This window comes from Collinsella sp. CLA-JM-H32B (assembly GCF_040098065.1).
Lineage (GTDB): Bacteria > Actinomycetota > Coriobacteriia > Coriobacteriales > Coriobacteriaceae > Collinsella.
Genome location: NZ_JBBNNA010000007.1, coordinates 56,845 through 102,818 on the forward strand (window position 1 = coordinate 56,845; position 45,974 = coordinate 102,818).

Sequence of the window (45,974 nt, forward strand, 5' to 3'; positions counted from 1 at the left end):
TTGTGACGGCCGGCGACGTCCTTATGAGCGGCGAAACCGCGAGCGCTCTTGGCCTGTGGTTCCACCTCGATTCGCTGGGCGCCATCTTTGTGCTGCTCATCGGCTTTATCGGTTTTCTTACGGGGCTGTTCTCGCTGCCCTATGTAAAGGCCGATATCGAGGAGGGCTCCATGCCCGCCGAGCGCGCCAAGCAGTATTTTGCGCTGTTTAGCCTGTTTGTGTTCACCATGCTGCTCGCGTGCCTGTCCAACAACATGATCCTCACGTGGGCCGCCGTGGAGGCAACCACGCTTTCCACCGTGTTCCTCGTGGGTATCTACAAGAACAAGACGGCCCTCGAGGCTTCTTGGAAGTATGCGATGGTCTGCACCGCCGGCGTGGCCTTTGGCCTGTTCGGTACGCTGCTGATCTACGCCAACGCCGCCGACGTGATTCCCAACGCCCACGAGGCCGCATTCCTGTCGTGCGTGCTGCCGTATGCCGACCAGTTCGACCCGACGCTCATGCGCCTCGCCTTTGCGTTTATCGTGATCGGCTTTGGCACCAAGGCCGGCCTGTTCCCCATGCACACTTGGCTGCCCGATGCCCACTCCCAGGCCCCGAGCCCCGTCTCGGCCCTGCTCTCGGGCGTGCTGCTTAAGTGCGCCATGCTTGTGATCATGCGCTTCTACGGCTTTACTATCCAGGCCGTGGGCGCCGAGTATCCGCAGCTTTTGCTGTTAATCGTCGGCACGCTGTCCATTTTGGTGGCTGCACTTTCGATGTTTCGCCAGGACGACCTCAAGCGCCGCTTTGCGTACTCGTCTGTGGAGAACGTGGGCGTTATCGCCCTGTGCCTGGGTATCGGTGGCCCACTGGGTATCGCCGCGGCCCTGCTGCACTGCGTGTTCCACGGCTTTACCAAGACGCTTGCCTTCTGCGTGTCCGGCAACATCCAGCACGCTTTTGGCACGCGTAGCCTGGCCAAGATCCAGGGCGTCGTCGAGGTTGCCCCCGCAACCGCCGCGCTCGCCGTCCTGGCGCTGCTCGGCCTTGGTGCCTTCCCGCCCTTTGGCATGTTTATCTCCGAGTTCCTGACTTTTGTCGCCGGTGTTACCGCCGGTCCCATGTGGCTGGTCGTCGTGGTCGCCCTCGGTCTTACCGTGGCCATCTCCGCGCTCACCCGCATCGCACTCAAGTCGGTATTCGGCCATGCACCCCAGGGTATGGGCAAGCATGAGGCCCCGGCGCTCATGCTTATCCCCGAAATCATCCTGGCCGTCATGATCTTGTGGTTTGGCATCGCCACCCCGCTGCCTCTCGTGCACGGTGTGGAGACCGCGACCGGCATCGTGCTCGAGCAGAGCACCGAGGAACTTCACGCGACGCCGATGTACCGCGCTGTGTTCGGTACCGAGACCGCTCAGAGCGAGGTGGAGTAACGAATGATTGAAACTGAGAACAAGGTGTATGCCCGTCGCTGCGAGAGCCATGTCGAGGCTCTGCGCCGCGCCGTTCCGGGCTGCATCGAGAAGGTCGAGTGGCAATGCGAGGACCAGCTGACGATTACCGTCAAGCAGGACAAGCTGCCCGAGGCCGTCCACTACCTGTATTACGAGCGCTACGGCTGGATTCCCGTGATTGTCGGCAACGACGAGCGCTCCCTGTGCGGCCGTTACGCCGTGTACTACGTCATCTCCATGGAGGGGGAGGACCCCGGCTGGGTTACCGTGCGCACCGAGGTCGACCCCGCCAAGATGACGTTCCCGTCCGTGACGCCGTTCGTCCCCGCCTGCGTGTGGGGCGAGCGCGAGCTTCGCGACATGTTCGGCCTGATCCCCGAGGGTCTGCCCGACCGTCGTCGCCTGGTGCTGCCCGACGATTGGCCCAGCGGCCTGTACCCGCTGCGCAAGGACTCCATGGACTACCGCTTCCGTCCCGCTCCCGCGAGTGACATGGAAAACTACGAGTTCTTGGCCGATACCAAGGGCAAGGAGACCACGCTCGTCCCCATGGGACCGTTGCACATCACCTCCGACGAGCCCGGCCACTTCCGCCTGTTCGTGGAGGGCGAGACGATCGTCGATGCCGATTACCGCCTGTTCTACGTGCATCGCGGTATGGAGAAGGTCGCCGAGACGCGCCTGAACTATGATGCCGTGACGTTCCTTGCCGACCGTATCTGCGGCATTTGCGGCTGCGCCCACTCGGTGGCCTACGCCGAGGCTGTCGAGCGCGCCCAGGGCATTCACGTCCCGCCGCGCGCGCAGTACATCCGCGCCATCATGCTCGAGGTCGAGCGCCTGCACTCGCACCTGCTCAACATTGGCCTCGCATCGCACTACACCGGCTTCGATTCCGGCTTCCAGCAGTTCTTCCGCGTTCGCGAGAAGTCCATGGACCTGGCCGAGAAACTCTCCGGCCACCGTAAGACCTATGGCCTCAATGTGATCGGTGGCGTGCGTCGCGACATCCTGGCCGAGCAGAAGCTCTCCACGCTCACGACCATCCATCAGCTGCGCTCCGAGGTCCAGGAGCTCGTCGACGTTTTGCTCTCCACGCCCAACTTTATTGAGCGCACGAGCGGCATCGGCATTCTCGACCGTAAGATCGCTCGCGACTTTTCGCCGGTCGGCCCGCTCATGCGTGGCTCTGGCTATGCCCGCGACGTGCGCTTTGACCATCCCTTCGACGGCTACGCCGATCCGGACGTTCAAAAGATGCACGCCGCTACGGCCGACACCTGCGATGCCTTCGGCCGTACCGCCGTTCGCATCCAGGAGGTCTACGATTCGATCGACATGATCGAGACCATGCTCGAGAACTGCCCGTCGGGCCCCATCCTCACCACGGATTGGGAGTACACCCCGCACAAGTACGCCATCGGTGCCACCGAGGCGCCGCGCGGCGAGGACGTGCACTGGGCCATGCTCGGCAATAACCAGAAGTGCTATCGCTGGCGCGCCAAGGCCGCCACGTACAGCAACTGGCCGGTCCTGCGCTACATGTTCCGCGGCAACACCGTGGGCGACGCGGCGCTGATCGTCGGCTCGCTCGACCCGTGCTACTCCTGCACCGACCGCGTGACGGTGACCGATGTCGCCGCCAAGCGCGACCACGTGCTCGACAAGGAGCAGTTCGAGAACGTCTGGCGCGACAAGTCGCCTCTTGCGGGCGAGGGCACCATGGCCGCTCCGCTCGATGAGGAGGCGCTCTAATATGCTGAAGCTTTGGAAGGTCAACGCCAAGGCCGGCGACGCGACGGTCAAGTACCCGTTTGCGCCGTTCCCCACCAACAAGGACATGCGCGGCAAGCCCGAGCACAATGCCGAGCTCTGCATCGCCTGCGGTGCCTGCGGCGTGGCGTGCCCGGCCGATGCCATTCGCATGGACACCGACCTTGCGGCCGACACCATCACCTGGTCGATCGACTACGGCCGCTGCATCTTCTGCGGCCGTTGCGAGGAAGCCTGCCCCATGGAGGCCATCAAGCTCACCGAGGAGTTTGAGCTGGCCGTCATGAGCAAGGACGACCTCACCAGCAAGAGCGTCTATACGCTCGAGCACTGCTCGCGTTGCGGCAAGCCGTTTGCCCCGCACAAGGAGATCGACTACGCTAAGCGCCTGCTGCAAAAGGCCGGCGGCATGGAGGCCGAGCAGGCCGCCCGTACCGCCGGTATGTGCCAGGAGTGCAAGCGCGAGCTCGACGCCCTGCGTGCCGCCTCGGCCGTAAAGACCGGCAACGCGCACGGCATGGCTGCCAACGAAACGCTTGCGTCCGGTGAGCCCCAGGGCCCCGGCATGGAGTATCTGGGCGGCCACGGCGTGAACCCGGAGTATATCGACCGCGAGCTCAACCCCGATGCGCCCGAGATCCCCGCCGGTCCTGCGCCGGTCGAGGGCATCATCATGGATTTTGATACGAAGGAGGAGTAACCATGGCCGAACCCACGCTTTTGCCCGAGCGGCTTCAGTACCGCCCGACCAAGATCGAGCTTGACGAGAGCATCGAGAAGGCCAAGGCGACCCTTCTTAAGAAGATCAAGCGCTCGGTGTATGTCTACCGTGTTGACTGCGGCGGCTGCAACGGCTGCGAGATCGAGATCTTCGGTTCCATCACGCCCGTCTTCGACGTCGAGCGCTTTGGCATCAAGGTCGTGCCCTCGCCCCGTCACGCCGATGTGCTGCTGTACACCGGCGCTGTGACGCGTGCCATGCGCATGCCGGCCCTGCGCGCCTTTGAGGCCGCACCCGATCCCAAGATCGTGGTGTCCTATGGCGCGTGCGGCTGCACCGGCGGCATCTTCTACGACAACTACTGCGTCTGGGGCGGCACGGACAAGATTCTGCCGGTCGATGTCTACATCCCCGGCTGCCCGCCCAGCCCTGCGCAGACCATCTACGGCTTTGCCATGGCGCTCGGTCTGCTGGACCAAAAGCTCCATGCCGAGACCACGGTGGAGGCCGCCGGCGAGCAGGCCGATATCCTGCACCCCGGCGTGCCTTACAAGCTGCGCGTTGCCATCGAGCGCGAGGCTCGCGCCATGAGCGGCTACCGTTACGGCCGCGATTTGGCCAATGAGTTTATGGATACGCTCGAGGGCGCGCCCAAGGGCGATATCCGCGGTGCCATGGCGCTGCTCATCGATAAGCAGGACGATCCGCGCCGCGTTGAGGTGTACTCGGCGCTGCAGGATCTGGTGCTGGCCGGAGGTCGCTAAATGGAGCTCACGGACCGCTCTGGTTACTTTGCGGGTCCCGGCATGCTCGGCGGCTCCTTTGGCGATGCCTCGCGCGCAAGCGACGAGGCCGCCGAGGGCGTCGCCGACCCCTGCCTGGGCCACGCGCCCGACCAGGTGGTCTTCTACGAGCTCACGCGTAAGTTTGTGGAGACCGAGGAAGACGTTCCCCAGGAGGCCTGCGACGTGCTGTACTACACGCTCGCCGTGGGCCACCACACCGGCGTGCTCGACTGCTTTGAGCCGCGCCTGTCGGTGCCGGTGAACGTCTTCTATTCGCTCGTCGACGTGCTGCCGGAGGGGGAGGCCAAGACCAAGTTCGAGGCCATCCGCTCCTTTGGCGAGTGCCAGCTCGACAAGGCGGCGGTGCCGTCGCTGCTCGAGGCCTGCGATGCGTTGCTCGACGAGCGCGGTTTTCGCGGTTCTGCCAAGGCCGGCATTTCGGTGTTCGATGACGACTTTGGCCTGCATGCCCAGCAGGTCGCGTTCTTAATGAAGTTCCGCGATTTGGTGGAGCGCGTGCGCGATGTGTCGGGCGTGTATCTGACGGGAAGGTTGCAGTAATGGGTCGCGTTGTGGATGGCCGTGTGAACGGCGCCCCGTTTGCGGGTATCGTGCTCACGGCGGGAAGCGTGCTGCGTGCCGACGATGCCGCCGGCCCCGTGCTCTCCAAAAAGATGGAAGACGCACCCATCGCCGGTTGGTACACCATCGACGGAGGCCAAACGCCCGAGGACGACATCATCGAGGTCAAGCGTGAGCGTCCGCCTCGCCTGGTCTTGGTTGATGCCGCAGACATGGCGCTGCCCGTCGGCGCCATCCGCTTGCTCGACAAACGTGATGTGGCCCGCAAGTCGATGTTTACCACGCATTCGCTTCCCTTGTCGATTCTGATCGAAGAGATTGAGCAATCGTGCGATGATATCGTCTTCGTCGGAATTCAGCCGGGCGACACGGAGTTCTACAACCCCATGTCCCCGGAAGTCTTTGACGCCGTCGACGCCGTGTACGACGCCGTGGCCGCCAACGACTTTTCCCACTTTGTCCGCTTGGGGCAGGAGCTATAGCAGCGCTTGTCCCTGCTGATTAGGAAAGAAGTGATTGACATGGCAGATTCCAAGGTGGAGTACCCCGCTCCCGATTGCCTGGCGCCCGCCGCGATCGAGGCCAAGACCGAGGCCGCCGGCGTGACCAAGGCCAACCTGCCGGTCGCAAAGGCCTTTCTGTTGGCAATGTTCGCCGGTGCGTTTATTGCCTTCGGCGGCCTGTTCTTTACCGTGTTCTTGAGCGACAGCACTCTGGGCTGGGGTGCCCAGCGCGTCGTGGGCGGCCTGTGCTTTTGCCTGGGCCTGGTGCTGGTGCTGGTGTGCGGCGCCGAGCTGTTTACCGGCAACTCGCTTATGGTCTGCGCGCTCAAGAGCAAAAAGATCACCCTGGTCCAGATGCTCAAGGCCTGGGTCGTCGTGTGGGTCGGCAATTTTGCCGGTGCCCTGTTCATTGTCTTTTTGGTGTACATGGCCGGCATTTACAAGCTCAACGGCGAGGCGGTCGCCAATTCCATGGTGAGCGTCGCCGCCGGCAAGGTGACGATCGACTGGGTGACGATCTTCTTCCGTGGCATCCTGTGCAACATCTTTGTGTGCCTGGCCGTGTGGATCGGTACCGCCGGCAAGACCGTGGTCGATAAGGTCGTGGGCATTCTGCTGCCCATCGCCGCCTTTGTGGCCTGCGGTTTTGAGCACTGCGTTGCCAACATGTACTTTTTGCCCATGGGCGCCGTGATGCACGCGTGCGGCTATGGCGCCGACGTCGCCGGCGCCGATGCGCTCAACGCCGCGGGCATTGCGTTTAACCTGTCCGCTGCCACGCTGGGCAACATCGTGGGCGGCGCGGTTCTGGTCGCGCTCGGCTACTGGTTTATCTATGCCAAGAAGTCCGAGGCGTAAGGTGCCGTCTGTTTGACGTTGGGCCTCCCGCGGGGCGTTGCCGTGCGGGAGGCTTTTTGGGTCTGGGGCTCGTTGCCGTGCTGTTGGCCTGTTGTGTTTGGCTTGTGAAAGGGGTAATCGAGATGGCATCTGCTGTGAAGCGTGACGGTCGCGCCGTGGTGACCACATGCGGGGGATGCTATGCCGATTGCGCCTTTACGGCACGCGTTGAGGACGGTCGCGTGGTGGCCGAGTTGCCGGTGCCGGGGCACCCGTGCGCGGCGCGTGCCCTGTGCGCACGCGGGCGGCATCGCCTGTCTATGCCGTTTGACGAGCGCGACCGGATTTTGCATCCCATGCGCCGCCGAGCTGATGGCTCGGGGTTTGATGCGATTTCCTGGGATGAGGCGTTTGCCCAGATTGCCGAGCGCCTTTTGGGGATTGTTGACGAGCGCGGGCCTCGTGCGCTGGGCATGACACTCGGCGTGCCCTCGTTCGACCGCTACTGGGCCTATCGCTTTATGCATGCGCTGGGCTCGCCCAACGTGTACGGTGCCGACGGTGCCTGCGAGGTAAGCCGTCTGACCGGCTGGGAGCACAGCCTGGGTTATAGTCCCGCCTCCGATTTGGCGCATACCGACTGCATCATGTATTTTGGGCGTTCCATTGTCGATTCGTCGACGATGGGGGCCGTTGATGCGCTCAACGATGCGCGCCGTCGCGGGGCGAAGATCATCGTGGTCGATCCCCGACGCAGCGGCTCGGCTGCGCTTGCCGATCGCTGGCTGCGCGTGCGCCCGGGCTGCGACCTGGCCTTGTTGCTGGGCATTGCGCATGTGCTCATTGCCGAGGACTTGTACGACCGCGAGTTTGTTGCCCGCTATACCACGGGGTTTGACGAGCTGGCGCAGGCGGCTGCTGATTGGACGCCTGAGTGGGCCGAGTCGATGTGCGACGTGCCGGCCGCAGAGATTGTCGCCACGGCGCGCGATCTCGCTGCCGCCGCGCCTGCCGCTGTGGTGGATGCGGGCTTTCATGGTGGCATCGGCATCGCGTATGCCAATAGCACCCAGACCGCGCGCGCTATCTGCTTGGTCGATGTGCTGCTGGGCTGTATTGGACATGCGGGCGGCGCGCTCAATCCGCCCACACCGCTTGCGTTGGGCGATTTGGACCCTGCGCGTTTCGCGACGCCGTCGACGCCACGCGGGCCCAAGTTGGGGTCTGAGCGCTATCCACTGGTCGATCCGGTGCGCGGCCTGTGCACGACCATCGGCCAGTCGATTCTTACCGGGGACCTGTGCGGGCTGATCGTTTACGCCAGCAATCCCGGCGCGGGCTATGGCAATGCGCAGGCTTGGTTGGGCATCTTGCAGCAGCTCGACCTGCTCGTGACCATCGATATCCGCTGGTCCGAGACGGCGCGCGCTTCCGACTTCGTGCTGCCCGATGTGACGTATCTGGAGGCTGATCGCGGCGTGGGCGCAGTCGTGGGCGCCAATGATTCGCGGGTGCTCTACCGCAACGCCGTGCTGCCTGTGCAGCATGATGACACGCGACCGGGGCGGGAGATCTTTGCCGGGTTGGCTGCGGCCTGTGGCGTGGGCGAGTACTTCCAGTTTACGTCCGACGATCTGGCGGCTGCCCAGGTGGCGCCTTTTGGGATCAATCTGGACGAGCTCAAGGAGCGCGGCTGGGCCGACACGGGTGTTGCGTTGCCGTCGCGTACGGGTGAGCCGGCGATTCCCTTGGATGGCGGCAAAATTGCGCTGGCAAGCGACGTATGGGAACGTGCCGGCCTGGGTCGCGTACCCAACTGGATCGCTCCCATGGTGGAGCCTGGCCCGGGGATGTTTCGCCTCATTAGCGGCAATCGACCCTTTGAGTCGCATACCTCGCGCAGGCTCGCGGCCCAAGGTGCCGCCGAGGCTGGGTCGGACCTAGATGCCGTGCAGATGAATGCCGATGCTGCTGCGCACATGGGCATCGCCGGCGGCGAGATCGTCGAACTCGTGAGCGATATGGGCCGTGACCGCGTGCGTGTGGAGACGACGCCCTATCTGCATCCGGCGTGCATCTTCACCTCGGCTGCTCCCGGTGGGCGTTCGTTTGGCGCCGATGCCGGTGGCGCTCATGCTCTGGGCGTGGGCCCGCTCGACCATACACCGTTGCGTTGGGACCCGTTGACCGGCGCTGCGCTCACCCAGGAAAACGCCGTTCGCGTGGAAAAGATCGTCGCGCGCGGGGATAATGACGAGTAATTGACTCAGCTGATGTATTCGACTGGTCCACGTTTCTTTTGAAAGGCTGCACATGAGCGATAGCCAGAACATGTCCGATGAGGTGCGCGCCCGCTTGCGCTCCATTCCTTCCGTCAACGAGCTGCTCGCAGAGTGGCCGGTTGTGAAGGCGGCAGGGGAGACCTGCGACGCGGTGGTGCATGCCGCCGTCACGGCCGAGCTCGACGAGGAGCGCGCCGCCATTCGCGCCGGTGCCGCCCCGCGCTCTAAGCGCGAGCTGGCCTCGGCCATCGAATTCCGCGCGCATCGTTCTGCGCTGCCGAGCCTGCGTCCCGCCGTCAACGCTACGGGTGTCGTTATCCATACCAACTTGGGTCGCGCCCCGCTCGCGGAATCGGCCGCCAAGGCCGTGGCCGAGGTCGCGCGCGGCTACAGCACGCTCGAGTACAGCGTCGACACCTGCTCGCGCGGGTCGCGCAAGGAGCATGCCGCGCAGCTGATCCGCTCATTCACCGGTGCCGAGGACGCGCTCGTGGTCAACAACAACGCCGCCGCGGTGCTGCTGGTGCTGGCGACCCATGCCGCGGGCAAAGAGGTTATCGTCAGCCGCGGCGAGCTTGTCGAGATTGGCGGCAGCTTCCGCATCCCCGACGTCATGGCGGCCTCGGGCGCCAAACTCGTCGAGGTCGGCGCCACCAACCGCACGCATCTGGGCGACTACGAGCGCGCCATCACGCCCGAAACGGCCATGATTTTCAAGGTCCATCCCTCCAACTATCGCATCGAGGGTTTTCACGAGGAGGTGAGCTCAAGGGAGCTCGCCGCGCTGGCGCATAAGCATGGCCTGCTGTTCTACGAGGACCAGGGCTCGGGCGCGCTGCTGCCTGACGACATCCTGGTTCGCGGAGGCGAGGAAACCACGCCGGCTTCGGTTTCGGCAGGGCTCGATCTGGTGTCGTGCTCGGGCGATAAACTGCTCGGTGCCGCACAAGCGGGCATTATCATGGGCCGTCGCGATCTGGTCCAGGCCTGCGGGTCGCATCCGCTCATGCGTGCCTTGCGCCCGGGCAAGCTCGCGCTGGCGGCGCTCGAGGCTACACTGCGCATTTACATGGATGGGGCGGATGTGGCCCATCGCGAGGTACCGGTGCTCAACATGCTCACGCTTCCGCAGGCCCATCTGGAGCGTCGCGCACGCAAGTTGCGCGATTGTATGGTCGCCGGGCTCGATAAGGCCGGTTGCCCGTGCGCCGTTGAGTTGGAGATTGTCGAGGAGTCCTCGACGCCCGGTGGCGGTTCGCTGCCTACCGTTGAGCTGCCCACGATGTGCGTTGCCGTGCGTCTTGTTGACGAGCGTCTGACGGTCGACGCGCTCAAGCGCTCGCTTGTCCAGGACTTCGACACGCCGGTCGTCACGCGAACCTCGCACGATCGCATTCTGTTTGATGTGCGCACGCTCGTGGGCGACCGCGATATTGAGACGGCGGCGTCGACGCTTGTCGCATGCGTTGCCAAGGCGGTGCGCCGATGAGTGGGGCCGAAGCGTTGGTGGAATGTCCCGTTATCGTAGGTACGGCGGGGCACGTCGACCACGGTAAGTCGGCGCTCATCGAGGCGCTGACGGGTAAAAACCCCGACCGCCTGGAAGTTGAGCGTCGTCGCGGCATGACCGTTGAGCTGGGCTTTGGCGAGCTAGCGCTGCCGAGTGGCAAGATCGTTGGCCTGGTTGACGTGCCGGGCCATGCGCATTACTTGCGCGCCATGGTGCAGGGTGCCACAGGTATCGACGTCGCCGTGCTGGTGGTTTCGGCCGTCGAGGGCGTGATGCCACAGACCCGCGAGCACGTGCATGTGCTGGAGCTGCTGGGCGTTACGCATATGGTGGTCGCGCTGACGATGTGCGACTTGGCCGATAGCGAAATGATTGAGCTGGCCGAGCTCGACGTCGATGATTTTTTGTCGGTCACCGTGTTTGCGGACGCGCCGATCGTGCCCGTGTCATCCAAGACCGGCGAGGGGATTGGCGCGCTGTTGGCTGCGCTCGACGAGCAGGTTAGTACCTGCTGGGATTCCTGCCGCGACCGTGCCGAGCGTACCGATGCCGCGCCGCGCTTGCCGATTGACCGCTGCTTTACGATCAAGGGCGCCGGCACCGTCGTGACGGGAACGCTGCACGATGCGCCGGTCGCGGTGGGCGATGAGCTCGTCGCGCTGCCGTCGCGCACGGCCTGCCGCGTACGCGGGATCCAAGTGCATGGCGACACGCAGCAGGCGCTGCCCGGTCAGCGTGTGGCGCTCAACCTGGTGGGCGATGGCGTCGCTGCGCTCGATCGCGGCGAGATGCTCGGCGTGGAGGGTCGCTTTGGCCAGACGCTGCGCTTTATGATGGCGTTTACGTATTTGGGTCGCGAGGGAGCCAAGCCGCGTGTGCTCGAGTCGGGAGCGCGTGTTCACGTTATGGCAGGTACGGCCGAAGTCGTCGGCCGCATCATGCTCATGGAGGGCGAGGCCCCCATGGCGGTGGGCGAGACGCGAGTGGTGCAGGTACGCCTGGAGGAACCGCTGCCGCTGCGCGCCGGCGACCATGCCGTGGTGCTATCGTATTCGCCGGTCATGCTTATTGGTGGCGGCCGCGTGCTGTTGTCGCGCTGCCGTCGCTCGCGCGAGCTTGTTGAGGGGGAGCGCACGCTGTACGCGGCGCTTGAGGCTGGAGATATTGCGGGCGCGGTGGATGCGTGGCTGGCGCTGCAAGCGCTGCCGGTTGCGGCTGCCGATGTTACCGCGGCGCTCGATCTTGTTGCCGGTGAGGCTGAGGCAGCGTTGCGCGAGTTGGTGGCGAAGGGCGCTGCTTGCGCGCTTGCTGGCTCGGATGGCTCGCTGTATGCAGATGCTTCCGCGCTCGATGCCGCGATGGGTACGCTGGCGGCGACCCTGTCCGCCATGCACACGGCTGCCCCCAAGGAGACGGGCTTTACGCCCGGCGCCGTCGCCCATGCTGCTTGGCCTACCGCTGACGATACAGTTGCCGCAGCCCTGATTTCCGAGGGCTGCTCGCGCGGCGTGTGTGCCTCAGAGGGCGCCGAGGTATTCGACCCACACTCCGCTGCCGCCGCGGCGCGTGTGGTGCGCGAGGCCTGCGAACGCATCGTTGCCTTGCTGGACGAAGCCGGCCTCGATGCGCCGACGTTGCCAGAGGTGGGCGAGCAACTGCAGCTCGATCGCGACACCATGACGCGTGCCCTGCGCGAGCTTTCGCTCAACCGCTCCATCGTAAAGGTTGAGCGCGACGTTGCCTTGTCTGCTACCGTGGAGTCGCATGCGCGTGAGCTCGTCGCCGCCGCCATTGCCGACGCCGGTGGCGCTGCTACCACGAGCGCCCTGCGCGAGGCCCTAGGTGTGTCGCGCAAACGTGCCATCAGCATCTTGGAGCACCTGGATGCCGTTCACTTTACGGTGCTCGACAAGGAAGCCGGTGGCCTGCGCTCCCTGCGCTAGATTGGCTGCTCGGTTTGGTAAAATACCGGCGCACTTGGGAACGGATGGGCTCCGGTGGGCTCCGCGGTCCTCAAAACCGTTGCGAGGCGTGCAAAACGTCTTGGATGTGTTCGATTCACATACGTTCCCGCCATACGCTACCAGCGCTTTTGTGCTCGCGGTCTTGCTGCGTGCCGCAAAGGCGCTGTTTTGTTTTTGCATGAGCTTTTCGTAGCGCCGCTATTTCGGCGGCTGTATTTAGCTTCGTGCATCGGGTTTTGAGCATGCCGATGGGGGTGGTTTGCCGTATGACTACCGTAAGACGGGCCGATCTTTCTTGTGTCGTCCAGGCGGGCGGGTTGTCGTCGCGCATGGGCTGCGATAAGGCGCGCATGGCGTTTTGCGGCGAGCCGCTCATCGAGCGCGTGCTGGGTCGGCTGGCGCCAGTTGCCGGCGAGTTGGTCGTGACGACTTCGCGTCCCAGCGAGCTTGCCTATCTTGAGGAGCACGCGTTTGGCGGCCTGGTGCCGCGTGTGGTGACGGACCTTGAAGGGCCGGCGGGTGCCATGCGCGGCATCGCGAGCTCGTTGGCCGCGACCCGATTGCCGCTCGTGGCGATCGTCGCCTGCGATATGCCGTTTGTCTCACCGGAGCTCATCGGCACGCTTGCCGATCGTGTTGAGGCCGAGGCGCTCGACGTGTGCGTACCGCGCGAGGAGCGGGGGATTGAGCCGCTTTGCGCCGTCTGGCGCCGTGACGCGTGTGCGCCGGTTGCCCAAGAGTTGCTCGCCTGCGACCGCCAGCGGATTCGCTGCCTGATCAATCGCGTTCAAGCTGGTTATATGGATGAGCCGCAGATCGTTAAGTCCGCGGGTTCGACGCTCTGCTTCGAGAACGTCAATACGCCCGAGGAGTTTGCGGCGGCCGAGTTACTCGCCTAGACGATTGGAGTTGCCATGTCTCACGATATTTGTCCCGACACGGGAGAGCCTTGCACTTGCGATGGTTCCGAGCCCTGTACCTGCGGCTGCGGTGGCTGTGGACATACTGCGGAAGAGGAAGCGGCCGCTGCGGCGTATCGTGAGGCACACCGCGAAGGCCCGTCCGGTGATGCCCTCGACCACGAGCGCAAGATTATCGTGTCGTTTGACAGCACCTTCGATGTGATGGAATGCGAGCAGCTGTGCCTTGCCGCCGGTGTGCCCGGGCGCATCATGCCGCTGCCCGGCTCCATAACCGCCGGCTGCGGCCTGTGCTGGGCCATGCCGTTCTCGGGCGATGCACTCGCCGCCTTCCGCGCTGCCACCGAAGGCCGCATAACCCCCGCCGACTACCATCAGCTCGTCCTCTAACCACCAACATCACCACAAAGGTGCCTGTCCCCAATGTGGTGGTTTGGAACACGTGGACGAAACAGGTTTGAAACACAGGTTTTGCACGTCAGGCACTCAAAAACGCTTCTACCTGCATCGTAATCAAAATGAAACATCTGCTCATCGGCTTATGCGAAACTTTGCCGCAACAGTGCGATATTATCCATACACGATAAAGCTCGCGGCGCATAGGGTGCCGCGACCAACATTTTTCGTTTCCCATCATTGGAGGAAGCATGAGCTACACGCAGAAAGTTCTCGAAGAGCTCAAGGCCCGCTATCCCGAGCAGCCTGAGTTCATCCAGGCCGCGACCGAGATCCTCGGCACCATTCAGCCGGCGCTCGACGCCCACCCCGAGTACGAGGAGGCCGCCCTGCTGGAGCGCCTCGTCGAGCCCGAGCGCATCGTCATGTTCCGTGTTCCCTGGGTCGACGACCAGGGCAAGGTTCAGGTCAATCGCGGTTACCGTGTCGAGTTCAACTCTGCCATTGGACCCTACAAGGGCGGCTTGCGCTTTAACCCGACGGTCACCCTGGGTATGCTCAAGTTCCTGGGTCTGGAGCAGATCCTCAAGAACAGCCTGACCACCCTTCCCATGGGCGGCGGCAAGGGCGGCTCCGACTTTGACCCCAAGGGCAAGTCCAACAACGAGATCATGCACTTCTGCCAGTCCTTCATGACCGAGCTCTATCGCCACATTGGCCCCAACACCGACGTTCCCGCCGGCGACCTGGGTGTTGGCGGCCGCGAGGTTGCCTACCTGTTCGGTCAGTACAAGCGCCTGACCAACGAGTGGACCGGCGTCCTTACCGGCAAGGGCCTTTCCTTTGGCGGCTCGCTCGCCCGTACCGAGGCCACCGGTTACGGTCTGGTTTACTTTGTGGACGAGTACCTCAAGAGCCGCGGCGACTCCTTCGAGGGCAAGAACGTCGTCGTTCATGGCTCCGGCAACGTCGCTATCTACGCCGTCCAGAAGGTCTCCCAGCTCGGCGGCAAGGTGCTGGCCTGCTCCGATACTCACGGCTGGGTCGAGGATCCCGACGGCATCGACTACACTGTGCTCGAGCACGTCTACAACAAGAAGCGCTCCGGCCACGACAAGGGCGTTACGCTCGCTATGTACGTTGACGAGAAGCCCAACGCCGTGTGGCACGAGGGCGACGGCCGTGGCGTTTGGCAGCTGCCCTGCGACATCGCGCTGCCCTGCGCTCGCGAGAACACGCTGCTGCTCGAGGACGCCCAGGCGCTCGTTGCCAACGGCTGCAAGGTGGTCGGCGAGGGCGCGAACATGCCCACGACCATCGAGGCCACGACCTACTTCCAGGAGAACGGCGTCGCCTTTATGCCCGGTAAGGCTGCCAACGCCGGCGGCGTGCTCGTGTCCGGCCTGGAGATGAGCCAGAATGCCGAGCACCTGTCCTGGACCTTCGAGGAGGTCGACGGCAAGCTCGAGCAACTCATGCGCGGCATGTTCCACAACGTGGACGACACCGCCAAGGAGTACGGCCAGGAGGGCAACTTTGTCATGGGCGCCAACATCGCCGGCTTCCTGAAGGTCGCCGACGCCATGCTCGCCCAGGGCGTCTGCTAATTCTTCGCTCGATATAGCATCGCGGAAGGCTCCCAGTCATCTTGGCTGGGAGCCTTTTTTGATCCGAAGGGGACGGAGGAAAACGGATCATTTCCCTCGGCCCTCTGCCAGCCGCCCCTTAAGTTGCGGTGAAATACGGACTGTTGGGCGTCCTAAGCCCGACAAACAGTCCGTATTTCACCGCAACTTATGGATGGGAGGGAGGTTCTTGTCCTGCAACGGTGGACGCCCCCTCGTTTGGTACACTTAAAGGTACTGGACAAGTGGAGAGATGGGGGAGAACGTGCTCAAGTTCGGTACCTACGTCCGTGTTGGAAACGCGGCCGAAGCCTATGAGCTCTTACAGAAGAACCGCAACAACAAGATTGTGGGCGGCGGCATCTGGATGCGCCTGGGTTCGCGTCGCGTGGCGACGGCGATTGACCTTTCGGCCTGCGGACTCGATCAGATCGAGGAGACCGAGACCGAGTTTCGCATCGGTGCCATGTGCACCCTGCGCCAGCTCGAGCGTCATGCCGGGCTCAACGCGCTTGTCAACAATGTCTTTGAGTTCGCCGTCCACGATATTGTAGGCGTGCAGCTGCGCAATACCGCCACGGTGGGCGGCAGCATCTACGGCCGCTTTGGCTTCTCGGACGTTCTCTCCGCCTTCCTCGCGCTTGATTCCTATGTTGAGCTGACGGGCGCCGGCCGTGTGCCACTCGCGGAGTTCGTTGACATGGGCTACGTGCGCGACGTGATCGAGCACGTGGTGGTCGTTAAGCACGATTACCGCGCAAGCTATGAGGCCGTACGCAAGGCCGCGACCGACTTCCCCTCCTTAAACGTCACCGCCGCCTGGTGGAACAACAGCTGGCATGTCACTGTGGGTGCCCGCCCGCTGCGTGCGACCCTGCTGCAGGGCGAGGCATGCGGCCTTACTGCCGAGCAGCCTTCCGAGGACGAGCTTCGCGCCCTGGCCGCATCTGTGCGCGCGCTGAGCTACGGCACCAACCTGTGGGGCTCGGCCGACTACCGCCGCCGCATCTCGGCCCCGCTTGCCGTCCAGGCTGTGCGTCGCGCCGCCGGCATCGAGCTTTCGGCCGCGCTTGCGCACGAGCTCGAGGGCGTGCAGATTCCTAAGTTTGCCACGGACGAGTATTCCTGCCGCCGCGTGCCCGGCGTCGATTCTAGCGAGGTGCGCTAATGGCTGCCAAACTCATCGATCTTTCCTTTACGCTCAACGGCCGCAAGGTCAAGGTTCAGATTGCCCCCGACACCATGCTCTTTGCGCTGCTGCGCGAACAGGGTTGTGCGTCGGTGCGCTGTGCCTGCGAGACCACCAATTGCGGCCTGTGCACGGTGTGGCTCGACGGTGACCCGGTGCTGAGCTGCTCGGTTCCCGCCGCGCGTGTTGAGGGACATACCATCACCACGCTCGAGGGCCTCAAGGCCGAGTCCGAGGCACTGGCCCGCGCAATGGCTGCCGAAGGTGCCGAGCAGTGCGGTTTTTGCGCCCCCGGCCTCATCATGAACGTGCTGGCGCTCGCCCGCGCCGCCAAGGAGGACCCGAGCCTCGTCGCCACGCGCGAGGAGCTCTCGCGCCAGCTGGCCGGCAACCTCTGCCGTTGCAGCGGCTACGAGAGCCAGCTGCGCGCCATCGTTCGATTCCTCAACGAGTCTGGCGTACAGGTGGGCTTTGAGATGCCCGAGCTGCCGGTCAACGACACCAGCTGCGACGGTGTCTCTTACAAGCAGATCACTCACAAGCAGCCCAAGAAGGACTCGAAGGCCCTGCTCGAGGGCCGTCCCGTCTACACGGGCGATATGGTGCCCGCCGGCGCGCTCATCGTCAAACTCAAGCGCAGCCCGTATGCTCGCGCCAAGATTCGCTCTATCGACACGTCGCGCGCCCTGAAGGTGCTCGGTGTTGTGGGCGTCTACACCTACGAGGATGTGCCCAAGCGCCGCTTTACCATCGCCGGCCAGAGTTATCCGCAGCCGAGTCCCTACGACCGCCTGATTCTCGAGAACCTTGTGCGCTATCAAAACGAGGAGGTGGCGATTGTCGCTGCCGAGACCGAGGAGGCCGCCGACAAGGCGCTCAAGCTCATCAAGGTCGACTACGAGGTGCTCGAGCCGCTGCTCGACTTTACCAAGGCACTCGATAACGACATCGTAGTCCACCCTGAGGGCGACGTGACCTTTATGTTCCCGCAGGGCGGCGACGTTGCTCGCAACCTGGTTTGCAGCGGTACCAGCGATTATGGCGACCTGGACGAGGCCTTCGCCCAGAGCGATATCGTCTTTGAGCGCACCTACACCAGCCAGGCCACGCAGACCGCGCCCATGGAGACCTTCCGCGCCTTCGCGACAACCGACGCCTTCGGGCGTATCTCGGTGACTACCTCCACGCAGGTGCCCTTCCACGTGCGCCGCATGGTCGCGCAGTCGCTCGACATTCCGCAGTCGCAGGTGCAGGTTATTAAGCCGCGCATCGGCGGCGGCTTTGGCTCCAAGCAGACGGGCTGCTGCGAGATCTTCGTTGCGTTCGTCACCCAGCAGACCGGCCGTCCGAGCTACTGCTGCTACACCCGTGAGGAGACTATCACCGCGGGCAATTCGCGCCACCAGATGCAGATGACCGTTAAGCTGGGCGCCATGAATGACGGCACCATCACGGCCATCGACCTGCATACGCTGTCCAACGCCGGCTCGTACGGCGAGCACGCCACCACGACGATTGGCCTCTCGGGCCACAAGAGTCTGCCCATCTACAACCACGTGAAGGCGAGCCGCTTTAGCTGGGACGCCGTCTACACCAATACCAACCGCGGCGGCGCGTATCGCGGCTACGGTGCTACCCAGGGCCAGTTTGCCGTGGAGAGTGCCGTCAACGAGCTCGCCGACATGCTGCACATGGACCCCGCCGACCTGCGCCTTAAGAACATCGTGCGCGAGGGCGAGGTCATGCCGCAGTACTACAACGAGAAACTCAACGCCTGCGCGCTCGACCGCTGCCTGCTGCGTGCGATGGACATGATCGGTTGGCGCGACAAGCCGCTGGCCGTGGACCTGGGCGACCGCGTGCGCGCTCTGGGTTGCGCGCTCACCATGCAGGGCTCGGGCATCTCCAACGTGGACATCGCTGGCATCGACATGCGCTTGGAAGAGGACGGCTTTATTACCATCGGCACCGGCGCCACCGATAACGGCATGGGCGTCGACACGATCCTGGCGCAGATTGCCGCCGAGGAGCTGGGCGTTGAGAGCTCGCAGATAGTGGTGCGCGGCGTGGACACCGATGTGTCGCCGTTCGACGCCGGCTCGTACGCGAGCTCGGGTACGTACGTGACGGGCCTTGCCGCCAAGAATGCCGCGACCGAGCTGCGCGAGAAGATTTGCGCCAAGGCCGCCCAGATGTGGGACGTGGACGCCGCCGATGTGGTCTTCGACGGCCAGTACGTGCGCCTGTCCGACGAGCGCGCCGCTCGCGAGCGCGGTCGCTACCTTACGCTGCGCGACTTTGCCAACCTGTGTGTCAAGAACATCGAGGGTGGCGACGCGCTGACCTCGCACGCCTCTGCCTGCCTGCCCGTTTCGCCTCCGCCGTTTATGGCCGGTATTGCCGAGGTCGAGGTCGACAAGGCCACTGGCAAGGTGACCGTGGTGGATTACGCCGCTGCTGTTGACTGCGGCACCGTGATCAACGAGGCGCTCGCGCGCGTCCAGGCCGAGGGCGGCATTGCCCAAGGCATCGGTCACGCGCTCTACGAGATCGTCGAGCACGACGACCGCGGCCGCCTGCGCACCGGCAACTTTATGAGCTACAAGCTGCCCACGCGCCTGGATATCGGCAGCATTCGCGTGGCCTTTGAGCCGAGCTACGAGCCGACGGGCCCGTTTGGCGCCAAATCGATCGGCGAGGTCGTCATCAACACGCCGCTCGCCGCCGTGGCCTCGGCCGTCGCACATGCCACCGGCCACCAGGTCCGCTCGCTGCCGATCACGCCCGAGAAGGCCCTGCTGGGGGAGTAGCGGGTCAGCGAACAAGTCGTAATGGGCGGGGCGGGGCAACTCGTCCCGCCTTTTGCACTCGTGGTGAGGTCGTGAGCCTGTAAAACGTGTGCGTGCGCTTGCCGTTCGTATCTGCTATCATTCCTAGTCTGTGCGCTCATGCGGGCGTGGCGGAATTGGTAGACGCGCCAGATTTAGGTTCTGGTGGGATTCCCGTGAAGGTTCGAGTCCTTTCGCCCGCACCAACGCACCTGCGTCGGCTCCCGCCGTCGCGACTCTTTGTTGCATAAAGGTACCAGCACCTCAGATAAGCTGGGCAGTATGAGGAGGAACGTGTTGAACATCACCGCTTCTGACGTCAAGGACGCCAAGCTCACCGCTACGGTCACCATCCCGGCCGCCGACGTCGACGCCGCGATCAAGAAGGCCTACAAGGACACCGCCAAGAAGTACCGCTTCCCGGGCTTCCGCGCCGGCAAGGCTCCCCGTCCGGTCATCGACTCTGCTCTTGGCGCCGAGGCTACCCTCGCTCAGGCCACCAACGACCTGATCGCCGCCAACGAGCCCGTCGTCCTCAACGAGCTGGACATCGTCCCCACCAAGAGCGGTGACTACAAGGAGCTCGACCTCGCCAAGGATCACGAGGACTACACCTACACCGTCGAGTTCTCCCTGCGTCCTGCTGCCGAGCTCTCCTCCTTCGACGCCGTCGAGATCGAGATGCCCCCCGCGGAGGTCACCGAGTCCGAGATCAACAACCAGGTCGAGATGCTCCTCAACTACCGTGCCACCTTCGAGGACGTCGAGGGTCGCGCCGTCGAGGCCGAGGACTACGTCACCGTCGACCTCAAGGCCGTCGAGAACGCCGACAACTTCGCTGCCGAGGGCCGCATGCTCATCGCCGGTAGCGACAGCAACCCCAAGGAGTTCAACGAGGCCCTGATCGGTGCCAACGTTGACGACGTCAAGACCGTCACCTGGACCGACGAGGTCGAGGAGGGCGAGGAGGCCGAGACCCACACCGTCGAGGTCACCGTCAAGGGCATCAAGGTCCGCAACACCCCCGAGCTCACCGACGAGCTCGTCAAGTCCGACTTTGGCTTCGACAGCATCGACGCTATGCGCGACGCCATCAAGCTCGAGATCGAGCAGGACAAGGCTTCCCGCCTCCCGGCCGAGAAGGAGAACCGTTGCGTCTCCGCTCTCGCCGAGCGTCTGCAGCTCGACGAGATGGACGCCGACTATGAGCAGTCCGTCTTTGAGGAGCTTGGTCAGAACTTCCTGTCCAACCTCGCTGCCCGCGGCATGACGCTGGACACCTGGCTGCCCGCTTCCGGCCTGACCATGGAGCAGTTCATCGGCGACCTACACAAGCAGGCCAACGACGTTGCCCGTGAGTCCCTGGCGCTCGACGCCCTCGCCCGTGAGCTCAAGATCGAGGTCACCGAGGACGACATCAACGCCGAGTTCGAGAAGGCCGGCGTCAAGGACGTCGAGGCTTCCAAGGCCGAGTTCATTGCCGATGGCCGCATGCCTGCCGTCCGCGAGTCCATCCGTCGCTCCAAGGCCGTCGATCACCTGGTCGAGAACGCCAAGGTGACCGAGGTCGATGAGACTGCCAAGGACGCCGAGTAATTCTCGCCACCTTTTCCGCGAGCGCATGGATGCGCCCGTGATAGGGTAAAGTTATAAGCCGGTTATCCGGTTGCTTCGTACGGTGCCAGCCAATGCATAGCATGCGGGCACCGTACGTTTGTCTAGAACCACTATTGGTCCGTAAGAGAAATGGAGATGCGTATGATCGCTAAGTTCGATTCCGCCCTCGTGCCATACGTTATCGAGCAGACGCCGCGCGGCGAGCGCAGCTACGATATCTATTCGCGCCTGCTCAACGACCGCATCATCTTCTTGGGCGAGGAGATCAACTCCGTCAGCGCCAACCTGGTCGTTGCCCAGCTGCTGCATCTTGAGAGCCAGGATGCCGAGAAGGATATCTCGCTCTACATCAATTCGCCCGGCGGCGAGGTCTACTCCGGTCTGGCGATTCTGGACACTATGAACTTCATTAAGCCGCAGGTCTCCACCATCTGCGTCGGTATGGCCGCGTCTATGGCCGCCGTGCTGCTTTCGGCTGGCGCCAAGGGCAAGCGCTTCTGCCTGCCGCACTCCAAGGTCATGATTCACCAGCCCAGTGGCGGTGCCCAGGGCCAGCAGACCGAGATCGAGATCGTGGCCGAGGAGATCAAGAAGACCCGTCGCGAGCTCAACCAGATCCTGTCCGACGCCTCGGGCCAGCCCATCGAGAAGGTCCAGGCCGATACCGAGCGCGACAACTACCTGACCGCTGCCGAGGCCCTCGACTACGGCCTGATCGACCGTATCGTCACCTCGCGCGATCTTGCCGCGAAGGACGCCTAGGATGGCAGGTAACATGCAGGACAACTTTGACGAGAACGGCAACCCCATCCGCTGCTCCTTCTGCGGAAAAGAGCAGGGCCAGGTCCGTCGTCTCGTAAAGGGCCCGACCAACATCTTTATCTGCGACGAGTGCGTCGCCGCCTGCTCCGAGATCCTTGAGGAGTCGTTGGCTTCGGACTTTATGGACGCCGCCCGCAACGGCAATCTCCCGGGTTTCCTCAACGACCACGGCCAGGCTGCGTCCCAGCCCGCCGTTGACCCCGAGGCCGAGGGCTTTGAGCTCGAGGACGACCGTCAGGTCATCACGCACGTGCCGACGCCGCACGAGATCTATGACGAGCTTTCGGCCTATGTTATGGGCCAGGAGGACGCCAAACGCGCCATGTCGGTGGCCGTGTACAACCACTACCGTCGCGTGATCGAGGGCGGCGCCGCGGTGTCCGCCCTTGACGAGGCATCGGGCATGGGCGCCCAGTTTGACGATGACATGGACGAGGTGGAGCTCGCCAAGTCTAATATTCTGCTGCTCGGCCCCACTGGTACCGGTAAGACCCTGCTGGCCCAGACGCTCGCGCGCATCCTCGAGGTGCCGTTTGCCATCGCCGACGCCACCGCGCTCACCGAGGCCGGTTACGTGGGCGAGGACGTGGAGAATATCCTGCTCAAGCTCATCAACGCCGCCGATGGCGATATCGAGCGCGCACAGGTTGGCATCATCTACGTGGATGAGATCGACAAGATCGCACGCAAGGCCGAGAACCTCTCCATCACCCGTGATGTTTCGGGCGAGGGCGTTCAGCAGGCACTGCTTAAGATTCTTGAGGGCACGGTTGCCAGCGTTCCGCCCACCGGCGGCCGCAAGCATCCCCAGCAGGAGCTGCTACAGATCGACACGACCAACATCCTGTTTATCTGCGGCGGTGCCTTTGTGGGTCTGGATAAGATCATTGCCGATCGCGTGGGCAACAAGGGCGTGGGCTTTAACTCCGAGATCGCCGGCCCCACCTCGGTCGACGAGAACGACCTGCTGCGTCAGGTGCTCCCGCAGGACCTCAACGCTTTTGGCATGATCCCCGAGTTCGTGGGCCGTACGCCCGTCGTCACCCAGACGCAGGCGCTCGACGAGGACGACCTGGTGTCGATCCTGACCGAGCCCAAGAACGCCGTGGTGCGTCAATACCGCAAGATGTTCCAGCTCGAGGACGTCGATCTTGAGTTTGAGAACGCCGCCCTGCACGAGATCGCCCGCATGGCGCTTGCCCGCAAGACCGGCGCCCGCGGTCTGCGCGCCATCTGCGAGGACGTGCTGCAGCAGACGATGTTCGACCTCCCCAGCGAGGAGGGCGTTGCCAAGGTTGTCGTAACCGAAGCCTCCGTAAAGGGCGAAGAGCAGCCACAGCGCATCTACGGCTAGACCTGCCTAAAACGTGTTTGCAAATAGCCTTCGACCACCCGCGGTCGGAGGCTATTTTATATATGCGCAATAACCCCAACTACCTGTGTTATTCTGTGTGTTTGTTTAAGCCTCAGCGAAGTCATTCAGACTGAAGTAATCGATACCTAAGGGGAGGAATGTAGGCCCTGGCGGGCCTACATTCCTCCCCGGCGGGACAGGGAGAGATATATGGAAGAAATGCCCAAGAACTACGATCCGTCGACCAACGAGCCGGCGATCCTGCAGAAGTGGCTTGACGGTGGCTACTATAAGCGCCGTGAGGGCGTGGGCGATTGCACCGTCACCATTCCGCCTCCCAACGTGACCGGTAAGCTCCACATGGGCCACGCCACCGATGACTCCATCCAGGATGCCATCATCCGTATGGCCCGCATGCGCGGCAAGTCCACGCGCTGGGTGCTGGGCACCGACCACGCCGGTATCGCTACGCAGACCAAGGTCGACAAGAAGCTCAAGAGCGAGGGCATTAGCCGCCTGGAGATCGGTCGCGACAAGTTTGTCGACGCTTGCTGGGATTGGACCCACGAGTACGGCGGCATCATCGTCGAGCAGATCAAGCGTATGGGCTGCTCCGTCGACTTCGACAACGAGCGCTTCACCATGGACGAGGACTATGCCCAGGCCGTGCGCAAGGTCTTCTGCGACTGGTACCACGACGGTCTGATTTACCGCGGCAAGCGCATCGTCAACTGGTGCCCCAACTGCACCACCGCCATCTCGGACGACGAGGCCGAGTACAAGGACGAGAAGGGCCACCTGTGGCACCTGCGCTACCCGCTGACTGAGCCGGTTAACGGCCAGGACTACATCGTCGTTGCCACCACGCGCCCCGAGACCATGCTCGGCGACACGGGCGTTGCAGTCTCTCCTAAGGATCCCGAGAAGGCCGCCTTCGTGGGTAAGACCGTTAAGCTCCCCATCGTCGACCGCGAGATCCCCATCTTTGAGGATTGGCATGTCGACGCCAACTTTGGCTCCGGCTTCGTTAAGGTCACCCCAGCCCACGACCCCAACGACTACGCCATGGGTCAGGCCCACGACCTGCCGCAGATCAACATCTTCGACGAGCACGCGGTGGTCGTCGAGGGCTACGGCGAGTTCACCGGCATGAACCGCGACGAGTGCCGCGAGGCCGTCATCAAGTGGTTCGAGGAGCACGACCTGCTCGATCACGTCGAGGACCTCGACCACTCCGTCATGCACTGCTACCGTTGCGACGCCGCCCTGGAGCCGTGGTTGTCTGAGCAGTGGTTCGTCGCCGTCGACAAGCTCAAGGGGCCGGCGCTCGACGCCGTCAACTCCGGCAAGGTCACCTTCCACCCCGCGCGCTGGACGCAGACCTACACCACCTGGATGGAGAACCTTAAGGACTGGTGCATCAGCCGCCAGCTGTGGTGGGGCCACCGCATTCCCGTGTTCTACTGCGAGGACTGCGGCTGGGAGGACGCCCTTACCGAGGACACCGACGTGTGCCCCAAGTGCGGCGGCCATCACGTGCATCAGGACGAGAACGTGCTGGACACTTGGTTCAGCTCGCAGCTGTGGACCTTTGCCACGCAGGGCTGGCCGCAAAAGCCGGAGCTGCTCGAGGGCCATCACCCCACGACGGCGCTGGTCACCGCGCGCGACATCATCGCGCTGTGGGTCGCCCGCATGGTCATGAGCTCGCTGTACTTCCTGGATGAGGTGCCGTTTAAGGACGTCGTCATCTACCCGACGATTCTGGCCAAGGACGGCAGCCGCATGTCCAAGTCCAAGGGCAACGGCGTTGACCCCATGGACCTCATTGGCATGTACGGCGCCGACGCCATGCGCTACAACCTGCTCACGCTGTGCACCAACAACCAGGACGTCAAGTTCGACGCGAACATCGACAAGAAGACCAAGAAGCTCATTGACAGCCCGCGTACCGACCAGGCCAAGAGCTTTGTGACTAAGATCTGGAACGCCAGTCGTTTCCTGCTCATGAACATGGAGGGCTACACGCCCGGCGAGCCTGTCGTGGAGACGCCGGCCGACGCTTGGATGTTCAGCCGCCTGGCTAAGGCCGTGAAGATGGTCACCGAGGGTATCGAGAACTACACCTTTGGCGACATGGCCCGCGGCGTGCAGCAGTTCTTCTGGAACGAGGTCTGCGACTGGTACGTCGAGGTCACCAAGGCCCGCCTGAAGGGCGAGGGCCGTCTACAGGCTCAGCGCAACCTGATCTTTGTGCTCGATACTTCCATTCGCCTGATGCACCCGCTCATGCCGTTTGTTACCGAGGAGATCTGGGACAACATGCCGGCGAGCGTGCTCGACTTGGATGCCGAGGGCAACGTTGACCGCGCCGAGGCGCTCATGATCGCCAAGTGGCCTGAGCCCACTGACTACGCCAAGTATGTTGACGAGGACGCCGAGCGCGCGTTTGAGCTGTGCCGCGCCGTCGTGTCTGCCGCCCGCGCCACGCGTTCGCGTTATCGCTTGAGCCCCAAGGCCGAGCTCGACGTGGTCGTGCGTGCCGGTGCCGAGGACATCGAGAAGCTCGAGAGCCTGCGCTCCACGATTGAGCCGCTGGCCAATACGGCTTCGCTGGTCATGGGTACCGACGTCGAGAAGCCAGCTGCGAGCATTGCCGTGGTCGATAGCGGCGTCGAGGTCTTTGTGGTGCTCGAGGGCAAAGTTGACCTTTCGGCCGAGAAGGCACGCCTGGAGAAGGAGATTGCCGCGGCCCAGAAGGAGCTCGCCGGCTGCGAGAAGACGCTCGCCAACGAGGGCTTTGTGGCTAAGGCCGCGCCCGCGGTGGTCCAGAAGAAGAGGGACCGTGCAGCTGAGCTCAAGGAGATCCTGGCGGCGCTGACTGCTCAGGTTGCTGACTTCTCGTAGGCGGTACTGGGGGCGCGGTTTGGGGCATTGCTCGCTACTGCGGACAGTCCTGCTCGCACGAAGGCCACATTAAGTGGCCTTCGGCTCGTGCGGAACTTGTATCGAGCAAAGCCCCAAACCGCTCCCAGGTCGTTTACGTGGTTGTAAGCATCTGGCGTGTTAGGGCCACTGGGTTGTGGCCTTGATCTCGCTGCAATGCGGTGTTTGGCTGATATTTTGAATGGGAGGGGCTCGTTGTTTTTTACGGGCCTCTTTTTCTGTTATGGGGGACTTTGGGTTATGGCTAAGCGTTCTGGGTCGTATGTCGTTCCTTTTTCGTTTGATTTGCTTTCGTTTGGTGAGGCTGTTGGGCTGGCTGCTGATACGGGGCGGATTTCTGGGGATGCTGGTCCTTTGCTCGAGACGGTTGTCGATATGCTTGATGAGCTGGGACGTCCGGACGAGTATTTCGATTGCATCCAGGTTGCCGGTACCAATGGCAAGACTTCGACCACGCGTTTTTCGGCTGCCATCCTTCGTGGTGAGCGGCTCAAGACCGCACTGTATACGTCTCCGCAGTTGGTGCGCTATCCCGAGCGCATGGAGGTTGACGGGCGCGTTGTGAGTGACGAGGCGTTTGCTCGTGGCGTTTCGGCCGCTGTTGAGGCGGGGCATCGAGTGAATGCCCGTCGTGCGGCGGCGGGGGAGCGCGCCTATACCATCACGCCGTTTGACCTGCTGACGGCTGCCGCATTGGTGGTGTTTGCCGAGGCCGCGGTGGACGTTGCTGTGCTCGAGGTTGGCATGGGCGGCCGTTGGGACGCCACGAGTGCGACCGATCCCGTCGCCGTTGCCATCACGGGTATTGGCCTCGACCACACGCGCATCCTGGGCGACACGCTCGAGGCCATTGCGGGGGAGAAGGCTGCGGTCATTAAACCCGGGCGACTGGTTGTGCTGGGCGAGGGCACGCATGAGCCGAGCGTTCAGCGCGTGATGGATGCCCGTTGCCGTGAGTGCGGTGTGGTGCCGCTGGTGGTGAGCCACGCCACGACCAAGGTGCCGGCGCATGTGGGCGACACGGTGGAGTTCAGCTGCACCACGCCGCGCGCGATTTATACGTCGAGCATGGTCAAGCCGGCCTACCAGCCGCAGAATGCTGCGTGCGCGATTATGCTCTGCGAGGGGTATCTGGGCCGCGAACTCGACCACGATGCGCTCGACACCTCGCTTATGGGCTGCCCCACGCCGGGCCGTTTTGACGTGCTGGGAATCGACCCGCTCAAGCTGATTGATGCCTGCCATAACCCTCAGAGCTGCGAGAACTTTGTGAGCGCGCTGGACGAGATCGACCCGTGCGTGGAGAATCGCCCCACGCTGCTGTGCGCTGCGCTGGCCGACAAGGACGTGGCGGGTATCATTGATGTGCTGATTCCAGCCTTCCCGAGCGTGGTCGTGACGCAGACCGATTCCGATCGCGCCCTGCCGGCAGAGGAACTCGCTGCCCTGGTGGATGCAGACAAGCTTGCGGGCGTGTACTCCAGCGTGTCCGAGGCCCTCGAAGCTTTCGAAGCCGCGGGCGAGCCCTTCGTAGCAGCCGGCACCATCACCCTAGCCGGCGAAGTAGCGGGGCTGCTGCGCTAGAGCCCTTCCGCAGGGTAGCTAGTTGACCTGCTCGCCACGAAATGGGCCTATCTACTACGTTTTAGCGAATACCACTGACCACACCGAGAATCGCAAAATTAAAACCGCAGGTAGAAGGCTTGCCAATTTTCAAAAAAGACCCGCATGGTCGACCCATGCGGGTTAAACGTAGTAGATAGCCCGTTTTCGTGGCGCATCTCTAGACTGTCAAATTGGTCGACTTGGCCCCATGGCAGTTGCGGTGAAATAGTTCCTGGATTATGCCTCTGTGGGCCAATCTGGGAACTATTCCACCGCAACTTATTGAAGGGCTATTGGGAAGGGGCTAGTCTAGGCGGACTGGGTCGTGGGGGTAGGCGTTGAGGATCTCGACGCCGGACTCGGTGACCAGGGCAAGGTCTTCGATGCGGACGCCGGTGCGGCCGGGGAGGTAGATGCCCGGTTCGATGGAGAACGTCATGCCCGGCTCGATAACCTGCTTGTTGACGAGCGAAACATCGCCTGGCTCGTGGTCCTGCAGGCCGATCGAGTGGCCCAGGCGATGCGTAAAGTACTGTCCGTAGCCCGCATCCTCGATTACGTCGCGCGCGACGCGGTCCAGGTCGCACATGCGCACGCCCGGGGCGATGAGCGCCTCGGCGGCCTCGTTGGCGCGGCGCACGATGTCGTAGATGCGTGCGGTCTCCTCGTCCGGCTCGCCCCAAAAGAATGTGCGTGTCATGTCCGAGCAGTAGTTGCGATGACGCCCACCAATGTCGAACAGCACCACGTCGCCGCGCTTGAGTACGGTGTCGTCGGGCTCGTGATGCGGGTCGCCCGCGTTGGCGCCAAAGCTCACGATGGGAGGAAAGCTAAAGCCCTCGCAGTCGTGCTTGCGGTACAGGCCGAGCATCTGGTCGGCAATTTCGCGCTCCGTCACGCCCTCGTGAACGAGCTTGATGGCGTCGGCCATCACGGCGTCGTTGGCGGCTGAGGACATGCGCATGAGCTCCTGCTCCGCGGCATCCTTGTGGGTGCGTGCGGCGGTGACGGCAAAGTCGCCCAGGAAGAACTCGCTCGCGGCGTGACGATCCATAAGGGGCATCAAAAAGCCGGAGCGCATAACGGTATCGATGCCGAGGGGCTTGGCGGGATTGACCTCGCGTGCGATGGCGTCGGTCACGACGTCGGTGTCGTTGTGATACGCGACGCGGGCATTGTCATACTCGGGCAGCTGATGTAGCGCGTTGACCAAGATCACGGGCTCGCTGTCGCGCGCGAGCAGCACGCCACAAAAACGCTCGAACATATCGGCATAAAAGCCGGTCAGATAGTAGATCGACCACGGGTCATTCACAAGCAGCTGCGCGCCGGGGTGCTGAGCCTCGAGCGCATCGAGCACGCGCGCCACACGCTGGTCATCGACATGTGCCATGAAACATCCTTTCGCTAGGGTGGCACCATAGTATCCCAAGCCCGGCAGCTAGGGACGTTCCTTTTATGCCGGCACTTTGGGACACTCCTTGGCATGGCCAGCCTAGCGAACGTTTGGGCAAAAGTAGCCATAAGAGGCCCGTCCCAAATGGGCTGGCTTCAAAACTATGGCGGATTACGGGGATGGACCTGTATTACTTGACCATGGGAAAAATCGCGAAATTAAAACCGCAGGTAGATGGCTTATCAAAAATCGAAAAATGCCGGTATGGATGGGAGCCTCCGAATCAGCCCCGTAATCCGGCATAGTTTTGAAATGGCACTAAAGTAGGTACAAACTAAATATCGATTCCAAGGATAGTTGTGGTGGAATAGTTCCTGGATGCCGGGGTTTTGGCGGAAATCAGGAACTATTTCACCGCAATTGGGGAGGGGCGGGGTGGATGGCGGGGTAGCTAAAGAGCTCCATCCCAAATGAGCTACCTAGGCAGGGTCGATGTCCATGCTGGCTATGAGGTCGGTACCGGTGTCTAGGAGGTTGGGGAGGATTACGTCGCCCATGCGGATGGGGGCTTTGACGACCAGGCCGCGGATGAGGTCCATGGCCTGGGCATGGAGTGCCAGCGGGATGGCTTCGGCCGTGCGCACGGGCAGCAGAGCATCGTCGCCGCCGGATACGGCCACGGTGGTGGTAAGCACGCGCATGGGGCAGGTGAGCTCCTGGTGCGAGAATGCATCGCCGCGCGGGCAGCTGTTGCCAGTCACGGAGCGCACCTCTACCACGGCGCCGTCTGCGCTTCGTTCGACCTCCACGGTCAGGAGGCACTCGGAGGGACAGGTGGTGCAGTTGAACTGCAGCGTCTCGATCACATTTGCGCTCATGGCTTTACGCCTCCTCAACGGGATCGACGGACAGGACAATCTCACTAACACCCAGGTCGAGTACGCGCTGAATCGCCTTTGCCGGCAGCGGGAAGCTTTCCATTACGCTCGGTTTAAACGGGCGGACCTTGCCTGCGAACAATTCCTCGTCGCCTGCCAGAATGCGCACACGGGCGGAATCGACCGGTCGGCGCACGCGGAAGTTGAGTTTGGTGAGTGCCACAGCCGTAATGCGTCCCGGCAGTGCGTAGCCCGCAATGCCGGCGGGGGAGACCGTGAGCTCGCAGCTGGCGCCCATGCTATCGCCGACACCCAACGCGTATGCCGCCGCGGCTGCACCTGCGCGTTCGGACTCGGTCGTCACGTTGTCTGCCAGGTCGTGCACGTGCAGCACGTTGCCGCAGGCAAAGATGCCCGGAACGCCTGTCTGCAGGTTCTGGTCCACCACGGCACCGCGCGTGCGGGGATCCAGCTCCACCCCCGCGGCAACCGAAAGCTCGTTCTCGGGAATCAGGCCCACTGAAAGCAGTAGCGTGTCGCACGGAACAACGCGCTCGGTCCCCGGAATGGGTGCCAGGTGCTCGTCGACTTGACTCACCTCGACGGCTTCCACGCGATCGTGACCGATTACGCGCGTGACGGTGGTGGACAGGTGCAGCGGAATGCCAAAGTCGTCCAGGCAGTTCTTCACATTGCGACGCAGGCCGTTGGCGTACGGCATGAGCTCGTACACGCCCTCGACCGAAATCCCCTCGAGCGTGCAGCGGCGCGCCATGATCAGTCCGATGTCACCCGAGCCCAAAATGACGGCGCGCGAGCCGGGTTTGAGGTTCTCGATGTTGATGTATCGCTGCGCCAGGCCGGCCGTAAACACGCCGGCGGGTCGGTTGCCGGGAATCTTGATCTCGCTGCGGGTGCGCTCGCGGCAACCCATGGCAAGGACGACCGCACGCCCGGTGAGCTGCAGCATACCGGAGGGATTCATGAGCGTGACGGTGCGGAGTATGGCGTCTTCCGTGGACTCGCCCGAATCAATCCCAAGCACCATGCTGTCCAAGAACAGCGCAATGTCGGTCGCGCGCACCTGGTCGATAAAGCGCTGCGCATACTCGGGGCCGGTGAGCTCCTGCTTAAAGTGCGAAAGGCCAAAGCCGGGGTGAATGCACTGGCGCAGGATGCCGCCCAAGTGTTGCTCGCGCTCCACGATGGCCACGCGCGCGCCGGCCTTGTGTGCGGCAAGTGCGGCCGCCATGCCGGCAGGTCCGCCGCCGATAACGACGACGTCGAACGCCTGCGTCTGCACCGCTTCCGTAGCTCCTGCCTCCGCGCGTTCGTTGCGCATATCAAACGTCGCCATCCTAGCGCACCCCCTTCAAAGGTCCCTCAACGAGCCACGAGCCAGTGTCCTCCAGCAGCACCTCGCTGGGGTCACATTCCAGCTCACGGGCCAGAATCGCCACCACGCGGCTCTGGCAAAAGCCGCTCTGGCAGCGGCCCATGCCCGCGCGACAGCGGCGTTTGACGCCCTCGACCGAAACCGCACCCGGGCGGCGTCGAATCGCGGCAACAATCTCGGCCTCGGGCACCGTCTCACAGCGGCAGACGATCTGCCCCCATGCAGGGTCGGACTCGATTAGCTCCTCCTTGCGCGCAAGCGGCGCACGGTCGAAGTCATCCGGCGCGCGGCGAATCGGATTCCAATCGGCCCGCTCACGCAAAGCAACGCCCGACTCGCGCAGCACCTGCTCCATGCGCTCGGCAATGGCCGGCGCGCTCGCCACGCCTGGCGACTGAATGCCCGCCGCCTGGAACAGGCCTGGCACCACGGCGGACTGCCCAATAAAGAAGTCGTTCGTTCCCTTTATGACCGGACGCCCGCCGGCAAACGCGCGCACCACGCGGCGCGTGTCCAGATCGGGAACCAGCTTGCGCGCTCCCGTCAGTAGCGCGTTCACATCGCTCGCATAAGTCTGTGTGTCGCCCGGCTCGCGCACGGCAGCGGTCGCGGTGATCACGGTGTTGCCGTGTACCGTGCCCGTGACGATAACGCCCTTGGACACCGGCGTGGGCACGGGATAGAGCGGCATGAGCGTACGCGGCTCCTTGTCCAGTACCACGATGTTTCCCTGGCGCCATACCATCTGAAACTCCTCGGCGCCGGCCATATGCGAGATGTCCGCGGCACCGTTGCCCGCGGCGTTGATCAGGTAACGGCAGTGCACGTCTCCTGCGGGCGTTGCCAGCGTAAAGCGCGCGGCCCTGTCGGTAGCCTCGCCGCCAGCAACCTCAATCGCTTCCACCGGCGCGGAGCGCATAAACGTCACGCCGTTGGCCACGGCGTTCTCCAGCGCTGCGATGGCCACTTCAAACGGGTCGACGTAACCGGTCGAAGGGCACCACAGCGCGCATGTTGCGTCGGCGCTGGCACGCGGTTCCAACTCGTGGATACGGTCGGGGCCAATGATCGCCAGCTCGGGCACGCCGTTGGCCAGGCCATTCTGGCGTAGCTTCTCCAGGTGCGCACGGTCCTCGTCGCTAAAGCCCAGCACCATCGAGCCGGTTCGGCAAAACAAAAAACCCAGCTCCTGGGCCCAGGTGCCATACAGCTCGCAGCCGCGGGCGTTGACCTGCGCCTTTACGGTGCCCGGTGCCGGATCGTAGCCGGCGTGCACCAGGCCGCCGTTGGCCTTCGAAGCCCCCAGCGCGATGTCGTTGGCCGCCTCGACCACGCAAATGGACAGGTCAAACCGCGCGAGTTGCCGTGCGATGGCGCATCCCGTGATGCCCGCGCCCACAATCGCGATATCAAACGTTTCTGCCACGGTGCCTCCCAGACGAGTTGACAGGCTGTCAATAGGACTATCCTACGGTCTGCACACCCCCAGTGCAGTGGCAATGCGGCGAACAGCCCCGCAACACCCGCCAACGGCAGGCGAGGGGAGACTCAGGACCATCGATGACCTCGTCTGCCGCCCCTGGTGTCAGAGGTTTGTCTCGTTCTATAACAGTAAGCAGAAGAACTGGGTTCCAGATGTTACAGATCGAGATGTTTGCCAGACGGCCCCTCCTTTTGTCTTGATCTGTAACAGTAAGAGGAGAAAATCGGTCCTAAGTGTTACAGAGTGAGATTTAAAGTCATGGAGAGATTCTTCTGTCTCGATCTGTAACATCTGGGGACCGTTTTGGGGTCCAGATGTTACAGATTTAGATGAACCTATCAGTCGGTTTCGAATGTCTAAATCTGTAACGGTTAGACCTGTATTTACCGAGTTGTTGTTACAGATTGAGATATTGAGATTGGACGTTTTCCTTTGTCCTGATCTGTAGCAGATAGAAGGGTTTCTGACCCCTAGTTGTTACAGATTGAGATATTTAACGGAGGGCCCACCGTTCATCTTGATCTGTAACAGTTAGCTGATGATTTGGGTTGTAGATGTTACAGATCAAGACAAACCTTCCGACGGATTTTGAATGTCTCGATCTGTAACAGTAAGAGGGGTTTTGGGGCTCAAGATGTTACAGATCGAGATTTAAGTCGGAGAGAGAACGGTTTGTCTAATTCTGTAACATCTAGACCCGGATTCCGCTTCCACCTGTTACAGATTGAGATGTTTGTGTCCGCGCCAGCCCCGTACCCAGCCGTGGTCACATATAAACAAACCCCGTGGTAAACTTGACCGGACTGTAAATATTCCGAAAGGTACACCTCAATGTCCAAATACATCAACGAGCTCATGTCGCCGCAGCTTATGGGCGTCATCTATGCCTTCGTGGGCTTTATCATCGCCCTGTACGTGCTGTCGGTCGTCTATGTGTTCATCGACGCTCGCCGCCGCGGCGCCAGCGCCTACGTGGCATGGGGCATCATCGCCCTCATCCCGTTTGTGGGCCTCATCGCCTACCTGGTCCTGCGCCCGCACTCCTACGCGGCCGACCGCGAGGAGCAGGAGCTGGACATGGCCCTGCGCGAGCGCCAGCTTGCCCAGTACGGCACCTGCCCGCAGTGCGGAGCGCCCATCGATAAGGATTTTGTCGTGTGCCCCGTGTGCGACACCCAGGTTCGCAACGTGTGCCCCAGCTGCCATCGCCCGCTCGACGCGCACTGGAAGGTCTGCCCCTACTGCCGAACTCGCATCCAGTAACGCATCCATCGCCGGGCCGGCCGCAAGCCACGGGCGCCGCGCGCCACGCGTAAGCCACACGCGCGCCCAGCAACCCCGCCCCCACACGATGAAGCATGCGTAGAAAATCGCCCGCCGTGCCATTAAGGTGCGGCGGGCGCTTGTATACCAAGGCAACCTGCCTATAATGATGCAAGTCAAAAACGCCGAGCGCATCGCGCGCACTTGCATCAGGCATCCGAGAGGAGAAAACATACCCATGAAGGCACTCTACAATGACGGTTCGGTGGCCGAGCTCCCGCAGGACGAGGTCACGCACGTCATCCGCCACTCTGCCGCGCACATCATGGCGCAGGCCATCAAGCGTCTCTATCCCGAGGCCGACTTTGCCTACGGCCCCGCGACCGACAACGGTTTTTACTACGACGTCGACCTGCCCGAGGGCGTCAAGATCAGCGAGGACGATTTCCCCGCGATCGAGGCCGAGATGAAGAAGATCGTCAAGGAGAACCTCAAGTTCTCCGTGTACGAGAAGCCCCGCGCCGAGGCCATCGCCCTTATGGAGGAGCGCGGCGAGAAGTACAAGGTCGAGCACATCGGCGACCTGGACGACGACGCCCGCATTACCTTCTACCAGCAGGGCGACTACATCGACATGTGCGTCGGCCCCCACATCTGCTACACCAAGGCCCTCAAGGCCTTTAAGCTCACCGGCGTCTCGGGCGCCTACTGGAAGGGCGACAAGGACAACAAGATGCTCACCCGCATCAACGGCGTCGCCTTTGCCACCAAGGAAGAGCTCGACGAGCACATGCACATGCTGGAGGAGGCCAAGAAGCGCGACCACCGCAAGATCGGCCGCGAGATGGACCTCTTTATGATGCGCGACGAGGCCCCCGGCTTCCCGTTCTTCCTGCCCAACGGCATGATCCTTAAGAACACGCTGCTGGACTACTGGCGCGAGATCCACCACAAGGCCGGCTACGTGGAGATCTCCACGCCGCTCATCATGAACAAGCAGCTGTGGAAGACCTCGGGTCACTGGGACCACTACAAGGACAACATGTACTCCACCGTCATCGACGACGAAGAGTACTGCATTAAGCCCATGAACTGCCCGGGCGGCGTGCTGGTGTACGCCTCCAAGCCGCACTCCTATCGCGAGCTGCCCATCCGCGCCGGCGAGATTGGCCTGGTGCACCGCCACGAGCTGCGCGGCGCCCTGCACGGCCTGTTCCGCGTGCGCTGCTTTAACCAGGACGACGCCCACCTGTTTGTGCGTCCCGACCAGCTGACCGACGAGATCGTGGGTGTGGTCAACCTTATCGACTCCGTGTACCAGAAGTTTGGCTTTAAGTACCACGTTGAGCTTTCCACCCGCCCCGAGGACTCCATGGGTTCGGACGAGGACTGGGCTCGCGCCGAGGAGGGCCTGCGCACCGCTCTGGAGCAGCTGCACATGGACTACGAGGTCAACGAGGGCGACGGCGCCTTCTACGGCCCCAAGATCGACTTCCATCTGGAGGACTCGCTCGGTCGTACCTGGCAGTGCGGTACCGTGCAGCTCGACTTCCAGATGCCGCTCAACTTTGATCTGGAGTACGTGGACGCCGACGGCACCAAGAAGCGCCCCATCATGCTGCATCGCGTGTGCTTTGGCTCCATCGAGCGCTTCATCGGTATTCTGATTGAGCACTTTGCGGGCAAGTTCCCCACCTGGCTGGCTCCCGTGCAGGTCAAGGCACTTCCCGTCTCTGAGAAGAGCCGCGACTACGCCCACGAGGTGTGCGCCAAGCTGGAGGAGGCCGGCATTCGCGTGGTCTGCGACGACCGCGACGAGAAGATCGGCTACAAGATCCGCGAGGCCCGCAGCATCGACCGCGTGCCCTACATGCTCATTCTGGGCGAGAAGGAGGTCGAGGCCGGCAACATCTCCGTCCGCGATCGTTCCAACGAGACCGTTCAGATGAGCGTTGACGAGTTTGTGGCCAAGGTGCTCGAGGAGATCAAGACTCGCGCCTAGCACAAACAATACAAGAATTAACAAAGGCGATCGTCCTATAGGGCGGTCGCCTTTTTTGTTGTCTATAGAAGAAAAGCCGCTGGTTAGAGCGGCTTTTTTGTTGTGCAAAAAGGTACAGGTTTTTGTAGAGGCGTATGGAGATGCACCCATTCGCGGCGCATTTTGTGCAATCTGGGAAAACGCGAGCAGTTTGCTCGTATAATGAGCAACGTCGAAAGATACAAAAACCTGTACTTTTGCGACTGCGCCTAGCTGCGAGCGAGAAGCCTGTTCTTAACGCCCCTGCATCCGCGTGTGTCGCGGATTCAAGTTAAGGGGGCGAGAGATGGAACAGACGATGCGGCGCCAAGAGCAGCTGCCCGGTGCCTTTAGTGGCGCCACTGCTAACAGCCAGCATGGCCGCGTCCGCTGGTATCTGGTCCACACCCCCAACGGTAAAGAGCGCGAGACCTGCGAAAAGGTCCGCCGCATTATCCCGCACGAGTTGATGCAGGACGCTTTTGTGATGCAAAAGGAGTTCTGGTTTAAGCGGGATGGCGCCTGGTCGCTCCAAACCAAACCCATGTACAAGGAATACTTCTTCGTCGCCACGCGCGATGCCGCTGCACTCGACAGGGCCCTGGCCCAGTTGAGCTTTGGCTGCCGCATTGCCGGCAGCAGGGAGCGGGCCTATGCGCCCATGCCGGACGATGCACAGGACTGGTATCGCAGCGTGCTCGACGACGATGGCGTGGTGCGTAACAGCGTCGCACGCATAGAAGACGGCGTGCTGCACATAGAGCAGGGGCCCTTGGTGGGACAAGAGGCCCGCGTAATGAAGATCGACCGTCATAAGCGCTGGTGCCTGGTAGACGTGGGCGAAGGCGACTCCGCCTTTAGGGAGCTGCTTCCGTTGGACGTCCCCAGTAAGACGTAAGGGGACGTTGCATTGGCAATTCATTCGCAATTTGAATTCATCGATTGGGGGATCCCAGGGGACAGGGACGTGGATTTGAACTTGACTAGTAAAGAAGTGACAGGACAAAACGCGCCGGTGGGGGCCGCGCTTGTTGCCCAGGCAATGACCGGCGGAGACGTGAGCGTGCGCTACAAGGCCATGCAGGCCGTGAAGGACTGGGATCGCACGCGCCTGGGCTACAGGGCCGTAAAGCGTACGTTCGACATCATGTTCAGCGGCTTCGTGCTGGCCGTCATCGCCGTGCCGAGCCTGGTGCTCGCCGTGGCAATCCGCCTGGAGAGCGAGGGAAACCCGTTTTACAGCCAGATCCGCGTGGGCCAGACCCACCGCGATGGCAGCCTGTCCACCTTCCGCATGTGGAAGTTCAGATCCATGTACAAGGACGCCGACGAGCGCCTCGCCGAGCTCAAGGGGCAGAACGAGATCGCCGGCGCCATGTTCAAGATGAGGGACGACCCGCGCGTCACCAGGATCGGCAAGTTCATCCGCAAGCACTCCATCGACGAGTTCCCGCAGTTCCTGAACGTATTCCTGGGCCAGATGTCCGTCGTGGGCCCGCGCCCGCCTCTGCCCAACGAGGTCGCGGAGTACACCGAGTTCGACCTGCAGCGCCTGGCCGTCAAGCCTGGGATAACCGGCTGGTGGCAGGTGACGGAGCGCAACTCGACCGGGTTCGACGGCATGGTCCGACGGGACCTGGAGTACATCGCCAACCGGGGCATCTTCACCGACCTCAAGATCGTCGTCCTCACGGTGATCGAGGTCATCACCGGCAAGGGTGCGTGCTAGATGCGCATCGCGATGATAGGACATAAGAGATACGGCTCCCGCGAGGGCGGCGTGGAGGTCGTCGTGACCGAGCTCGCCCGCCGCATGGCGGCGCTCGGCCACGAGGTCACCTGCTACGACCGCTCCGGCGCGGACGTCATGACCGGCAATGCCGCGGATTGCCACGAGCGCGTCGTCGACGGCGTGCGCGTCGTGCCGGTTAAGACAATCGATAAGAAGGGCCTCGCCGCCCTCTCGTCCTCATATTTTGCCACCAAGGCGGCCATCAAGGACCGTCCCGACGTGATCCACTACCACGCCGAGGGTCCCTGCGTGCCGTTGCCTTTGGCAAAGCGTGCGGGCATTCGCGCCGTGGCCACCATCCACGGCCTGGACTGGCAGCGCGCCAAGTGGGGAAAGCTCGCCAGCACCTACATCAAGATGGGGGAGAGGGCCGCCGCCACCAAGGCCGACGGCCTCATCGTCCTGTCCAAATCGGCCCAGTCCTTCTTCGAGGGCACCTACGGCCGCACGGCGACGTTCATCCCCAACGGTATCGAGCCAAAGCAGCCGAGGCCGGTCAATCAGATAAAGGAGAAGTGGGGGCTCGATGCGGGCTCCTATCTGCTGTACCTGGGCAGGCTCGTCCCCGAGAAGCGCCCCGAGCTCCTGATCGAGGCCTTCAAGAAGCTCGATACGGACAAGAGTCTCGTCATCGCCGGCGGCGGTTCGGACACATCCGAGTACGAGGCTTCGCTGTGCGAGGCCGCCCAGGGCGACAACCGAATAGTGTTCACCGGGTTCGTCAACGGCGAGCCCCTGGAGGAGCTGTACTCCAACTGCTATGCCTACGTGCTCCCTTCCGACGTGGAGGGCATGCCCATGAGCCTGCTGGAGGCCATGGCATATGGGTGCCGCTGCGTGACGAGCGATATCCCCGAGTGCGCGGACGTCCTCGCGGGCAACGGCGTGACGTTCGAGAAGGGGAGTGCCGATTCCCTGCGGGCCGCGCTGTACGGCCTGCTCGCTGACGACGACCGCGGGAGAGTCCTCGGCGCCGCCGCCAAGGCGCACGTCGAGAAAACCTACAACTGGGATTCCGTCGTCGAGCGGACCCTTGCCGTCTACGGGGGTGAAGGCCTATGAAGATCCTTCTGGTAAACAAATTCCACTACCGCAAGGGCGGTGCGGAGACCTATTACCTCACCGTCGGATCCGAGCTGGAGCGCATGGGACATGAGGTGGCCTATTTCTCCATGAGCCACCCTGATAACCTGCCGTGTAAGTGGGACAAGTACTTCGTGACGCAGCGCGAGTACAACAACGTCAGGAACCCGCTCAAGGCGGCGCGTGACGGCGTGGCGTTAATCTATTCGCCGGAGGCGAAGCACAACTTCCAGGCCCTCTGCGAGGAGTTCCGCCCCGATGTCGTCCACCTCAACAACGTGCACAGGCAGATCACGCTGTCCATTCTCGACGCTCCCTACCTGAGGGAGAACAAGGTTCCGGTCTTCTACACGGCCCACGATTACGTGACCGTCTGCCCCGGCTACCTCATGCTCGACGGCGACGGGCGCGTCTGCGACGCGTGCCTCGAGGACGGACGCTACCGCCACTGCATCGAGAACCGCTGCGTGAAGGGCTCGCGCGCGAAGAGCGCGCTGGCGGCGATGGAGGCGTCCTTCAACAGGGCCCATAAGTCAAACCGGCGGATCGACAGGGTCATCGCGCCCTCCAGGTTCATGCGATCCAAGCTCATCGAGGGCGGCTGGCCCGAGGGCAAGGTCGTCTTCCTGCAGAACTTCGCCGACGACGCAATCCTCGACCGCGCGGCGAATGCCGGGGCGGATGCGACCGACAGGGAGAACCCCTACCTCCTGTTCTTCGGGCGGCTCTCTGCCGAGAAGGGCGTCGACACGCTGCTGAGGGCCTTCGATGCCGCCTTGCCGAACCTTCCGCAGGGCATGCGCCTGGTTGTCGTCGGCGACGGCCCGGATGCCGCCGAATTCAAAACGCTCGCGTCTTCGTTGGGCTGTGCGCCTCGCATTGAGTTCGCCGGTTATCAGACCGGTGGGGCACTGCAAGCGTATGTGGAGAGGGCGTCTCTCGCCATCGCGAGTTCGAGATGGCGAGAGAACATGCCGTACTCGATCGTGGAGGCTTTCGCTGCCGGCACGCCTGTCGTCGGCACAAATATTGGCGGAATTCCTGAGTTGGTCGATGAGGGGAAAACGGGGTTCATTTGCGAGCCCGGGGATGTCCCGTCGATGGCGGATGCCATCTCGCGCGGCACGAGCGCGTTCTTGGATCGGTCCGCTTACTCGATGCTGCAGCGCAACTGCCGCTCCTACGTCATGGAAAACTGCTCGCGCGAGAAGTTCATGAGCGATCTCGTGAACCTGTATAAGGAGTCAATCGATGGCTAACGGCCATAACAGCATCAAGAGGATCGTGCATCGCTCCTGCGAGGAGATCGGCGCAACGTTCCGAATCGCCAGGGCTACGTCGTGGCCCGAGGCGATTAACACGTTTCGGGCGAAGCTCGATATCCAGGTCATGAGCCGCAACGGGTACAAGGAGCCGCCTGCAGCGAAGGAGCGGTTGCTGCGAAAGCACGAGACTGTTCTCAAATATCTCGAAAACCGCTTCGGCGACTTCTTCGAGTCATACGACTACGATACGCCGCTGCCCCCATCCGATCCCGCCCTCGAGGGGAAGATCTGGATGTGCTGGTGGCAGGGCGAGGAGAACGCCCCCGAGATTGTGAAGGCGTGCATCGACTCCGTGCGCCGCAACGCCGGCGGGCACGAGGTCATCGTCATCACGGACGAGAATCTGTCCGACTACGCTCATATCCCCGATTGGGTTCTCGAAAAGGTCCGTCTCGGCATCATGTCGCGTACGAATCTATCCGACTTACTGCGTCTCTCTTTGCTTGCTGAGCATGGCGGTATGTGGCTCGACGCTACTTTCTTCTGCGCCGGATCGCTGGATGAATATATGGATATGCCGCTTTGGTCCATCAAGAGGCCCGATTACCTGCACGCTTCGGTTGCATGCGGCATGTTTGCGGGATATTCGCTTGCCTGCAAAGAGGGTCAGCGGCATCCGTTCGTCGTGGCGAGAGACTTTTTCCTCGAGTATTGGCGCAATAGTGATCGGTTGATTGATTATCTGCTGGTCGATTACCTCATCGTCCTAGCTCAACGCCATGACCCCTCGGTCGCCGCCGCATTTGCGTCCATCGAACCAAATAATCCTCGTTGCGACGACCTTATTTCGATACTAGATAGGCCTTTCGATCAAAGTGCTTGGAGTGAGCTCCTTCTGGATACGAGTCTCTTTAAGCTCACGTGGAAGCAAGAATTTCCAAAACAAACTGATGGTAGGCAAACGTATTACGGCAGGCTATTGGAAGGGGGATTGTCGTGAGCAAAAAGAAAGTCCTGTTCGTCATGTCCTCAATGGACAATGGCGGTGCGGAGCGAGCGCTTCTCAACCTTCTGGAAGAGCTTCCGGAAACGCGCTACGACGTCAATCTCCTGCTTTTGAACCCCACCGGACTTTTTATGGGGCAAATACCCTCAAAGGTAGCCGTACTTCAGACTCCGGCTATAGTACGCGATTGCTTCACATCGGTTCGCGGCCGCAGGGCTGGGGTATGGCGTCTGACGGCAGACGTCGTTTCCGGTATTGCCTCTCGCGATGAAGAGACCCGCCGCGGATTCCGTTGGAAATACTTCTTTTCTCCTGCCATTGATAAATTACCGGGTCATTACGACGTGGCTGTTTCATTTATTAACGGTCAAGTTCTCTACTTTGTCGATGAGAAGATTGAGGCCGATCGCAAGATAGTCTTTTATCACGGAGACTATCGCTCTGCCCACTATTCGGAAAAATACGAGCGACCCTGCCTGGAACGCATGGATGGCATCTATGCCGTTTCCGATAAGTGCATCGACATCGTGCGCTCTGTTTTCCCTGAGATGGCATACAAGATGAAGAGCCTTCCGAACATTGTCTCTTCGGAGGTAGTGCGACGTCGCGCGTCCGAGTTCATCCCGCCAGAGTACGATGCTGACGCGCCGAGAATCCTTACAGTGGCGCGCATCACTCACGAGAAGGGTGTGGACACCGCCATCCATGCGGCAGCCGAGCTCAAGCAGCGCGGCTGCTCGTTTCGCTGGTACGAGATGGGAAAGGGTCTTACTGGCGATTCCGAGCAAGCCGCTTGCGAAAAACTTGTTGAAGAGCTGGGTGTTGCAGACGTCTTCACGTTCTTGGGCGCCCGCGAGAACCCCTATCCCTACATCGCTAACTGCGACATCGTCGTGCAGCCGTCACGCTTCGAGGGAAAGTCAGTCGCCCTTGACGAGGCCAAGATTCTTACGAGGCCCATTGTTGCGACGGCGTACCCCACGGTCCATGACCAGCTGAGCGTCAAAGAGGGAATCATCGCTGGCACTGACGCAGTGTCGCTCGCTGATGCCGTGCAAGGGTTGCTCGAAGACCCCTCTCGTCGTGAGGAGCTCAGCTTCTATCTCAAGTCGAATGAGTACGGGAACGCCGATCGCGTTGAAGGCTATTTCCAGGCTTTAGAGGGCGAGCGGCAATGAGGGCGACGCTTAGCATGAAAAATGCAGCTTCGAAGAAGCAGCGCGAGGCTGTCTGCCATTACTTGCTCATTTACCTTATGGTGGCTTTTGCTGATTCATTTCTGTACGATCGCATTCTCACGAACATTGTTATACCGGTGGTGGCCCTAATTGCTCTCATCGTTATGGCTAATAGGAAATATCAGCTTGTATATCCCATTACGATATTAGCCTTGGGCTTTCTTGCCATGCTGTTCGTCCGGGTAAGCACAAACGCACTCGGGCCGACTGAACTTTTGAGTTGGGTAGCGATGGTGGGAATTACCCTTATTGCAGTGATGTTTGATGTTTCGAATTTTCTTATCCGCTTCATTAAACTAGCGGCTTTCCTCACTGGCTTTAGCCTGGTTGTCTATTTGATTTCTCAGGTTTTCCCGGGAGTTTGGGGCCACCTATCTCCATTTTCATTTTTCTTGTCCTTTGGAGATACAACATGGTTGGACTCCGTGAACAGGATCGTCGTCAACTACCGGGCCGATGGGCTGCTCCTGTACGTCGACCGAGGGTTTGACCATACGCGTAACGTTGGCATATTTAGAGAGCCTGCTGTTTACCAGATATTGCTCAATTCAGCTATCTTCGTGCTGCTCTTCATGAAGCCTAAGGAAATTGATAAGAAGACACGTGCGCGACTTTTGGCGCTGTTTGTGGCGGGTGTCCTCTCCACAAAATCCGCCACTGGCTATGCCACAACTCTCCTGGTCTTCTTCGCCTACTCTCTTTCCTCATTGAAGAGGGACGATCGTGTTTCCGCAATTGCTCCGATCTTCCTCGGGTCCATATGCGTGTTCGTTTTCATCGCGTCTGCGATGGGGAGCTCGGCGTGGGCTACGGACTCCGTTCTTGGCCGCTTCATGAACGACGGGGGTATCTCCCTGGACGCATCGGGCGAGGCCCGGGTTGGAGCTGCGAATGCTGCGCTGGCTCTTATGCAGCGATACCCCTTTGGATGTGGCTATAACGTGTACGGGGCTGCCATTTCGACTGGTAACAGCGAGTTCGTTGGCGCCTGTTTACTTAAGGTGGCTGCCGTCTACGGTCCGATTATGGGCATTGCGATTCTCATTTGGACCTGTTTTCCCGTTTTTAAGTCTCGAGAGCTTGGCCTCTCCGCTAAGTTGGCTTTCGTCGCTATGTATCTCATAGCGACTTATCTCGAGTGCGAGGTCTTTTACACCACGCTTATTTTCATTCCGATTTACCTGTACTGCAAAAATGTGGCCGAAACGTCTGTCCAGCCCTTGCGTGCGGCCGCTTCTTCGTTTGGAGTCTTACGTGAAGCTCGCTAGCAACCTCGGCCGTAGCATGAGTCGGGCCATGGTCTACAAGGGCGTATCCATGGTCCTCAGCCTCGTCTACGTCCCCATCGTCCTCAACTATCTCGGCGACTACAAATACGGTGTATGGGCGTCGATCCTGAGCATCCTCTCGTGGATCTCCTACTTCGACCTTGGCATCGGTAACGGCCTTCGCAATCGCCTTTCCGAGGCCATCGCCTCCGACTCACCGCGCGTATCGCCGAAGGCCCTCGTGTCGAGCGCCTACGCCATTCTCTCAGGCGTCGTCGCCGTCGTCGCCGTCGCTTGCGGCATCGCCATCGCGTTCGTCGACTGGCCCGCCTTGCTTTCCGCCTGGGAGGTTAATGAGAGCCTACTGTGCGTTGTGGAACTGAGCTTTCTCGGGATGTGCTTTAGTTTCGTTCTTACCCTATGCAATAGCGTCTACTATGCGCTTCAAAAGGCGCAGGTAGTAAACCTCATTTCCGTGTGCCAACAGGCGGTCATGCTCCTGTCGGTCTGGCTGCTCTCGCTCACGGATTCCCAAAGCCTCACGGCGGTCGCGGTCTTTTACGTAGCTTCCAATATTTTGGTGTACGGCTTCTTCACGATCTACGTCTTCGCGAGGAACCGAGAACTTGCTCCGTCCCCGCGCAGCTGCTCTCGTGCCGTGGCAACGGACGTTGGCGGCCTAGGCATCATGTTCTTTATCACCCAGATCGCCACACTTGTCCTCTTCACTACCGATAACCTCATCGTCTCGAATCTCTTTGGGCCCGAGCAGGTGACGGTCTACACAACCGCCAACAAGGTGTTCACGGTACTCTCGTCCCTGTTTGCCGCGCTCGTCGTTCCTCTATGGTCAAAGACTACCGTCGACTACGCACGTGGCGATATCGCTGAAATCAGGCGGACGCTTGGGAAGATGCACAGGCTGTTCGCTATCGCGGTGGGCGGGGTCATCGTCATGGTGCTTGTCTTCAAACCCCTCGTAAGTGTTTGGCTGGGGCGCGACCTCGGGTTCGATGACTCACTCATCGCCCTTATGGGTGTCTATGCGATCGTATATATGTGGAACACCATCTACTCCCAAGTCATCAACGGACTCACGCTTGTCAATTTCATGGTTGCGGTTGCCTGCGCACAGGCGGTGCTCAATATCCCCCTTTCGATCTTCCTCGCCACGTCGTGCGGGCTCGGTGTGAACGGGGTTCTCCTTGGGACGATTGTCACCATGCTCATCAGCAGCTTGACGTACCCGGTTTACTCCAAGAAGGTCCTCGACCGTGCCGAGGCCTCCAACCGCGGGGTCGAATGACCGATCGAGAGGAAGGTGCCTAGTGCCAATCATTAAGAAGTTGAAATATAAATTGTGGCGTCATTCGCACACGCCGGAGGAGTATGCGCGCCGTATCGGTGTGAACGCCGGTAAGGATTTCCATATCTATGGCGAGGTCGTATGGTCCACCGAGCCCTGGTTAATAACGGTGGGTGACAACGTTCACATCACCGATGGCGTTCGCTTCGAGACGCACGACGGCGGGACCCTTCTATTTCGCAAGGACGTCCCCGATTTGGAGGTTACCCGCCCAATTGTTCTGGGCAGCAACGTCTACATCGGCAACTGCGCGATCGTGATGGGGGGGGGTAACCATCGGGGACAACGTCGTCATCGGTGCTGGCGCGATAGTCACGAAGGATATCCCCAGCGACTCGGTCGCGGTCGGCGTGCCGGCAAGGGTTATCGAGACGGCCGACGAGTACCTGGAGAAATTGAAGGCCCGCTCGCTACACCTCGGGCACCTCGCTTGGGAGGAAAAGGACCGGGCTCTCAAGAGACACTACGGCTACACGGGCAGCTCCCGTGGTATCTATGAGTTTATGTAAAGGATTGGGTATGACTATCAACAGCACTGCATTCAAAGACAAGACCCTCATGATCACGGGCGGCACCGGCTCGTTCGGCAACACCGTGCTCAAGCACTTCATGAACACCGACCTGGCGGAGATCCGCATCTTCTCGCGCGACGAGAAGAAGCAGGACGACATGCGCCACCGCCTGCAGGAGAAGTCCCCCGAGCTCGCCTCCAAGGTGCGCTTCTTCATCGGCGACGTCCGCAACGCCCAGAGCGTGCGCGACGCCATGCACGGCGTGGACTACATCTTCCACGCCGCCGCCCTCAAGCAGGTGCCCTCC

The 45,974-nt window shown here is 61.9% G+C and carries 35 protein-coding genes and 2 tRNA genes (1 of these 37 running past the window's edge); 33 read left to right on the forward strand and 4 right to left on the reverse strand.

Annotation, left to right across the window (positions count from 1 at the left end):
- The 22 genes from AAA138_RS05570 to AAA138_RS05675 all read left to right on the forward strand — a co-directional run.
- Positions 1-1,421, forward strand: the 3' portion of a protein-coding gene (locus AAA138_RS05570) for a hydrogenase 4 subunit F (protein ID WP_349089908.1). It extends 139 nt beyond the left edge of the window; 1,421 of the gene's 1,560 nt are visible here — the last part of the coding sequence; its start codon lies beyond the left edge, outside the window; it ends in the stop codon at positions 1,419-1,421.
- Between the two features lie 3 nt (positions 1,422-1,424).
- Positions 1,425-3,197, forward strand: coding sequence for a hydrogenase large subunit (locus AAA138_RS05575; protein ID WP_118094114.1), 1,773 nt, complete (start codon positions 1,425-1,427; stop codon positions 3,195-3,197).
- 1 nt (position 3,198) lies between these two features.
- A complete protein-coding gene (locus tag AAA138_RS05580) occupies positions 3,199-3,915 on the forward strand; it encodes a formate hydrogenlyase complex iron-sulfur subunit (protein ID WP_349089909.1) in 717 nt (238 codons plus the stop codon).
- Between the two features lie 2 nt (positions 3,916-3,917).
- Positions 3,918-4,700 carry an NADH-quinone oxidoreductase subunit B family protein gene (locus AAA138_RS05585; RefSeq protein WP_022095195.1) on the forward strand — a complete coding sequence of 261 codons (783 nt, stop codon included), beginning with the start codon at positions 3,918-3,920 and terminating at the stop codon, positions 4,698-4,700.
- Positions 4,701-5,282, forward strand: coding sequence for a formate hydrogenlyase maturation HycH family protein (locus tag AAA138_RS05590; protein WP_195919718.1), 582 nt, complete (start codon positions 4,701-4,703; stop codon positions 5,280-5,282). It abuts the gene before it with no gap.
- Positions 5,282-5,785 (forward strand): hydrogenase maturation peptidase HycI, encoded by a 504-nt coding sequence (gene hycI, locus AAA138_RS05595; RefSeq protein ID WP_117584085.1) that lies wholly within the window; start codon positions 5,282-5,284, stop codon positions 5,783-5,785. The genes AAA138_RS05590 and hycI overlap by 1 nt, the downstream gene beginning before the upstream one ends.
- Before the next feature lie 39 nt (positions 5,786-5,824).
- Positions 5,825-6,664 (forward strand): formate/nitrite transporter family protein, encoded by an 840-nt coding sequence (locus AAA138_RS05600; RefSeq protein ID WP_349089911.1) that lies wholly within the window; start codon positions 5,825-5,827, stop codon positions 6,662-6,664.
- 122 nt (positions 6,665-6,786) lie between these two features.
- Complete coding sequence (locus AAA138_RS05605; RefSeq protein ID WP_349089912.1) at positions 6,787-8,904, forward strand: molybdopterin-dependent oxidoreductase; 2,118 nt, start codon at positions 6,787-6,789, stop codon at positions 8,902-8,904.
- A gap of 52 nt (positions 8,905-8,956) precedes the next feature.
- Positions 8,957-10,414: an L-seryl-tRNA(Sec) selenium transferase gene (selA, locus tag AAA138_RS05610; protein ID WP_349089914.1), complete on the forward strand. Its 1,458-nt coding sequence runs from the start codon at positions 8,957-8,959 to the stop codon at positions 10,412-10,414.
- Entirely contained in the window at positions 10,411-12,378 is a 1,968-nt protein-coding gene (gene selB / locus AAA138_RS05615) for a selenocysteine-specific translation elongation factor (RefSeq protein ID WP_349089915.1), read from the forward strand. The genes selA and selB overlap by 4 nt, the downstream gene beginning before the upstream one ends.
- 36 nt (positions 12,379-12,414) lie before the next feature.
- A tRNA-Sec gene (locus AAA138_RS05620) sits at positions 12,415-12,511 on the forward strand.
- 154 nt (positions 12,512-12,665) lie between these two features.
- The gene (locus AAA138_RS05625) at positions 12,666-13,298 is read left to right on the forward strand and encodes a molybdenum cofactor guanylyltransferase (RefSeq protein WP_349089916.1); all 633 of its coding nucleotides are present in this window, start codon (positions 12,666-12,668) and stop codon (positions 13,296-13,298) included.
- Positions 13,299-13,313: 15 nt separating this feature from the next.
- A complete protein-coding gene (locus AAA138_RS05630) occupies positions 13,314-13,709 on the forward strand; it encodes a DUF3343 domain-containing protein (protein WP_124786283.1) in 396 nt (131 codons plus the stop codon).
- Positions 13,710-13,966: 257 nt separating this feature from the next.
- Complete coding sequence (gene gdhA / locus AAA138_RS05635; RefSeq protein ID WP_195239674.1) at positions 13,967-15,322, forward strand: NADP-specific glutamate dehydrogenase; 1,356 nt, start codon at positions 13,967-13,969, stop codon at positions 15,320-15,322.
- A gap of 283 nt (positions 15,323-15,605) precedes the next feature.
- Positions 15,606-16,508, forward strand: coding sequence for an FAD binding domain-containing protein (locus AAA138_RS05640; protein WP_349089917.1), 903 nt, complete (start codon positions 15,606-15,608; stop codon positions 16,506-16,508).
- On the forward strand, positions 16,508-19,339 hold the full coding sequence (locus tag AAA138_RS05645) for a molybdopterin cofactor-binding domain-containing protein (protein ID WP_349089919.1): 2,832 nt from the start codon (positions 16,508-16,510) through the stop codon (positions 19,337-19,339). Before AAA138_RS05640 ends, AAA138_RS05645 begins: the two co-directional genes overlap by 1 nt.
- 140 nt (positions 19,340-19,479) lie before the next feature.
- Positions 19,480-19,563, forward strand: a tRNA-Leu gene (locus AAA138_RS05650).
- 88 nt (positions 19,564-19,651) lie between these two features.
- On the forward strand, positions 19,652-20,953 hold the full coding sequence (gene tig, locus AAA138_RS05655) for a trigger factor (protein WP_349089920.1): 1,302 nt from the start codon (positions 19,652-19,654) through the stop codon (positions 20,951-20,953).
- A gap of 162 nt (positions 20,954-21,115) precedes the next feature.
- On the forward strand, positions 21,116-21,736 hold the full coding sequence (locus AAA138_RS05660) for an ATP-dependent Clp protease proteolytic subunit (RefSeq protein ID WP_022095182.1): 621 nt from the start codon (positions 21,116-21,118) through the stop codon (positions 21,734-21,736).
- Between the two features lies 1 nt (position 21,737).
- Positions 21,738-23,150, forward strand: coding sequence for an ATP-dependent Clp protease ATP-binding subunit ClpX (gene clpX / locus AAA138_RS05665; protein ID WP_349089922.1), 1,413 nt, complete (start codon positions 21,738-21,740; stop codon positions 23,148-23,150).
- 210 nt (positions 23,151-23,360) lie between these two features.
- On the forward strand, positions 23,361-26,057 hold the full coding sequence (locus AAA138_RS05670; protein WP_349089923.1) for a valine--tRNA ligase: 2,697 nt from the start codon (positions 23,361-23,363) through the stop codon (positions 26,055-26,057).
- Between the two features lie 279 nt (positions 26,058-26,336).
- Positions 26,337-27,680 (forward strand): Mur ligase family protein, encoded by a 1,344-nt coding sequence (locus AAA138_RS05675; RefSeq protein WP_349089924.1) that lies wholly within the window; start codon positions 26,337-26,339, stop codon positions 27,678-27,680.
- A 325-nt stretch (positions 27,681-28,005) separates the two neighbouring features.
- Here the strand turns inward: AAA138_RS05675 and AAA138_RS05680 are convergent, their stop codons facing one another.
- From AAA138_RS05680 to AAA138_RS05695, 4 genes are all read right to left on the reverse strand, one after another.
- Positions 28,006-29,094 carry an aminopeptidase P family protein gene (locus tag AAA138_RS05680; protein WP_349089925.1) on the reverse strand — a complete coding sequence of 363 codons (1,089 nt, stop codon included), beginning with the start codon at positions 29,092-29,094 and terminating at the stop codon, positions 28,006-28,008.
- 482 nt (positions 29,095-29,576) lie between these two features.
- The gene (locus AAA138_RS05685; protein ID WP_349089926.1) at positions 29,577-29,975 is read right to left on the reverse strand and encodes a DUF1667 domain-containing protein; all 399 of its coding nucleotides are present in this window, start codon (positions 29,973-29,975) and stop codon (positions 29,577-29,579) included.
- Between the two features lie 4 nt (positions 29,976-29,979).
- Positions 29,980-31,317 (reverse strand): FAD-dependent oxidoreductase, encoded by a 1,338-nt coding sequence (locus tag AAA138_RS05690; RefSeq protein ID WP_349071416.1) that lies wholly within the window; start codon positions 31,315-31,317, stop codon positions 29,980-29,982.
- 16 nt (positions 31,318-31,333) lie between these two features.
- The gene (locus tag AAA138_RS05695; protein ID WP_349089928.1) at positions 31,334-32,797 is read right to left on the reverse strand and encodes an NAD(P)/FAD-dependent oxidoreductase; all 1,464 of its coding nucleotides are present in this window, start codon (positions 32,795-32,797) and stop codon (positions 31,334-31,336) included.
- Between the two features lie 888 nt (positions 32,798-33,685).
- Here AAA138_RS05695 and AAA138_RS05700 point away from each other — a divergent pair.
- The 11 genes from AAA138_RS05700 to AAA138_RS05750 all read left to right on the forward strand — a co-directional run.
- The gene (locus AAA138_RS05700; protein ID WP_349089930.1) at positions 33,686-34,117 is read left to right on the forward strand and encodes a zinc ribbon domain-containing protein; all 432 of its coding nucleotides are present in this window, start codon (positions 33,686-33,688) and stop codon (positions 34,115-34,117) included.
- Between the two features lie 238 nt (positions 34,118-34,355).
- Entirely contained in the window at positions 34,356-36,119 is a 1,764-nt protein-coding gene (gene thrS / locus AAA138_RS05705; protein WP_117757052.1) for a threonine--tRNA ligase, read from the forward strand.
- Between the two features lie 325 nt (positions 36,120-36,444).
- On the forward strand, positions 36,445-37,035 hold the full coding sequence (locus AAA138_RS05710; RefSeq protein ID WP_349089931.1) for a hypothetical protein: 591 nt from the start codon (positions 36,445-36,447) through the stop codon (positions 37,033-37,035).
- Positions 37,036-37,116: 81 nt separating this feature from the next.
- The gene (locus AAA138_RS05715) at positions 37,117-37,866 is read left to right on the forward strand and encodes a sugar transferase (protein ID WP_349089933.1); all 750 of its coding nucleotides are present in this window, start codon (positions 37,117-37,119) and stop codon (positions 37,864-37,866) included.
- Positions 37,867-38,991 carry a glycosyltransferase family 4 protein gene (locus AAA138_RS05720; protein ID WP_349089934.1) on the forward strand — a complete coding sequence of 375 codons (1,125 nt, stop codon included), beginning with the start codon at positions 37,867-37,869 and terminating at the stop codon, positions 38,989-38,991. It begins immediately after the preceding gene.
- Complete coding sequence (locus AAA138_RS05725; protein WP_349089935.1) at positions 38,988-40,271, forward strand: glycosyltransferase family 4 protein; 1,284 nt, start codon at positions 38,988-38,990, stop codon at positions 40,269-40,271. The genes AAA138_RS05720 and AAA138_RS05725 overlap by 4 nt, the downstream gene beginning before the upstream one ends.
- On the forward strand, positions 40,264-41,277 hold the full coding sequence (locus AAA138_RS05730) for a capsular polysaccharide synthesis protein (protein WP_349089936.1): 1,014 nt from the start codon (positions 40,264-40,266) through the stop codon (positions 41,275-41,277). Before AAA138_RS05725 ends, AAA138_RS05730 begins: the two co-directional genes overlap by 8 nt.
- On the forward strand, positions 41,274-42,461 hold the full coding sequence (locus tag AAA138_RS05735; RefSeq protein ID WP_349089937.1) for a glycosyltransferase: 1,188 nt from the start codon (positions 41,274-41,276) through the stop codon (positions 42,459-42,461). Before AAA138_RS05730 ends, AAA138_RS05735 begins: the two co-directional genes overlap by 4 nt.
- Before the next feature lie 14 nt (positions 42,462-42,475).
- Positions 42,476-43,789 (forward strand): hypothetical protein, encoded by a 1,314-nt coding sequence (locus AAA138_RS05740; RefSeq protein ID WP_349089938.1) that lies wholly within the window; start codon positions 42,476-42,478, stop codon positions 43,787-43,789.
- Complete coding sequence (locus AAA138_RS05745) at positions 43,776-45,095, forward strand: oligosaccharide flippase family protein (RefSeq protein WP_349089939.1); 1,320 nt, start codon at positions 43,776-43,778, stop codon at positions 45,093-45,095. Before AAA138_RS05740 ends, AAA138_RS05745 begins: the two co-directional genes overlap by 14 nt.
- 579 nt (positions 45,096-45,674) lie before the next feature.
- On the forward strand, positions 45,675-45,974 hold a 300-nt coding region (locus AAA138_RS05750), incomplete at its 3' end, for a polysaccharide biosynthesis protein (RefSeq protein ID WP_349089940.1).

Excerpts from the sequence above, each read along its gene's own strand:
- AAA138_RS05740 (WP_349089938.1), top strand. The coding sequence starts at position 42,476 with ATGAAAAATGCAGCTTCGAAGAAGCAGCGCGAGGCTGTCTGCCATTAC.
- AAA138_RS05680 (WP_349089925.1), bottom strand. The coding sequence starts at position 29,094 with ATGGCACATGTCGATGACCAGCGTGTGGCGCGCGTGCTCGATGCGCTC.
- AAA138_RS05710 (WP_349089931.1), top strand. The coding sequence starts at position 36,445 with ATGGAACAGACGATGCGGCGCCAAGAGCAGCTGCCCGGTGCCTTTAGT.
- AAA138_RS05730 (WP_349089936.1), top strand. The coding sequence starts at position 40,264 with ATGGCTAACGGCCATAACAGCATCAAGAGGATCGTGCATCGCTCCTGC.
- AAA138_RS05575 (WP_118094114.1), top strand. The coding sequence starts at position 1,425 with ATGATTGAAACTGAGAACAAGGTGTATGCCCGTCGCTGCGAGAGCCAT.
- AAA138_RS05700 (WP_349089930.1), top strand. The coding sequence starts at position 33,686 with ATGTCCAAATACATCAACGAGCTCATGTCGCCGCAGCTTATGGGCGTC.
- AAA138_RS05625 (WP_349089916.1), top strand. The coding sequence starts at position 12,666 with ATGACTACCGTAAGACGGGCCGATCTTTCTTGTGTCGTCCAGGCGGGC.
- clpX (WP_349089922.1), top strand. The coding sequence starts at position 21,738 with ATGGCAGGTAACATGCAGGACAACTTTGACGAGAACGGCAACCCCATC.
- AAA138_RS05720 (WP_349089934.1), top strand. The coding sequence starts at position 37,867 with ATGCGCATCGCGATGATAGGACATAAGAGATACGGCTCCCGCGAGGGC.
- AAA138_RS05600 (WP_349089911.1), top strand. The coding sequence starts at position 5,825 with ATGGCAGATTCCAAGGTGGAGTACCCCGCTCCCGATTGCCTGGCGCCC.
- AAA138_RS05645 (WP_349089919.1), top strand. The coding sequence starts at position 16,508 with ATGGCTGCCAAACTCATCGATCTTTCCTTTACGCTCAACGGCCGCAAG.
- selA (WP_349089914.1), top strand. The coding sequence starts at position 8,957 with ATGAGCGATAGCCAGAACATGTCCGATGAGGTGCGCGCCCGCTTGCGC.
- AAA138_RS05585 (WP_022095195.1), top strand. The coding sequence starts at position 3,918 with ATGGCCGAACCCACGCTTTTGCCCGAGCGGCTTCAGTACCGCCCGACC.
- AAA138_RS05685 (WP_349089926.1), bottom strand. The coding sequence starts at position 29,975 with ATGAGCGCAAATGTGATCGAGACGCTGCAGTTCAACTGCACCACCTGT.
- gdhA (WP_195239674.1), top strand. The coding sequence starts at position 13,967 with ATGAGCTACACGCAGAAAGTTCTCGAAGAGCTCAAGGCCCGCTATCCC.
- AAA138_RS05590 (WP_195919718.1), top strand. The coding sequence starts at position 4,701 with ATGGAGCTCACGGACCGCTCTGGTTACTTTGCGGGTCCCGGCATGCTC.
- AAA138_RS05605 (WP_349089912.1), top strand. The coding sequence starts at position 6,787 with ATGGCATCTGCTGTGAAGCGTGACGGTCGCGCCGTGGTGACCACATGC.
- AAA138_RS05690 (WP_349071416.1), bottom strand. The coding sequence starts at position 31,317 with ATGCGCAACGAACGCGCGGAGGCAGGAGCTACGGAAGCGGTGCAGACG.
- AAA138_RS05660 (WP_022095182.1), top strand. The coding sequence starts at position 21,116 with ATGATCGCTAAGTTCGATTCCGCCCTCGTGCCATACGTTATCGAGCAG.
- AAA138_RS05670 (WP_349089923.1), top strand. The coding sequence starts at position 23,361 with ATGGAAGAAATGCCCAAGAACTACGATCCGTCGACCAACGAGCCGGCG.
- thrS (WP_117757052.1), top strand. The coding sequence starts at position 34,356 with ATGAAGGCACTCTACAATGACGGTTCGGTGGCCGAGCTCCCGCAGGAC.
- hycI (WP_117584085.1), top strand. The coding sequence starts at position 5,282 with ATGGGTCGCGTTGTGGATGGCCGTGTGAACGGCGCCCCGTTTGCGGGT.
- selB (WP_349089915.1), top strand. The coding sequence starts at position 10,411 with ATGAGTGGGGCCGAAGCGTTGGTGGAATGTCCCGTTATCGTAGGTACG.
- AAA138_RS05630 (WP_124786283.1), top strand. The coding sequence starts at position 13,314 with ATGTCTCACGATATTTGTCCCGACACGGGAGAGCCTTGCACTTGCGAT.
- AAA138_RS05725 (WP_349089935.1), top strand. The coding sequence starts at position 38,988 with ATGAAGATCCTTCTGGTAAACAAATTCCACTACCGCAAGGGCGGTGCG.
- AAA138_RS05675 (WP_349089924.1), top strand. The coding sequence starts at position 26,337 with ATGGCTAAGCGTTCTGGGTCGTATGTCGTTCCTTTTTCGTTTGATTTG.
- AAA138_RS05580 (WP_349089909.1), top strand. The coding sequence starts at position 3,199 with ATGCTGAAGCTTTGGAAGGTCAACGCCAAGGCCGGCGACGCGACGGTC.